Origin of the sequence: Streptomyces africanus, from assembly GCF_002150735.1 — a bacterium.
GTDB lineage: Bacteria > Actinomycetota > Actinomycetes > Streptomycetales > Streptomycetaceae > Streptomyces > Streptomyces africanus.
This window is the reverse complement of sequence record NZ_MUKA01000075.1, coordinates 56,659-114,329: the sequence shown is the minus strand read 5'-3', so window position 1 is coordinate 114,329 and position 57,671 is coordinate 56,659. Positions and strand designations below refer to the sequence as shown.

Annotated in this window: 50 protein-coding genes and 1 tRNA gene (2 of these 51 only partly in view); 21 read left to right on the top strand and 30 right to left on the bottom strand. The window is 68.7% G+C overall.

The window, feature by feature from the left end; genetic code table 11:
- On the top strand, positions 1–1,080 hold the 3' portion of the coding sequence (locus tag CCL05_RS12070) for a serine/threonine-protein kinase (RefSeq protein WP_086560502.1). Its footprint begins 423 nt before the window's first position; the window shows 1,080 of its 1,503 coding nt (coding positions 424–1,503); its start codon lies off the left edge, out of view; it ends in the stop codon at positions 1,078–1,080.
- Positions 1,081–1,105: 25 nt separating this feature from the next.
- Here the strand turns inward: CCL05_RS12070 and CCL05_RS12065 are convergent, their stop codons facing one another.
- Both CCL05_RS12065 and CCL05_RS46090 read right to left on the bottom strand, forming a co-directional pair.
- The gene (locus CCL05_RS12065) at positions 1,106–2,401 is read right to left on the bottom strand and encodes a hypothetical protein (protein WP_086560501.1); all 1,296 of its coding nucleotides are present in this window, start codon (positions 2,399–2,401) and stop codon (positions 1,106–1,108) included.
- A 230-nt stretch (positions 2,402–2,631) separates the two neighbouring features.
- A complete protein-coding gene (locus tag CCL05_RS46090; RefSeq protein WP_003999697.1) occupies positions 2,632–2,760 on the bottom strand; it encodes a DLW-39 family protein in 129 nt (42 codons plus the stop codon).
- A 337-nt stretch (positions 2,761–3,097) separates the two neighbouring features.
- Between CCL05_RS46090 and CCL05_RS12055 the strand changes: the two genes are divergently transcribed.
- Positions 3,098–3,463 (top strand): DUF6344 domain-containing protein, encoded by a 366-nt coding sequence (locus tag CCL05_RS12055; RefSeq protein ID WP_086560499.1) that lies wholly within the window; start codon positions 3,098–3,100, stop codon positions 3,461–3,463.
- Positions 3,464–3,537: 74 nt separating this feature from the next.
- Here CCL05_RS12055 and CCL05_RS12050 read toward each other — a convergent pair whose 3' ends face one another.
- The 11 genes from CCL05_RS12050 to dnaA all read right to left on the bottom strand — a co-directional run bounded on the left by CCL05_RS12050 (position 3,538) and on the right by dnaA (position 18,258).
- Positions 3,538–4,449 (bottom strand): hypothetical protein, encoded by a 912-nt coding sequence (locus CCL05_RS12050; RefSeq protein ID WP_086560498.1) that lies wholly within the window; start codon positions 4,447–4,449, stop codon positions 3,538–3,540.
- A gap of 99 nt (positions 4,450–4,548) precedes the next feature.
- The gene (locus CCL05_RS12045; protein ID WP_086560497.1) at positions 4,549–4,884 is read right to left on the bottom strand and encodes a DUF1330 domain-containing protein; all 336 of its coding nucleotides are present in this window, start codon (positions 4,882–4,884) and stop codon (positions 4,549–4,551) included.
- A gap of 156 nt (positions 4,885–5,040) precedes the next feature.
- Positions 5,041–5,117 (bottom strand) — tRNA-Ile (locus tag CCL05_RS12040).
- A gap of 98 nt (positions 5,118–5,215) precedes the next feature.
- Positions 5,216–6,037: a DUF3566 domain-containing protein gene (locus tag CCL05_RS12035; RefSeq protein ID WP_086560496.1), complete on the bottom strand. Its 822-nt coding sequence runs from the start codon at positions 6,035–6,037 to the stop codon at positions 5,216–5,218.
- Positions 6,038–6,055: 18 nt separating this feature from the next.
- Positions 6,056–8,650, bottom strand: a complete 2,595-nt coding sequence (gyrA, locus tag CCL05_RS12030) for a DNA gyrase subunit A (protein WP_086560495.1) — start codon at positions 8,648–8,650, stop codon at positions 6,056–6,058.
- Positions 8,651–8,692: 42 nt separating this feature from the next.
- Positions 8,693–10,741 carry a DNA topoisomerase (ATP-hydrolyzing) subunit B gene (gyrB, locus tag CCL05_RS12025; RefSeq protein ID WP_208641457.1) on the bottom strand — a complete coding sequence of 683 codons (2,049 nt, stop codon included), beginning with the start codon at positions 10,739–10,741 and terminating at the stop codon, positions 8,693–8,695.
- Positions 10,742–11,293: 552 nt separating this feature from the next.
- Positions 11,294–11,896, bottom strand: a complete 603-nt coding sequence (locus CCL05_RS12020) for a DciA family protein (protein ID WP_086560493.1) — start codon at positions 11,894–11,896, stop codon at positions 11,294–11,296.
- Positions 11,893–13,014, bottom strand: coding sequence for a DNA replication/repair protein RecF (gene recF, locus CCL05_RS12015; protein ID WP_086560492.1), 1,122 nt, complete (start codon positions 13,012–13,014; stop codon positions 11,893–11,895). The genes CCL05_RS12020 and recF overlap by 4 nt, the downstream gene beginning before the upstream one ends.
- 36 nt (positions 13,015–13,050) lie before the next feature.
- Positions 13,051–13,926 carry a phosphogluconate dehydrogenase (NAD(+)-dependent, decarboxylating) gene (gene gnd / locus CCL05_RS12010; RefSeq protein ID WP_086560491.1) on the bottom strand — a complete coding sequence of 292 codons (876 nt, stop codon included), beginning with the start codon at positions 13,924–13,926 and terminating at the stop codon, positions 13,051–13,053.
- Between the two features lie 264 nt (positions 13,927–14,190).
- On the bottom strand, positions 14,191–15,321 hold the full coding sequence (gene dnaN, locus CCL05_RS12005) for a DNA polymerase III subunit beta (RefSeq protein ID WP_086560490.1): 1,131 nt from the start codon (positions 15,319–15,321) through the stop codon (positions 14,191–14,193).
- Between the two features lie 906 nt (positions 15,322–16,227).
- Positions 16,228–18,258: a chromosomal replication initiator protein DnaA gene (gene dnaA, locus CCL05_RS11995; RefSeq protein WP_244204253.1), complete on the bottom strand. Its 2,031-nt coding sequence runs from the start codon at positions 18,256–18,258 to the stop codon at positions 16,228–16,230.
- Between the two features lie 404 nt (positions 18,259–18,662).
- On the opposite strand from dnaA, the gene rpmH reads away from it, so the two are divergent.
- The 9 genes from rpmH to CCL05_RS11950 all read left to right on the top strand — a co-directional run bounded on the left by rpmH (position 18,663) and on the right by CCL05_RS11950 (position 25,601).
- A complete protein-coding gene (gene rpmH / locus CCL05_RS11990) occupies positions 18,663–18,800 on the top strand; it encodes a 50S ribosomal protein L34 (protein WP_003949374.1) in 138 nt (45 codons plus the stop codon).
- Between the two features lie 21 nt (positions 18,801–18,821).
- Complete coding sequence (gene rnpA / locus CCL05_RS11985; RefSeq protein WP_082319883.1) at positions 18,822–19,193, top strand: ribonuclease P protein component; 372 nt, start codon at positions 18,822–18,824, stop codon at positions 19,191–19,193.
- Complete coding sequence (gene yidD, locus CCL05_RS11980; RefSeq protein WP_086560487.1) at positions 19,190–19,564, top strand: membrane protein insertion efficiency factor YidD; 375 nt, start codon at positions 19,190–19,192, stop codon at positions 19,562–19,564. Before rnpA ends, yidD begins: the two co-directional genes overlap by 4 nt.
- A gap of 3 nt (positions 19,565–19,567) precedes the next feature.
- Positions 19,568–20,845 carry a membrane protein insertase YidC gene (gene yidC, locus CCL05_RS11975; protein WP_086560486.1) on the top strand — a complete coding sequence of 426 codons (1,278 nt, stop codon included), beginning with the start codon at positions 19,568–19,570 and terminating at the stop codon, positions 20,843–20,845.
- A 15-nt stretch (positions 20,846–20,860) separates the two neighbouring features.
- Positions 20,861–21,373: a Jag family protein gene (locus tag CCL05_RS11970; RefSeq protein WP_086560485.1), complete on the top strand. Its 513-nt coding sequence runs from the start codon at positions 20,861–20,863 to the stop codon at positions 21,371–21,373.
- Between the two features lie 124 nt (positions 21,374–21,497).
- On the top strand, positions 21,498–22,214 hold the full coding sequence (rsmG, locus tag CCL05_RS11965) for a 16S rRNA (guanine(527)-N(7))-methyltransferase RsmG (protein WP_086560484.1): 717 nt from the start codon (positions 21,498–21,500) through the stop codon (positions 22,212–22,214).
- Between the two features lie 277 nt (positions 22,215–22,491).
- Positions 22,492–23,568: a ParA family protein gene (locus tag CCL05_RS11960; protein WP_078945117.1), complete on the top strand. Its 1,077-nt coding sequence runs from the start codon at positions 22,492–22,494 to the stop codon at positions 23,566–23,568.
- Complete coding sequence (locus CCL05_RS11955; RefSeq protein WP_086560483.1) at positions 23,565–24,665, top strand: ParB/RepB/Spo0J family partition protein; 1,101 nt, start codon at positions 23,565–23,567, stop codon at positions 24,663–24,665. Before CCL05_RS11960 ends, CCL05_RS11955 begins: the two co-directional genes overlap by 4 nt.
- A gap of 318 nt (positions 24,666–24,983) precedes the next feature.
- Positions 24,984–25,601 carry a GNAT family N-acetyltransferase gene (locus CCL05_RS11950; protein ID WP_086560482.1) on the top strand — a complete coding sequence of 206 codons (618 nt, stop codon included), beginning with the start codon at positions 24,984–24,986 and terminating at the stop codon, positions 25,599–25,601.
- A 93-nt stretch (positions 25,602–25,694) separates the two neighbouring features.
- Here CCL05_RS11950 and trxA read toward each other — a convergent pair whose 3' ends face one another.
- The 7 genes from trxA to CCL05_RS11915 form a co-directional block, all read right to left on the bottom strand.
- Entirely contained in the window at positions 25,695–26,027 is a 333-nt protein-coding gene (gene trxA / locus CCL05_RS11945) for a thioredoxin (protein ID WP_030847066.1), read from the bottom strand.
- Positions 26,028–26,072: 45 nt separating this feature from the next.
- The gene (trxB, locus tag CCL05_RS11940; RefSeq protein WP_086560481.1) at positions 26,073–27,041 is read right to left on the bottom strand and encodes a thioredoxin-disulfide reductase; all 969 of its coding nucleotides are present in this window, start codon (positions 27,039–27,041) and stop codon (positions 26,073–26,075) included.
- A gap of 167 nt (positions 27,042–27,208) precedes the next feature.
- Positions 27,209–28,132: an anti-sigma factor family protein gene (locus CCL05_RS11935; protein WP_086560480.1), complete on the bottom strand. Its 924-nt coding sequence runs from the start codon at positions 28,130–28,132 to the stop codon at positions 27,209–27,211.
- Complete coding sequence (gene sigM, locus CCL05_RS11930; RefSeq protein ID WP_086560479.1) at positions 28,129–28,854, bottom strand: RNA polymerase sigma factor SigM; 726 nt, start codon at positions 28,852–28,854, stop codon at positions 28,129–28,131. The genes CCL05_RS11935 and sigM overlap by 4 nt, the downstream gene beginning before the upstream one ends.
- Positions 28,855–28,881: 27 nt before the next feature.
- Complete coding sequence (locus CCL05_RS11925) at positions 28,882–30,579, bottom strand: protein kinase family protein (protein WP_086560478.1); 1,698 nt, start codon at positions 30,577–30,579, stop codon at positions 28,882–28,884.
- Positions 30,580–30,718: 139 nt separating this feature from the next.
- On the bottom strand, positions 30,719–33,025 hold the full coding sequence (gene murJ / locus CCL05_RS11920) for a murein biosynthesis integral membrane protein MurJ (RefSeq protein ID WP_086560477.1): 2,307 nt from the start codon (positions 33,023–33,025) through the stop codon (positions 30,719–30,721).
- A gap of 43 nt (positions 33,026–33,068) precedes the next feature.
- Positions 33,069–35,468 carry a DUF6049 family protein gene (locus CCL05_RS11915; RefSeq protein WP_086560476.1) on the bottom strand — a complete coding sequence of 800 codons (2,400 nt, stop codon included), beginning with the start codon at positions 35,466–35,468 and terminating at the stop codon, positions 33,069–33,071.
- Between the two features lie 257 nt (positions 35,469–35,725).
- On the opposite strand from CCL05_RS11915, the gene CCL05_RS11910 reads away from it, so the two are divergent.
- Positions 35,726–37,171 (top strand): CCA tRNA nucleotidyltransferase, encoded by a 1,446-nt coding sequence (locus CCL05_RS11910; RefSeq protein WP_086560475.1) that lies wholly within the window; start codon positions 35,726–35,728, stop codon positions 37,169–37,171.
- A gap of 100 nt (positions 37,172–37,271) precedes the next feature.
- On the opposite strand, the gene CCL05_RS11905 is transcribed toward CCL05_RS11910, so the two are convergent.
- The 4 genes from CCL05_RS11905 to CCL05_RS11890 all read right to left on the bottom strand — a co-directional run bounded on the left by CCL05_RS11905 (position 37,272) and on the right by CCL05_RS11890 (position 41,060).
- Entirely contained in the window at positions 37,272–37,781 is a 510-nt protein-coding gene (locus CCL05_RS11905; protein ID WP_086560474.1) for a DUF1720 domain-containing protein, read from the bottom strand.
- Between the two features lie 124 nt (positions 37,782–37,905).
- Positions 37,906–39,168 carry an MFS transporter gene (locus CCL05_RS11900; protein ID WP_086560473.1) on the bottom strand — a complete coding sequence of 421 codons (1,263 nt, stop codon included), beginning with the start codon at positions 39,166–39,168 and terminating at the stop codon, positions 37,906–37,908.
- Between the two features lie 90 nt (positions 39,169–39,258).
- A complete protein-coding gene (locus CCL05_RS11895; protein ID WP_086560472.1) occupies positions 39,259–40,341 on the bottom strand; it encodes an inositol-3-phosphate synthase in 1,083 nt (360 codons plus the stop codon).
- 44 nt (positions 40,342–40,385) lie between these two features.
- The gene (locus CCL05_RS11890; protein WP_086560471.1) at positions 40,386–41,060 is read right to left on the bottom strand and encodes a PadR family transcriptional regulator; all 675 of its coding nucleotides are present in this window, start codon (positions 41,058–41,060) and stop codon (positions 40,386–40,388) included.
- 391 nt (positions 41,061–41,451) lie between these two features.
- On the opposite strand from CCL05_RS11890, the gene CCL05_RS11885 reads away from it, so the two are divergent.
- Both CCL05_RS11885 and CCL05_RS11880 read left to right on the top strand, forming a co-directional pair.
- Entirely contained in the window at positions 41,452–44,094 is a 2,643-nt protein-coding gene (locus tag CCL05_RS11885) for a transglycosylase domain-containing protein (protein WP_244204250.1), read from the top strand.
- A 121-nt stretch (positions 44,095–44,215) separates the two neighbouring features.
- Positions 44,216–45,727 carry a glycosyltransferase family 87 protein gene (locus CCL05_RS11880; RefSeq protein ID WP_086560470.1) on the top strand — a complete coding sequence of 504 codons (1,512 nt, stop codon included), beginning with the start codon at positions 44,216–44,218 and terminating at the stop codon, positions 45,725–45,727.
- A gap of 89 nt (positions 45,728–45,816) precedes the next feature.
- Here the strand turns inward: CCL05_RS11880 and CCL05_RS11875 are convergent, their stop codons facing one another.
- From CCL05_RS11875 to CCL05_RS11865, 3 genes are all read right to left on the bottom strand, one after another.
- A complete protein-coding gene (locus CCL05_RS11875) occupies positions 45,817–46,848 on the bottom strand; it encodes an alanine racemase (RefSeq protein ID WP_086560469.1) in 1,032 nt (343 codons plus the stop codon).
- Between the two features lie 65 nt (positions 46,849–46,913).
- A complete protein-coding gene (gene femX, locus CCL05_RS11870) occupies positions 46,914–48,035 on the bottom strand; it encodes a peptidoglycan bridge formation glycyltransferase FemX (protein ID WP_020277982.1) in 1,122 nt (373 codons plus the stop codon).
- Between the two features lie 167 nt (positions 48,036–48,202).
- Positions 48,203–48,508, bottom strand: coding sequence for a hypothetical protein (locus tag CCL05_RS11865; protein ID WP_086560468.1), 306 nt, complete (start codon positions 48,506–48,508; stop codon positions 48,203–48,205).
- 263 nt (positions 48,509–48,771) lie between these two features.
- Between CCL05_RS11865 and rpsF the strand changes: the two genes are divergently transcribed.
- The 4 genes from rpsF (at position 48,772) to rplI (ending at position 50,470) form a co-directional block, all read left to right on the top strand.
- Positions 48,772–49,062: a 30S ribosomal protein S6 gene (rpsF, locus tag CCL05_RS11860; RefSeq protein WP_003991486.1), complete on the top strand. Its 291-nt coding sequence runs from the start codon at positions 48,772–48,774 to the stop codon at positions 49,060–49,062.
- A gap of 71 nt (positions 49,063–49,133) precedes the next feature.
- A complete protein-coding gene (locus CCL05_RS11855; RefSeq protein ID WP_086560467.1) occupies positions 49,134–49,724 on the top strand; it encodes a single-stranded DNA-binding protein in 591 nt (196 codons plus the stop codon).
- Between the two features lie 44 nt (positions 49,725–49,768).
- Positions 49,769–50,005: a 30S ribosomal protein S18 gene (gene rpsR / locus CCL05_RS11850; RefSeq protein ID WP_003949403.1), complete on the top strand. Its 237-nt coding sequence runs from the start codon at positions 49,769–49,771 to the stop codon at positions 50,003–50,005.
- Positions 50,006–50,023: 18 nt separating this feature from the next.
- Positions 50,024–50,470 (top strand): 50S ribosomal protein L9, encoded by a 447-nt coding sequence (rplI, locus tag CCL05_RS11845; RefSeq protein WP_086560466.1) that lies wholly within the window; start codon positions 50,024–50,026, stop codon positions 50,468–50,470.
- Between the two features lie 138 nt (positions 50,471–50,608).
- Here the strand turns inward: rplI and CCL05_RS11840 are convergent, their stop codons facing one another.
- Positions 50,609–51,946 carry an MATE family efflux transporter gene (locus CCL05_RS11840; RefSeq protein WP_086560465.1) on the bottom strand — a complete coding sequence of 446 codons (1,338 nt, stop codon included), beginning with the start codon at positions 51,944–51,946 and terminating at the stop codon, positions 50,609–50,611.
- Between the two features lie 460 nt (positions 51,947–52,406).
- Between CCL05_RS11840 and dnaB the strand changes: the two genes are divergently transcribed.
- Together dnaB and CCL05_RS11830 are read left to right on the top strand one after the other, a co-directional pair.
- On the top strand, positions 52,407–53,888 hold the full coding sequence (gene dnaB / locus CCL05_RS11835; protein WP_086560464.1) for a replicative DNA helicase: 1,482 nt from the start codon (positions 52,407–52,409) through the stop codon (positions 53,886–53,888).
- 60 nt (positions 53,889–53,948) lie between these two features.
- Positions 53,949–55,334, top strand: a complete 1,386-nt coding sequence (locus CCL05_RS11830; RefSeq protein ID WP_086560463.1) for a serine hydrolase domain-containing protein — start codon at positions 53,949–53,951, stop codon at positions 55,332–55,334.
- Positions 55,335–55,392: 58 nt separating this feature from the next.
- On the opposite strand, the gene CCL05_RS11825 is transcribed toward CCL05_RS11830, so the two are convergent.
- Together CCL05_RS11825 and CCL05_RS11820 are read right to left on the bottom strand one after the other, a co-directional pair.
- Positions 55,393–55,845: a GNAT family N-acetyltransferase gene (locus tag CCL05_RS11825; RefSeq protein WP_086560462.1), complete on the bottom strand. Its 453-nt coding sequence runs from the start codon at positions 55,843–55,845 to the stop codon at positions 55,393–55,395.
- Positions 55,846–55,883: 38 nt separating this feature from the next.
- Positions 55,884–56,348, bottom strand: coding sequence for a MarR family winged helix-turn-helix transcriptional regulator (locus CCL05_RS11820; protein ID WP_086560461.1), 465 nt, complete (start codon positions 56,346–56,348; stop codon positions 55,884–55,886).
- A gap of 143 nt (positions 56,349–56,491) precedes the next feature.
- On the opposite strand from CCL05_RS11820, the gene CCL05_RS11815 reads away from it, so the two are divergent.
- On the top strand, positions 56,492–57,671 hold the 5' portion of the coding sequence (locus tag CCL05_RS11815; RefSeq protein ID WP_086560460.1) for an MFS transporter. Its footprint extends 29 nt past the window's final position; only the first 1,180 of its 1,209 coding nucleotides appear in the window; the start codon lies at positions 56,492–56,494; its stop codon lies beyond the right edge, outside the window.

The following is a 57,671-nucleotide window of genomic DNA, read 5'->3' as shown; positions in this document are numbered from 1 at the left end:
CGGCCGCGGCTGCGGCTGTCCGACTTCGGCATCGCGATGCGGCTGGGCGAGCCGCGCCTGACGGAGACCAACCTCGTGGTGGGGACGCCCGGTTATCTCGCGCCCGAGCAGATGATGGGCGCGGATCCGGACTTCCCCGCCGACCTGTTCGCCGTAGGCCTGGTCGCGCTGTATCTCCTGGAAGGCGCCAAGCCGGACAGCAAGGCGCTCATCCAGTACTTCGCCGAGCACGGAACTCCCGGAGCGCCCAAGGGCATTCCGGAGCCGCTGTGGCAGGTGGTGGCCATGCTGCTCCAGCCGGACCCGCAGGCCCGGTTCCGCACGGCCACGGGGGCGCGCAAGGCGCTCGCCGCCGCCGCGGAGCTCCTCCCCGAGCCCGGCCCGGACGACGAACTGATCGAGATCTTCGACCAACTCGGCCCGCTGCCCCCGGGGTTCGCGCCGGACGGCCCGCTGGAGAGAGCGCGGGGTCTGCGGCCGAGGGAGGGCGAGCCGCCCAGCCCGGCGACGGACGAGGAGCGGTACCGTCCGGCTGAGGAGGAACGGCCCCGGCTGGACGCCGCCCCCTCGGGAGACGCGTCGGCGTCATGGCAGGGCCCAGGCGCCGCGGTCGTGCAGCCCGGCCCCGGCCGGCACACCGCCCCGCCGGCCACCCCTGCTCAGACGCCCTCCATGTCGGACACCGGCAGCTTCCACCTGCCGCCGCCGCAGGCCACCGGCACGAACTCCCCCACGCCGGGGCACGACGCACACGCCTTCTCCTCCCCCTACGACCCCACGGACCCGCTGTCCCCGTCGCAGCCGCTTCCCCCGGTGTACCCGAACCACGTCGGCTATCCCAGTCAGCCCCTGCCCCCAGCAGCACAGCAGCCGACGGGAACCTCCACAGCCCCGTACACCACCAAAACCCCGCAAGCCCCACCTCCCGGACAAGTGATTCAGCCCGGCCAGGGCACTTCACGGCACCGAGCACATCGCCCTCCCCGCCGCCCCGGCCCTCCGGCCAAGGTGGCGGTCCCGCTCCTGCTCCTCGCCCTGGCCTGCTACGCCGTAGGGTTCTGGGCCCTGACCCGCATCTGAATCCGGCGGACACCAGTGCGGCGGGTCAGCCGGTACTCCTCCGCCGAGCCACCACGGTCCACACCCCGAGCCCCACCAGCAGCGCGCTCCCGGTGCCGATGCCGCCCACGGCGACGACCCGCATCGCGGCGTCGTCACCCCCGGCCACGCCTTCGGCCGCGGCCTCCCGGTCCTGGTCCGAGACCTCGAAGACGCCCTTCGGCTCGGACTCCCCCACGTAGTCGGGCCCGCTGCGCGGCTCCCCGCTCACCCGGACCCGCAGGGTCATGGGGAACGGCCCGTCCCCGAAGCTGTCGGCGACGCTCTCCGCGAGGTGCGCGACGAGGTAGTAGGAGCCGGCGAAGCGCATCGCACCGACCTGGCCGATCACGGCGTTGCGGTTGGCGTGGTCGACCGGCGGCAGGGGAGGCAGGCTGCCGGACTTCTGGCCGCCGTTGTAGCCGACGCCCACGTCGGCGACGGGGCCGCGCGCCGGGTTGTACAGGTCCAGGTCCAGCGCGTCGGGCGTGTAGCCGGTGCCGCCGGACGCCGAGCTGCCCAGGTCGGCGGTGACCTGGAGCTGCTGGCCCCAGTCGACCGGCACCTCGTAGAAGAGCGTCTGGCCGGGCCGGATGTCGTCCCGCCAGACCCCCTGGTCCAGCGGGGTCGCCCCGGCGAATCCCGCACCGCCCCGGCGGTCCTCGGCCTCCCCCTGGAGCGGCTGGGGCGAGGCGGAGTTCCACACCTCGGGTGCGCTGGTGGGCCCGGTCTTCGCCGTCCGAGGCTCCGTCATGGCGACGAGTTCCAGGTCCCAGGCGCCGGGCGAGGAGCCCTCGCCCTTCGGGTCGACGCGCTCGACGGTCACGTAGTAGGTCCCGGCCTCCCGGCACAGCGGTTTGGTGGGCGAGATCTCGCGTCGGCCCCACGCCGCGATCGGGTGCGGACTGCGGGCGGCGCCGAAGCTCGCCCTGTCATCGGAACAGGAGGTGCCGTCGTCGTCCTGCACGGACACCTTGAGCCCGTCGATGACGGAGACGGTGCTGCCGGGGGAGGGGACGGCGGTGACGGAGACGTACGCGTTCGACGTGGCGTCGAGCTGGAGGCTGTAGCTGACCTTGCCGCTGCTCGGGAGGGAGCTCTTGTAGGCCGTGCCGGGCGTCAGCACCACGGCGTCGGCGGTACTCCTCGCTCCTTTGATACTGCGGGCGTCATCGGCGAAGGCGTACGGGCTCGGCGACTGCGCCGTACCCGACGCCCCGGCGGCGGCCAGGGCGGCCGGTCCGGGCGCCACGGCAGCCGTCGTACCCAGCACCACCGCCACAGCGCCCAGGCGCACGCCCACCGGCGGACGCCGACCGCGCCACGCGCCCGCGCGCCCCCACGCCGTACGACACCGTCCCCTCACGGGCCACCCCTCACGTCACCGGACCGCAGAACCGCCGTGCATCCTCGAACCGTGGAACCGTGGCCCATCCTGCCCCGCCGCCGCGTCCACCGCCCCGCCGTCCGGGCACACACACGAAACCCCGACCGCGAGGCGGCCGGGGTGTGCTCGCTTTGGGATGTCGTGACTCACGAACCCGTGGGCACGGAGTCAGTCGCCTCCGTCCACAGATCCTGCTCGGCGCGATCCGCCTGGATCTGGCGGTACACGAGGAGCCCGCCGATGGCGGCCAGTGCGACCAGGAGAAGCTTCTTCACCGCGCGACCTCGTCTTTCCTTGACGTAGGGGACCTCTGGCGCCCGACTATACACACCGACCGATACCGATCGGTGACCTGCGTCGGACCTCAACTCCCGCCCGGGACACAGCGATAGAAGCGGAGCCCACCGGTCCGGCCGGAGAGTGATCACACGCCGACAGACGGTTACTTCGACCCCTCTCCTCCTAGTTTCTCAGCTTTTCGCCCCTCTTGCGCCCATTCGGGTGGTGTTCATCTGAACATCGATGCGCCACGGGCGTCGGTCCACCACTTCTCGGCCCTCATACACATCATGAGGAAAGTACGCAAATCGCCCAACCCGAAAGTGAGGGGTTATGGCCCGGAACAAGGTCATGAACCTGTGGACCGCCATCGTCACCGCCTTCCTCGCGCTGTGCACGGCGCTCGGATTCGTCACCACGACCGCCGCGGCGGCGGTACCGCAGGACGAGCCGGAGCGCAACAGCGCGCTCATCCCGCAGCAGCGGACGGCACCGGTGACGGCCGCCCTCAGGTCCTTGTCCTACGCCAAGGCCCTGCCCCCCACGATGAAGCAGCGCATCCACGCCGAGGCCCACGGCAAGTCCCCCGGCTGCCGCCACCGCCCGCTCGCGGACACGACGGCGTCACCCACCGCCGACTGCACCGGCGACGACGCCGACGGCGACCCGACGGACCATCTCACTCCGCTGCAGCGCTGACAGCACCGGAACGTCCCGGCGACCCGCGTACAGGCCCGGCGGCTCCTCGGAGCCGCCGGGCCTTCTTCAACGGATCAGCCCCTGGAGAGCGTGACCTGTGCTTCCTGCTGTCCGGTGTCGACCGTCACCGGGTAGTCCCGGTCATCCGCTCGGGCCCTGCTGCGGATCGTCGCGGTACCGGGCTGGAACGCGGTGCCGGGCTCCTGGCTGGTCAGGGTGACCGACCACGGAACGGGCGCACCCGGCGTGCAGGCCACGGTCGTCTGGTAGGACGCGCCCGGCGTCCCCTTTTTCTGGATCTGGAAGACCTGGCCGGCGAGCGAGACGCTCGCGGGCTTGTTGCATGTCACGGTGCCGCCGACGGTGATCCGCCCCTCCGGGACGTCCACCGTGCCCGCGGGGTCGGTGGTCATCCCCATGGCGAGTTCGGCCGGGGGTTCGGGCATGACCGCGTGCACCGCACCGCGCAAGGGCACCGTCGAGCCGTTGCAGTACTGCTCGAAGGTGGCATCGAGTTCGCTGACGTAGCCGTGGGGGCCGACGGCGATGTGCTCGATGGTGAAGGAACCGGAGGTGGTGTTGCACCACTTCTCGGTCCCGTTGTCGGTCCCGCTGAACGCCAGTTCCGGATCCTCCGGCCGGGCGTCGGGCCATTGCTTCGCCCCGGTGTACGTCGTGCCCTCGGTCAGCTTCTGACCGTCGGGGGCGGCGACGTTGAGACGCCAGAGGGTGCCCTGCTCGGCGTCCACCGCGACGGTCAGGCTGTTCCCGTCCGTGCTGCCCTGGACGTCGAACATCTGGACCGCGCCGGCCGTGTACGCGTACGACTGACCGCCGGATATGGGCTCACCCGCGTCGCCGCTGAAGCTCAGCGTTCCCGACGTCGCGCTGTAGGCCTGCGCGGTGCCCGCCAGCGGCGCGACCGCGAGCGCGACGGCCAACGCCGCGACTACCCCCACCGTCCGGGTCAGGACGCGTCTGGGCATGGTGCTTCTCGTCAAAGGTCCCCCCAAGGGAATGTCTCTGGTGAGGCCGACCGGCCTCACTGGAGAAGCGCTGGATTGCCCACAGACGTCACACTGGCCTCAAAAACCCCGCAGCTTCTCCGCCCGCTCACGCGGGTCGTACTCAGAACCGACGCCCTCGACCAGCACGACGTCCCCGTCGATGTGGTCGGTCCGCAGCCGCAGGATCTCCTGATACGCGGGGGACGCGTACCAGGCGCGGGCCTCGGCCAGGCCGGGGAACTCGATCAGCACCATGCTGCCCGGCCAGCTCCCCTCCACCACCTCGGTCGGGGGGCCGTGGATCAGGAAACGGCCGTGAAACGGGTCGAGAGTGTCCTGGATGCGTTCCAAGTACTCAAGGATGTCAGGGTGGTGACGGCGGTCACGTAGGTGCGCAAAGCCATATGCGGGCACGTCCGCTTCCTTCGTTCGCTCCGGTACGACGCCTTGAACGTATCCAGGCGCTCCGTACGCCGCGATTACCTGCGAGGTAAGCGCCGGCCCCTGGCGGCTGATGTCACCCGTAGATGCCAAAGACCCCCGGTCCAAGTGGACCGGGGGTCTTTTCGCTGGTGGGGCTAACAGGATTTGAACCTGTGGCCTCATCCTTATCAGGGATGCGCTCTAACCAACTGAGCTATAGCCCCGCCGCGCTCTGCGGTATGTGTCCCGCGCGCTGACTCTTGAAGATTAGCGCACGACATGGGCAGTCCCAAAATCGGTTGTCGGGACAACGTCAAAGGGCTCACTCGTCCTCGGCGAGCGTCAGCTCCACGCCGCCCACGAAGCCCGCGGACAGGTTGTAGATGAACGCGCCGAGCGTCGCCAGGGCCGTCGCCAGGACGACGTCGATGACCGCGATGATCGACGTGAACATCAGGACGTTGGGCAGCGACAGGAAGGCCTGGAGGTCGAAGCCGTTCGACTCGTTGGAGCCGGTCGCCTCGGAGATCGTGCCGCCGACCGTGGAGAAGACGCCCATCGCGTCCATCACCATCCACAGCACGGCGGCCGCCACGATCGTGCAGATGCCCAGGGCGATGGAGAGCAGGAAGCTGACCTTCATCACCGACCACGGGTCGGCCTTGGCCACCCGCAGGCGGGCCTTGCGGACGCGTGGCGTGGTGCGCGCGCCCGTGCGCGGACGCCGTACGGCAGCGGCGGCAGCGCCCCCTGCGGCACCGGCCGCCGGCTGCGCCGGGTAGGCCTGCGGCGGGTGGTACGGCCCGGCCTGCTGCTGCGCCTGCCGTTCTCCCGGCAGGGGGGAGGCCGCCTGCGCGGCGGTGCCCTTCTCCTGCGCGGCCGGCTGGGGCTGCGGCTGGGCGCCGGATGCGGACGGGCCCGCTCCAGCGGTGTGCTGCTGGGTCTGCGGACCTCTGGTGTCCGTCACAGTTCCCCCCTGTGATTCATTCCTGTCAGGCGAGGACGCGTCCTTGGTCGGGGACTTGATCGCCTTCAGGTTGGTCGTGTGCGGGTCCGCCGCACGCGCGGCGGAGCCACGGCCGCCGTCGTCCGTGTCCGTACCCTTCGAGGTACCGCTCGGTCCGGCGCCCGTGGCTCCGCTCACGCTGACTCACTCCTCGTGCTACTCGGCCGAGGGCGCCTCACCCTCGTCCGTGCCGGTGGTCGCGGCACCTTCGGCGGTCTCGTCGACGACCACGTCGCCGTCGACCTCCTCCGCCTCGCGTCCCGCCTCGGCGTTGCGTGCGATGCCGACGACGGCATCGCGCTTGCCCAGATTGATCAGTTGGACGCCCATGGTGTCACGGCCGGTTTCCCTGATCTCGTTGACTCGCGTACGAATCACACCGCCGCCCAGCGTGATGGCGAGGATCTCGTCGGTCTCCTCGACCACCAGCGCGCCGACGAGAGATCCACGGTCCTCCACGATCTTGGCGGCCTTGATGCCGAGGCCGCCGCGACCCTGGACGCGGTACTCGTCGACGTTGGTCCGCTTCGCGTACCCGCCGTCGGTGGCAGTGAACACGAACGTACCGGGTCGAACAACATTCATCGAGAGCAGCTCGTCGCCCTCGCGGAAGCTCATGCCCTTGACACCCGAGGTGGCACGGCCCATGGGCCGCAGCGTTTCGTCCGAGGCGGTGAACCTGATCGACTGTGCCTTTTTGCTGATCAGAAGCAGATCGTCGTCGGACGAGACCAGTTCGGCTCCGATCAGTTCGTCGTCCGAACCGTCCTCTTGCGCACGGAGGTTGATCGCGATCACACCGCCGGAACGCGGCGAATCGTAATCCTTCAGAGGCGTCTTCTTCACAAGTCCGGCCTTGGTGGCGAGAACGAGGTACGGAACCGCCTCGTAGTCGCGGATCGCCAGGATCTCGGCGATCGCCTCGTCGGGCTGGAAGGCGAGCAGGTTCGCGACGTGCTGACCGCGCGCGTCCCGGCCGGCGTCGGGCAGCTCGTAGCCCTTGACGCGGTAGACGCGGCCCTTGTTGGTGAAGAACAGCAGCCAGTGGTGCGTCGTGGACACGAAGAAGTGGTCGACGATGTCGTCTTCCTTGAGCTTCGTGCCGCGGACGCCCTTGCCGCCGCGCTTCTGGGCGCGGTAGTCGTCGGTCTTGGTGCGCTTGATGTAGCCGCCCCGGGTGACCGTGACGACGATGTCCTCCTCGGCGATCAGGTCCTCGATGGACATGTCGCCCTCGTACGGGATCAGCTTGGTCTTGCGGTCGTCGCCGTACTTCTCGACGATCGCGGCCAGCTCCGCGCTGACGATGCCCCGCTGACGGACCGGGGAGGCCAGGATCTGGTTGTACTCGTTGATCTTCGCCTGGAGTTCGTCGTGCTCCTGGACGATCTTCTGGCGCTCCAGGGCGGCCAGTCGGCGCAGCTGCATCTCGAGGATGGCGTTGGCCTGGATCTCGTCGATCTCCAGGAGGCTCATCAGGCCGCCGCGGGCGATCTCGACGGTGTCACTGCGCCGGATCAGCGCGATGACCTCGTCGATGGCGTCCAGGGCCTTCAGCAGACCGCGCAGGATGTGCGCCCGCTCCTCGGCCTTGCGCAGGCGGAACTTCGTACGGCGGACGATGACCTCGATCTGGTGTGTCACCCAGTGGCGGATGAACGCGTCGAGCGAGAGCGTGCGCGGCACGCCGTCCACCAGCGCCAGCATGTTGGCGCCGAAGTTCGTCTGCAGGTCCGTGTGCTTGTAGAGGTTGTTGAGGACGACCTTGGCGACCGCGTCCCTCTTGAGCACGATGACGAGCCGCTGGCCCGTGCGGGACGACGTCTCGTCGCGGACGTCCGCGATGCCGCCGATCTTGCCGTCCTTGACCAGGTCGGCAATCTTCTGGGCGAGGTTGTCCGGGTTGACCTGGTACGGCAGTTCCGTGACCACCAGGCACTGGCGGTTCTGGATCTCCTCGACCTCGACGACCGCGCGCATGGTGATGGAGCCGCGGCCGGTGCGGTACGCCTCCTCGATGCCGTTGCGGCCGACGACGAGCGCGCCGGTCGGGAAGTCCGGGCCCTTGATGCGCTCGAGCAGCGCGTCCAGGAGCTCCTCGTGGGACGCCTCGGGGTTCTCCAGGTACCACTGGGCACCGGCGGCGACCTCGCGCAGGTTGTGCGGCGGGATGTTGGTCGCCATGCCGACCGCGATGCCGGCCGAGCCGTTGATCAGCAGGTTCGGGAAGCGGGCGGGCAGGACGGTCGGCTCCTGGGAGCGGCCGTCGTAGTTGTCCGTGAAGTCGACGGTCTCCTCGTCGATGTCACGGACCATCTCCATCGACAGCGGCGCCATCTTGCACTCGGTGTACCGCATCGCCGCCGCCGGGTCGTTGCCCGGGGAGCCGAAGTTGCCGTTGGAGTCGACGAGCGGCATGCGCATCGACCACGGCTGCGCGAGGCGGACCAGCGCGTCGTAGATGGAGGAGTCGCCGTGCGGGTGGTAGTTGCCCATGACGTCGCCGACGACGCGGGCGCACTTGTAGAAGCCGCGCTCGGGGCGGTAACCGCCGTCGTACATGGCGTACAGGACACGGCGGTGGACGGGCTTGAGGCCGTCGCGGACGTCCGGCAGCGCACGCGAGACGATGACGGACATCGCGTAGTCGAGATACGAGCGCTGCATCTCCGTCTCGAGCCCGACGGGCTCGACGCGCATGGCCAGGGCGTCACCCTCGGGCGTCGTCACGGGAGTGTTCTCGTCGGTCATTGCTGGTGAAGGTCCTTCCTGGTGCGGTCAGCTGAGACCGACTCAGATGTCGAGGAAGCGGACGTCCTTGGCGTTGCGCTGGATGAACGCGCGGCGGGCCTCGACGTCCTCACCCATGAGGACCGAGAACAGGTCGTCGGCCTGGGCGGCGTCGTCGAGGGTGACCTGGCCGAGGACGCGGTGCTCCTGGTCCATGGTCGTGATGCGCAGCTCCTCGGCGTTCATCTCGCCGAGACCCTTGAAGCGCTGCACCGAGTCGTCCCGGATGCGCTTGCCGGCCTGGCGGCCCATCTCGATCAGGGCGTCGCGCTCGCGGTCCGAGTAGGCGTACTCGAAGTCGTCCTTGCCCCACTTGATCTTGTAGAGCGGCGGACGGGAGAGGTACACGTGCCCGGCCTCGACCAGGGGCCGCATGAAGCGGAACAGGAAGGTCAGCAGCAGGGTGTTGATGTGCTGGCCGTCGACGTCGGCGTCCGCCATCAGGATGATCTTGTGATAGCGGAGCTTCTCGATGTCGAAGTCCTCGTGCACACCCGTGCCGAACGCCGAGATCATCGCCTGGATCTCCTGGTTCTGCAGGATCCGGTCGATGCGCGCCTTCTCGACGTTGAGGATCTTGCCGCGGATCGGGAGGATCGCCTGGTACTGCGGATTCCGGCCGGACTTGGCCGAGCCGCCGGCGGAGTCGCCCTCGACGATGAAGATCTCGCACTTGGTCGGGTCGTTCGACTGGCAGTCGGAGAGCTTGCCCGGCAGGGACGCGGTCTCCAGCAGGCCCTTGCGACGGGTCAGGTCGCGGGCCTTGCGGGCCGCCACGCGCGCGGTGGCCGCCGCGATGCCCTTGCGGATGATGTCCGCGGCCTCGTTGGGGTTGCGGTCCAGCCAGTCGTTCAGGTGCTCGTAGACGACCCTCTGGACGAAGGTCTTGACCTCGGTGTTGCCCAGCTTGGTCTTCGTCTGGCCCTCGAACTGCGGCTCGCCCAGCTTGACGGAGATGATCGCGGTCAGACCCTCGCGGATGTCGTCACCGGTGAGGTTGTCGTCCTTCTCGCGCAGCAGCCTCTTGTCGCGGGCGTACTTGTTGATCAGCGAGGTCAGCGCGGCCCGGAAGCCCTCTTCGTGCGTACCGCCCTCGTGGGTGTGGATGATGTTGGCGAAGGAGTACACGCCCTCCGTGTAGCCGCCGTTCCACTGCATGGCGACCTCGAGGGACAGCTGCCTTTCCTTGTCCTCGGCCTCCAGGTCGATGACGGTGGGGTGCACCGCCTCGCCCTTGCGGGAGTTGAGGTACTTCACGAAGTCGACGATGCCGCCCTCGTAGTGGTACTTCACCGACTTGACCTCGGCGGTCTCGTCCGCGCCGGCCTCGTCCGCCCCGGAGGTGGCCTTCGCGGACTCACGCTCGTCGGTGAGGTTGATGCGCAGGCCCTTGTTGAGGAACGCCATCTCCTGGAAGCGCCGCGAGAGCGTCTCGAAGGAGTAGTCCGTGGTCTCGAAGATGTCCGGGTCAGCCCAGAAGGTGACCGAGGTGCCGGTCTCCTCGGTGGCCTCGTGCTTGGCGAGCGGCGCCGTGGGGACGCCCATCTTGTAGTCCTGCGTCCAGCGGTGGCCGTCGGTCTTGACCTCGACGGCGACCTTCGAGGACAGCGCGTTCACGACGGAGACACCCACGCCGTGCAGACCGCCGGAGACCGCGTAGCCGCCGCCGCCGAACTTGCCGCCCGCGTGCAGCACGGTCAGCACGACCTCGAGGGCCGGCTTGCCCTCGGAGGCGACGATGCCCACCGGGATGCCACGGCCGTTGTCGACGACCCGGACACCGCCGTCGGCGAGGATGGTCACGTCGATGGTGTCCGCGTGGCCGGCCAGCGCCTCGTCGACCGAGTTGTCGACGACCTCGTACACGAGGTGGTGCAGTCCTCGCTCACCGGTCGAGCCGATGTACATACCGGGTCGCTTGCGGACCGCGTCCAGACCCTCGAGGACTGTGATGGCACTGGCGTCGTACGAAGCAGTGACTGAGGCCTCGGCGACTCCAGCCAGGGCCTCGACGGACGGGTTGTTCTCGTTGGGGTTGCCGGAATCGGCCACGAAGCGCCCTTTCTGGCACAGCACGAGCCAGGCTCGTCGGCGGGTTGCCGGAGCGGCTGCGGCATGTTGCGTTGGTAAGCCTTGATCAGCGTTGCTCAGCTTTTCCCGGACGGTCCCCACGATTGGGGCGGGATTGCTTCCAGTCTACCGGTAGCACTGACACTGATGGGGGTTTGCCGGTACCTGAGTCCGCATGTGCCGCCCTCAACCGGTCTTCCCCGACTCCCGATATGCGGATGGGGGCTCCAAGAGGCTCACGGAGGCACTCAGCGCTTCGGGCCGTCAACCCTTGGCTACTTCGGAGTCAGGTCGCGATTCGCAACCGTGTGCGGTGGTGCGAAGAGAGGGGCGCCGGCGCTCCGCGCGGGCCGCCGACGGCCACTTTTGTGATGTCAGTCACTTGCTGTGAATCGGCGGAAAACAGGCGCCGATCGGACCCCCGCAGTGCCCCCGCAGTGCCCCCGCCGAGGCCTCGCCGGGCCCTCGGGCGGCCTCGGGCGGCCTCGGCGGCCTCGGTGCAGGGTTCCCGTCGGCTTCGGGGCAGGACTCCCGTCAGCCGTACGTATCGCCCGGGCCTGTGCTCCCGGGAGCGCGCAACGGGCCGTAGCGGCGGTTGGGGCCGCCGGGACCCTGAACCTTGATCATCTTCACCGTGCCGTGCCCCAGGTCCTCGTTCAGGCGCGCGACCAGCGTCGGGGCGAGCAGCCGCAGGTTCGTCGCCCAGGCCGTCGAGTCGCAGCGCACGGACAGGACGTGCTCGTCCTCGTCGTATCGCTCCGGCACACAGTGGTTGGCCACGTCCTCGCCGACGATCTGCGGCCAGCGGCCCATCACCCCGCCCACCGCGGCCGGGGCCTCCCAGCCGCGTTCGGTGATCAGCCGGTTGATCGCGGAGCCGAGCGCCATGGGGTCGCGGCCGTCGGCGCGCGCGCCGGAGCGCAGACCGCCGCGGCGCGCCTGCTTCTTCTGCTGCGCCGCGTCCCCACGCGCGCGTGCGGCTTCCTTGGCGGCGCGGAGCGCCACGCGCGCGAGGTCGACGCCGGACGGCTCGGGAACGCGGGGCGCGGGGGCCTCCCCGGACGGGTTCTCCGGGGTCTGCCCCCGTGTGTGGTCCGGTGCGGCGCCGGCTGACCTGTCCGGTGTGTTCTCCGTCATACGCGCTCCACCGACCCCTCGGACACGGCGAACCGCACCCCCGACAGCACATGGGGGACGTCGTCGTCGACCGCGGCGGTCACCAGGACCTGCTCGCCGGGCGCCACCAGCTCGGCGAGGCGCTCACGGCGGCGGGTGTCCAGCTCGGCGAAGACATCGTCGAGCACCAGCACCGGCTCGTTGCCCTCGGCTCTGAGCAGGTCGTACGAGGCCAGGCGCAGGGCCAGCGCGTAGGACCAGGACTCGCCGTGCGAGGCGTAGCCCTTGGCGGGCAGCTGGCCGAGCTTGAGCAGCAGGTCGTCCCGGTGCGGGCCGACCAGGGTGACGCCCCGCTCGATCTCCTGCTTGCGGGCCTCGGCGAGCGCGGCCATCAGCTGCTCGAACAGGTCCTCGCGGGTGTGCGCCTCGCCGGGCGCGGACGGCTTGTACTCCAGGGCGACCGGGCCGCCGCCGGGCGCAAGCTGCTCGTACGCCTTGTCGGCGAGCGGCTGCACGGCGGCGATCAGGTCCAGGCGCTGGGCGAGCAACTCGGCGCCCGCGCGCGCGAGATGCTGGTCCCAGATGTCGAGCGTGGACATGTCCATGCTGCGGCCGCCGTGCCGCCGGGCGAGCGCGGCCGACTTCAAGAGGGTGTTGCGCTGCTTGAGGACCCGGTCGTAGTCGGAGCGGACCCCGGCCATACGCGGGGAACGGGCGGTGATCAGCTCGTCGAGGAAGCGGCGCCGCTCACCGGGGTCGCCCTTGACCAGGGCGAGATCCTCGGGGGCGAACAGCACGGTCCGTACGATCCCCAGCACATCACGCGGCTTCACCTGCGAGGACCTGTTGATCCGGGCCCGGTTGGCGCGCCCCGGGTTCAGCTCCAGCTCGATCAGCTGCTGCCGGTCGCCCTGCCGAACCTGGGCCCGGATGATCGCCCGCTCGGCGCCCATACGGACCAGGGGGGCGTCGGAGGAGACGCGGTGGCTGCCGAGGGTGGCGAGATAACCGACGGCCTCGACGAGGTTGGTCTTGCCCTGCCCGTTCGGGCCGACGAAGGCCGTCACCCCCGGGTCGAGCGGGACCTCGACCCGGGGATACGAGCGGAAGTCGGCCAGCGACAGATGCGTGACGTGCATGGTCGTTTCGCCGACCTCCCCAACCGTCGGTGTTGCTTACTTGGTCTCGACCGCGTGGCCGCCGAACTGGTTCCGCAGCGCCGCGATCATCTTCATCTGGGGCGAGTCCTCCTGACGGGAGGCGAACCGCGCGAACAGCGACGCGGTGATCGCCGGCAGCGGCACCGCGTGGTCGATCGCGGCTTCCACAGTCCAGCGTCCCTCGCCGGAGTCCTGTGCGTAACCCCGGAGCTTGTCCAGGTGCTCGTCCTCGTCGAGCGCGTTGACCGCGAGGTCGAGCAGCCAGGAGCGGATCACCGTGCCCTCCTGCCAGGAGCGGAAGACCTCCCGGACGTCGGTCACGGAGTCGACCTTCTCCAGCAGCTCCCAGCCCTCGGCATAAGCCTGCATCATCGCGTACTCGATGCCGTTGTGGACCATCTTCGCGAAGTGGCCCGCACCGACCCTGCCCGCGTGCACCGAGCCGAAGTCGCCCTCCGGCTTGAGGGCGTCGAAGACCGGCTGCACCTTGGCGACGTTCTCCGCGTCGCCGCCGTACATCAGCGCGTAGCCGTTCTCCAAGCCCCAGACGCCGCCGGAGACACCGCAGTCGACGAAGCCTATGCCCTTGGCCGCCAGCTCCTCGGCGTGCTTCTCGTCGTCGGTCCAGCGGGAGTTGCCGCCGTCCACGACGACGTCACCGGGCTCCAGCAAATCGGCGAGCTCGTCGATGGTGGACTGCGTGGGCTCGCCTGCCGGGACCATCACCCAGATCACGCGCGGGCCGCTGAGCTTGCCCACAAGCTCCGGCAGGCTGTGGACATCGGCGAGGTCCGGGTTGCGGTCGTATCCGTAGACGGTGTGGCCCGCGCGGCGGATCCGCTCGCGCATGTTGCCGCCCATCTTGCCGAGGCCGACGAGACCGAGCTCCATCAGTTGTGTTCCTTAGGTTTGCAGGTGTCCGACGTGGCGTTGCGGCACTTTCGTACCGTGCCGAGCCTCCGAGCCTAAACCCGGACGCTCGCGCACATCTGTGGGCATACGCGCTCAGTCGTATGCCCTCACCTGCGGGTTTGCCCCCAGCCTGTGGACAACCGGTCGGAACTCAGCCGCTGAGCCGCACCGGCATACTGCGATCTTGTGGGGGATAACCCCCCACACCCCCAGCAGACCTTGCGCCGGAGTCAGATCGCAGGCTCAGCCACTCAGCCGCACCGGCATGATCAGGTACTTGTAGGCCTCGTCCGCCTCGGCGTCCAGCGCCGGCTTGCCGCTGAGCAGCGCGGGCTTGGTCGACGTCGTGAAGGACAGCTGGGCGACCGGGGAGTCGATGGCGCTCAGGCCGTCCAGCAGGAACGTCGGGTTGAAGGCGATGGAGATGTCGTCGCCCTCCAGCTGGGCGTCGACCCTTTCCACAGCCTGTGCGTCGTCGCTGGAGCCGGCCTCCAGGATGAGCACGCCCTGCTCGAAGCTGAGGCGCACCGGGGTGTTCCGCTCGGCGACCAGGGCCACACGCTTGACGGCCTCCACGAAGGGGGCGGTCTCGATCACGGCGACGCTGTTGAACTCCGTCGGGAACAGCGTGCGGTACTTCGGGAGGTCGCCCTCCAGCAGGCGGGTCGTCGTACGGCGGCCGGCGCCCTCGAAGCCGATCAGGCCCTCGCCCGAGCCCGAGCCGGACAGCGCCAGGATGACCTGGTCGCCGCTCGTCAGGGCCTTGGCGGTGTCCAGCAGCGTCTTGGCGGGCACCAGGGCGACCGCGGAGGCCTCCGGGTTCTCCGGCTTCCACAGGAACTCGCGGACCGCGAAGCGGTAGCGGTCGGTGGACGCCAGCGTGACCGTGTCGCCCTCGATCTCGATGCGGACGCCCGTGAGGACGGGCAGCGTGTCGTCGCGGCCGGCTGCGATCGCCACCTGGGCGGCGGCGGAGGCGAAGACCTCGCCGGGGACCGTGCCCGTCGCGTTAGGCATCTGCGGCAGCGCCGGGTACTCCTCCACAGGCAGTGTGTGGAGGGTGAACCGGGAGGAACCGCAGACCACGGTCGCCCGTACACCGTCTGTGGAGATCTCCACCGGGCGGTTGGGGAGGGCGCGGCAGATGTCCGCGAGGAGGCGGCCGGAGACGAGCACCGTGCCCTCCTCCTCGACCTCGGCCTCCACGGACACCCGCGCGGAGACCTCGTAGTCGAAGCTGGACAGGCTCAGCTGGCCGTCCTCGGCCTTCAGCAGCAGGCCGGCGAGGACAGGCGCCGGCGGACGGGCCGGGAGGCTGCGTGCCGCCCAGGCCACTGCCTCCGCGAGTACGTCGCGTTCCACCCGGATCTTCACTGTTGCCGCCTCCTGCTGTTGCCGGCGCTTCTCGCTCTGCCTGGCCCTCGTCGTCTGTGTCGGTGTCGACGGTCCCTGGGATGGGGAGGACACCGGGGACCAGTCTGACGCACCGCACTGACAGTAGGTGCCTCTCGGGGTCAAGTCGTGACGAGGGGCGGTCGGGCGCCGGAGGGCGAGTTGTGCACAGGACCCGCTTCGAAACGAATTCCCAGCTCTCTCTAGTTGGGAGTAGTAGTAGGGCCTGTGGATACCGTGGATAACCACGTTTGCCCAGCTCAGCGCGGGAATTTTGTCCACCGGTCCTGTGGGTGACGGCGGTGGACAACCAGGGGTCTCTGTGGAGAACGGAAAGTTCTGCACACCCCATGCACAGGGGGAGGCGAGTTCTCCCCAGCGCCGTCCCCAGTTTTACCCGCCTTTCCCACAGCCCAACCCGGCACCTTCGTGTGACGCCTTTCACTCGACCCGGTGAGGAGGCGCGTCGTGTTGCCGAACAGTGGACAGCGATGTGGAGAAGCTGGGGATCGCTGGGGACAACCGGCCTCAACCTGTGGGTTGCCGGTGGACAACTCGATGCACAGCCTGTGGATCCCGGCGCTGTCCACAGCCTGTGGAGATCTTTCGTCCACGAATCCACATGCCACTGAGCTGGTCTGATGGTCCCTCACCAGGTGCCTCTGTGGACACAGTCTGGACAACTTCCCAGTCCCCAGGGTGTGGACGGGAAAAAGTCGCCGAATCTGTGGAGAGCGGCCGTAACCCCGGCAGGTAATCGAACAGCCGGCGACCGCGACATGACGACGGCCGACAGCGGCGTGACGACGGCCGGCCGTCGTCACGCCGAAGGGCGCCCCCGGGAAACCTGCTCCGGGGGCGCCCTTCGGCGTCGTACGACCGGCCGTGTCAGCCGTTCTTGATGCGGTTGGTCAGCTCGGTGACCTGGTTGTAGATGGAGCGGCGCTCGGCCATCAGATTGCGGATCTTGCGGTCGGCGTGCATGACCGTCGTGTGGTCACGGCCGCCGAACAGCGCGCCGATCTTCGGCAGCGACAGGTCCGTGAGCTCACGGCACAGGTACATGGCGATCTGCCGGGCGGTCACGAGGGCGCGGCCGCGCGAGGTGCCGCACAGGTCCTCGACGGTCAGCCCGAAGTAGTCCGCCGTCGCGCCCATGATCGCCGTGGAGGTGATCTCGGGGGCGGAGTCCTCGCCACCGGGGATCAGGTCCTTGAGGACGATCTCCGTCAGGCCCAGGTCGACCGGCTGCCGGTTGAGCGAGGCGAACGCCGTGACCCGGATCAGCGCGCCCTCCAGCTCGCGGATGTTGCGCGAGATCCGGGACGCGATGAACTCCAGCACCTCCGGCGGCGCGTTCAGCTGCTCCTGTACCGCCTTCTTGCGGAGGATCGCGATCCGCGTCTCCAGCTCGGGCGGCTGGACGTCCGTGATCAGACCCCACTCGAAACGGTTCCGCAGCCGGTCCTCCAGCGTCACCAGCTGCTTCGGCGGCCGGTCGCTGGACAGCACGATCTGCTTGTTGGCGTTGTGGAGCGTGTTGAAGGTGTGGAAGAACTCCTCCTGCGTCGACTCCTTGTCCGCCAGGAACTGGATGTCGTCGACGAGCAGGATGTCCATCTCGCGGTAGCGCTTGCGGAAGCTGTCGCCCTTGCCGTCGCGGATGGAGTTGATGAACTCGTTGGTGAACTCCTCCGAGCTCACGTACCGCACCCGCGTGCCGGGGTAGAGGCTGCGCGCGTAATGCCCGATCGCGTGCAGCAGGTGGGTCTTGCCGAGCCCGGACTCCCCGTAGATGAACAGGGGGTTGTACGCCTTCGCCGGTGCCTCGGCGACGGCGACCGCGGCGGCGTGCGCGAAGCGGTTGGAGGCGCCGATGACGAACGTGTCGAAGAGGTACTTCGGGTTCAGGCGCGCGGTGGGCTCACCCGGGCCGGTCGCCGGCGCGGGCTGTGCGGCCAGCGGGCCGGGCGCACCGGTCGTGGGCAGGTTCGGACCGACGGGTCCGCCGCGGTGCACGTGCCCCGATCCGGGCGGCGGCTCGGGCAGCTCCCGGCGGACCGGGTCGCGCTGGTCGTAGTCGGGGCGTGGCGCGTCGTAGTCGGAACGCGGTGCCTCGTAGGAGGGGCGCTCCATGGACTGCGGGCGGTAGTCCTGGGAGGGGGAGCCGTAGGAGTCCTGGGACCCGTGCGATCCATAGGAGTCCTGGGACCCATGGGATCCCTGTGATCCATGTGACCCATGTGATCGCTGTGATCCATACCCGTCCTGCGACGATCCGTGGGATCCGTACGAGTCCTGCGACGCACCGTGCGAACCATGGGAGCCGTAGGAGTCCTGCGGGCCGTAGGTGTCCTGGCTGGGCGACGCGTACGGGTCGCGCTCGGGAAAGCCGAGGCGCTGCTGCTGCCAGCCGTAGTCGTCCTGCGTCGGCCGCGGCCAGGAGCCGGGTTCGGGGCGCTGGTATTCGGAGGGGTAGGCGGGACGGGCGGAGGGGAGTTGATCTCCGCGCGTAGGCGGGAGCTGGTCGCCTGCCGTCCCCGGCAGCTGGTCGGCGCGGTGGCGGCCGTACCCCTCGTAACCGTCGCGGTCCTGGCGAGCGGCCGGAAGCTCGGGCTCCTCGTAACGCGACGGGGGGCGGGCCGGGGGCGTCGTCGTGGCCGGGGGCTCGCCCGCGGAGTCGTCGACGGTGATCGCGATCCGGATCGGGCGGCCGCACTCGCGGCTCAGCGTCTCACTGACGACGGGCGCCAGACGGCCCTCGAGTACGCCCTTCGCGAATTCGTTCGGTACGGCGAGCAGGGCCGTGTCCGCGACCAGCGCGAGCGGCTGGCAGCGCCGGATCCAGTGCTCGTCCTTCGACTCGACGCCCTGGCCGCGGCCCTCCCCGAGGAGCTGCTCCAATACGCGTGGCCACACTGCGGCAAGATCGGCAGGTACGTCAGCCACAGGGCACGCTCTCTCACAGGTCCCACGAACGTGTGGTTCTGGGACGGCTCGGGATGTAAATCGGGTGGGGCAGGGATAAGGGAACGAATCGGAGTTCCGTCACGGTAGTCAGGGCGGCCACTGCGGTTCAAGTTGTTGTCCCCAGCCTGTGGACAAGTGTGTCCGGGCGGCTGCTGGTTTGACCGGATGGCGTAGCCGCGCGTACCGTAACCAGGTCGAGTTGTCGATGGCTGCTGCCGCCTGCCTCCGATGGGCACAGATCATTTGGGTGATCGGTAAGCGGTGCACTCGGGCGTAACTGCGAGCTACTCGTGGGCGCACGGTGACAGCCAGGACGGCACCCCGCAACTACCGAATCTTTCTGGAGCCCCCGAGTGAGCAAGCGCACCTTCCAGCCGAACAACCGTCGTCGCGCGAAGACCCACGGCTTCCGGCTGCGTATGCGCACCCGTGCCGGCCGCGCGATTCTCGCGTCCCGCCGTGGCAAGGGTCGCGCCCGTCTGTCCGCCTGATCCCGGTCAGGTCATGACGTCGTGCTGCCCACCGAGAACCGGCTGAGGCGGCGCGAGGACTTCGCGACCGCGGTACGGCGAGGACGCCGGGCAGGACGTCCGCACCTCGTCGTCCACCTTCGTAGCGGTGCAACGGACCCGCATGCGCCTGGGGAGAGCGCTCCCCCGACGCGTGCGGGTTTCGTCGTGAGCAAAGCCGTGGGCGGGGCGGTCGTACGCAACAAAGTGAAGCGCAGGCTTCGCCATCTGATGCGCGACAGAGTCGCCCAGCTGCCCCCCGGTAGCCTGGTAGTGGTACGAGCGCTGCCCGGTGCGGGCGACGCCGACCACGCACAGCTGGCCCGAGACCTGGACGCCGCCCTCCAGCGGCTGCTGGGAGGGGGCGCGCGATGAAGTACCCGCTGCTTGCTCTGATCAAGCTCTACCAGTGGACGATCAGTCCGCTGCTGGGGCCGGTCTGCAAGTACTACCCATCGTGCTCCCACTACGGCTTCACGGCCATCGACCGGCACGGTGCCATCAAGGGAACGGCACTCACGGCCTGGCGCATCCTGCGGTGCAACCCGTGGTCGCTGGGTGGTGTGGACCATGTCCCGCCGCGCAAGCGCCCGCGGTGGCACGAAATGCTGCGTAACGCGTGGCGTGCACGCAAGGGCGGGCCCTCCGCCGCCGACCCGGACATCGAAGGACAGACTTCTCCCGCAAGTCCCCCGAGTCCTTCGAGCCCGGCCGCAGAGACACCGTCCCATGCCCAAGGAGCATGATTAGTGGACACGATTGCCAGCCTCTTCAGCTTCATCACCACACCCGTCTCCTGGGTCATCGTCCAGTTCCACTCGGTGTACGGCGCCATCTTCGGCCCCGACACCGGGTGGGCCTGGGGCCTGTCGATCGTGTCCCTGGTGATCCTGATCCGTATCTGCCTGATCCCGCTCTTCGTGAAGCAGATCAAGTCGACCCGGGCCATGCAGACGCTGCAGCCCGAGATGAAGAAGATCCAGGAGCGCTACAAGAACGACAAGCAGCGTCAGTCCGAAGAGATGATGAAGCTGTACAAGGAGACGGGCACCAACCCGCTCTCCTCGTGCCTTCCCATCCTGGCGCAGTCGCCGTTCTTCTTCGCCCTGTACCACGTGCTCAACGGCATCGCCACGGGCGACACCATCGGCGTGATCAACAAGAGCCTGCTGGAGAGTGCGCAGAAGGCGCATATCTTCGGTGCGCCGCTGGCGGCGAAGTTCACCGACAGCTCGTCGAAGGTAGAAGCACTCGGTGCCTCCCTCACCGACGTGCGCGTGGTCACCGCCATCATGATCGTCCTGATGTCGGCGTCGCAGTTCTTCACCCAGCGCCAGCTGATGACGAAGAACGTCGACACCACGGTGAAGACGCCGTTCATGCAGCAGCAGAAGATGCTGATGTACGTCTTCCCCGTCATGTTCGCCGTCTTCGGTATCAACTTCCCGGTCGGTGTCCTCGTCTACTGGCTGACCACCAACGTGTGGACCATGGGCCAGCAGATGTACGTCATCCACAACAACCCGACCCCGGGGTCCAAGGCCCAGGCCGCGTACCTGGAGCGCCTGCACAAGCACGTCACCACGAACGGCAAGGTCAGCCGGCGCCGTGACAAGGTCATCGTGAAGGCGATCGTCGCCAAGGGACGCGACCGCAACGAGTTCGAGCGCAAGTTCATCAACGGCCTCAGCAAGGCAGGCCTCGCCGCTCAGACCGACGGCACCGTGATCAAGAGCGACACCGCCGCTGCCGTCGAGGCCGAGGACGGTACGCCGACCACCACCGGCACGCCGAAGCGTCAGCAGCCCAAGCGGCAGACCAAGGCACAGCGCCAGTCCGCTGCCGGCAAGGCCGCCGAGGAGTCCGAGCAGAAGACGTCGCTCACCAAGTCCGACGAGCCCGAGGACGCCAAGCCCGCCGCCGCTGCCAAGAAGGGCGGCGCGAAGTCCGGCAGCGGCACCCGCAGCAAGGCCCAGTCCGGACAGCGCAAGGGTCCGCAGCGGCCCAAGTCCCCGTCCAAGAAGTAAGAAGGAGTCCATCCCGTGACGGAAGGCACCACCTCCGCCGCTGCCGAGGGTGCAGACACCCTGACCCGCCTGGAGCAGGAGGGCGAGATCGCGGCGGACTACCTGGAGGGTCTGCTCGACATCGCCGACCTCGACGGCGACATCGACATGGACGTCGAGGCCGACCGTGCCTCTGTCTCGATCATCAGCGACACGGGCAGCCGCGACCTCCAGAAGCTGGTCGGCCGTGACGGTGAGGTGCTGGAGGCGCTCCAGGAGCTCACCCGTCTGGCCGTGCACCGTGAGACCGGTGACCGCAGCCGGCTGATGCTCGACATCGCGGGATACCGCGCCCGGAAGCGCTCCGAGCTGTCCGAGCTGGGCGCCAAGGCCGCCGCCGAGGCCAAGAGCAGCGGTGAGGCCGTGAAGCTGGACCCGATGACGCCGTTCGAGCGCAAGGTCGTGCACGACGCGGTCAAGGCCGCGGGCCTGCGCAGCGAGTCCGAGGGCGAGGAGCCGCAGCGCTTCGTCGTCGTACTTCCCGCCTGATCGGCCCCCACGTTCCCCGGCCCCGTCTGTTGCGCAGGCGGGGCCGAACTTTGTCAGCCTGATAGTTCTGGTGGTTCTGGTGTCGGCGCGCGTGCGCTGACGCGGTACGGAAGGACGGTCCCCCGTGACGGAGGCAGCGGAGCTTCCCCCCGCGCCCGAGCAAGCGCGCGAGGTGTTCGGTGATCGCTTCGCGGATGCGGTGCGGTACGCCGAGCTGCTCGCTGAGGCGGGCGTGCAGCGCGGTCTCATCGGCCCGCGTGAAGTGCCCCGCCTGTGGGAGCGGCACCTGCTGAACTGCGCGGTGCTCTCGGAGGTCGTGCCCGAGGGCGTGACGGTGTGCGATGTCGGCTCGGGCGCGGGCCTGCCCGGCATTCCGCTGGCGCTGGTCCGGGAGGACCTGAAGATCACGCTGCTGGAGCCGCTGCTGCGGCGCACCAACTTCCTCAGCGAGGTCGTGGAACTGCTCGGTCTCGATCATGTGACCGTGGTGCGCGGCCGGGCCGAGGAGGTCATGGGGAAGATCCAGCCCGTCCACGTCGTGACGGCCCGGGCTGTCGCGCCCCTCGACCGCCTCGCCACATGGGGTATCCCCCTGCTGCGGCCGTACGGGGAAATGCTCGCGCTCAAGGGCGACACCGCCGAGGAAGAGCTGAAGAGCGCGTCAGCGGCTCTCAGCAAGCTGGGTGCGGTGGAGACGTCCATCCTGCATGTCGGTGAGGGCGTGGTGGATCCGATGTCCACGGTCGTACGGGTGGAGGTCGGGGAGAGTCCCGGCGGGGTGCGCTTCGCGGCGAAGCGCGCCAAGGCGGCTCGGACGGGGCGCGCCCGCCGACGACGCTGAGGCCGTCCTGAGGCCGTCCTGAAGACGAGACGTACTCCACACAAGCTGCCAAACGTACGCAAGCCGGAGTGTCGCGGCAGTTCGGCCCCGGCTGCTGTGCATCGTGTTTCACGTGAAACGTCGCTCACTGCTGCACGGCATCATCAGTCGTGGCCGCGCTGCGGCCGAACCCCGCGACCGAAAGCCTCTCGGGTCACTCGATGAGGGAACTGAGTTGTCCACAGAGGTGGATTTCTCCACAGAACGGAAGGCCTCACTGGTTCACGACCCCGAAGACATGGGAGGCTCTGTTCATTGCGAGCCTGAAGTCGAGGAGAGTGAATCCTTGCGGTCCGACGCCAACATCGCGGGACCGATGACCGATCCGGTCCCCGGTCCCCGTACCGAGTCGATGGGGGCGGATGTTTCACGTGAAACACCGCCTCCGATGGACGACACTCCCATCGGTCGTGCTGCCCAACTGGCGGTGGAGGCTCTAGGCCGAGCCGGCGAGGGCCTGCCACGGCCCGAGCAGACCCGAATCATGGTGGTCGCCAACCAGAAGGGCGGTGTGGGCAAGACGACGACGACCGTCAACCTTGCCGCATCGCTGGCCCTGCATGGTGGCCGGGTTCTGGTGGTCGACCTCGACCCACAGGGCAATGCGTCCACCGCGCTGGGCATCGACCATCACGCCGAAGTCCCGTCCATCTACGACGTGTTGGTGGAGAGCAAGCCGCTCTCCGAGGTCGTCCAGCCGGTCCCCGATGTCGAGGGCCTCTTCTGTGCCCCTGCCACGATCGATCTCGCCGGTGCGGAGATCGAGCTGGTGTCCCTGGTGGCACGGGAGAGCCGGCTGCAGCGCGCCATCCAGGCGTACGAACAGCCGCTGGACTACATCCTCATCGACTGTCCGCCCTCGCTCGGCCTCCTGACGGTCAATGCGTTGGTGGCGGGCCAGGAGGTTCTGATCCCGATCCAGTGCGAGTACTACGCGCTGGAAGGCCTGGGACAGTTGCTGCGTAACGTCGACCTTGTGCGGGGGCACCTCAACCCCGCCCTGCATGTGTCGACCATCCTCCTCACCATGTACGACGGCCGGACGCGGCTCGCGTCCCAGGTCGCGGAAGAGGTGCGCACCCACTTCGGCGACGAGGTGCTGCGGACGAGCATTCCCAGGTCCGTCCGTATCTCGGAGGCACCGAGTTATGGGCAGACGGTCCTGACTTACGATCCTGGATCGAGTGGTGCCCTCTCTTATCTTGAGGCGGCACGAGAGATCGCGCTGAAGGGCGTCGGTATCAGCTATGACGCGACGCACGCCCATATCGGCGCACAGCAGAACGACCCGAGCATGGTGGAGGGCATTCAGTGAGCGAGCGACGGAGGGGGCTGGGCCGTGGACTCGGCGCACTGATCCCTGCTGCGCCGACGGAGAAGTCGGTGGCCCAGGCTGCGGCAGGGGGCGCCGCTTCCACGTCCCCCGCGGCAGTGCCCGTGCTGCCGAACGACCGTGGGGTGGCCGCGGCGAAGGTGGCGACCCTGCCGCATGTTTCACGTGAAACAGAGGAGCCGGCGCAGCCCAGTGCTCCCGCCACGCCTGCGGCGCCCGTCGGTGCGCACTTCGCCGAGATCCCCCTCGACTCCATCACGCCGAACCCGCGGCAGCCGCGTGAGGTCTTCGACGAGGACGCGCTGGCCGAGCTCATCACCTCCATCAAGGAAGTGGGGCTCCTCCAGCCGGTCGTCGTACGGCAGGTGGGTCCCGCCCAGTACGAGCTCATCATGGGCGAGCGCCGCTGGAGGGCCTGCCGCGAGGCGGGGCTGGAGGCGATCCCGGCGATCGTGCGCGCCACGGAGGACGAGAAGCTCCTCCTGGACGCTCTGCTGGAGAACCTGCACCGCGCCCAGCTGAACCCGCTGGAAGAGGCAGCCGCCTACGACCAGTTGCTGCGGGACTTCAACTGCACGCACGACCAGCTGGCGGACCGTATCGGCCGATCCCGCCCACAGGTCTCCAACACCCTGCGCCTGCTGAAGCTTTCTCCGGCGGTGCAGCGTCGGGTCGCCGCCGGGGTGCTCTCCGCCGGTCACGCCCGGGCCCTGCTGTCCGTCGAGGACTCGGAGGAGCAGGACCGGCTCGCCCACCGCATCGTGGCCGAGGGGCTGTCGGTTCGGGCCGTCGAGGAGATCGTGACCCTGATGGGGTCGCGTCCCCAGAAGGCCCAGAAGCCCAAGGGCCCGCGCGCCGGTGCTCGCGTCTCTCCCGCGCTGTCCGATCTCGCCACACGGCTCTCGGACCGCTTCGAGACGCGGGTGAAGGTCGACCTGGGGCAGAAGAAGGGCAAGATCACCGTCGAGTTCGCCTCCATGGAGGACCTTGAGCGGATCCTCGGCTCACTCGCTCCTGGCGAGGGGCCGGTTCTGCAGAAGAGCCTCTTGGAGGGTGACTCCGAGGAGAACGAGTCCTGAGCCTCCGGCGGGAGCCGCTGTTATGGATGACGGAGCGGGCCATGTCCGGTGTGTGCCGGAACGTGGCCTGCTCTTTCCTTTCTGGCGGTATCGATGGAATCGCATCGTGGATACGATGCGTTCGGATATGGCGCAACCACCCGGCAGCACCTCTGAGAGGAAGGCAGGGGCCATGCGAACGATGAGCCGCACCGGACTGGTGAGCGCCGGTTTGGGGCTGGGAGCGGTCGGTGGGTTCATCGGCAGTCTCCTCAGGGAACGGAGCGTTCTCACAGCCGCCCGCGACGCGGCAGGCGAAGGAAGCGAGGATCAGCCTTCATGGGGCGCCGGCTCGTACCGCTCACGTTGGACAACCTTCAGGACCTTCCCAAGCGCTGCCGGTCGTGTGTCTTCTGGGAGCTCGACCCGGTCAGCGGTGAGGCCGCGCTAAAGGCGGGTGAGTCCGCTCTGGAGAAGGAAGCCTGGATCTCGGCCGTTCTGCTGGACTGGGGATCCTGCGGTCGGGTCGTGTACGTCGATGACGTGCCGGTGGGCTTCGTGCTCTACGCGCCTCCCGCCTATGTCCCGCGCTCCACGGCGTTCCCCACGAGTCCCGTCTCCCCCGACGCTGTTCAGCTGATGACCGCGTTCATCGTGCCGGGGTACCAGGGGCAGGGACTCGGCCGGGTGATGGTCCAGACGGTCGCCAAGGACCTGCTGCGGCGCGGGTTCAAAGCGATCGAGGCGTTCGGGGATGCGTGTTGGAAGGAACCGGCCTGTGTGCTGCCCGCCGACCACCTCCTGGCGGTGGGCTTCAAGACGGTCCGGCAGCACCCCACCTATCCCCGGCTGAGGCTGGAGCTGCGGTCGACGCTCTCCTGGAAGGAAGACGTCGAGATGGCCCTGGACCGGCTCCTGGGAGCCGTACAGAAGGAGCCGGCGCTGCGGCCGCTGTAGGGCAGGCACTCAAACGAATGGGCCAACCCTTACGGGTTGGCCCATTCGTGTTTCACGTGAAACATGCACCGTCGCTCAGACGGCACCGCCGGTTCACTCGGCGATGAACTCCTCGAGGTCGCGAACGATCGCGGCCTTCGGCTTGGCGCCCACGATGGTCTTGGCGACCTCGCCACCCTGGTAGACGTTCAGGGTCGGGATGGACATGACGCCGTACTTGGCGGCCGTACCCGGGTTCTCGTCGATGTTCAGCTTGACGATCTCGATCTTGTCGCCGTACTCGGAGGCGATCGCCTCGAGGGACGGCGCGATCTGGCGGCACGGACCGCACCAGGCGGCCCAGAAGTCCACCAGCACGGGCTTGTCGCTCTTGAGGACGTCCTGCTCGAAGGAGTCGTCGGTCACATTCTTCAGGGTGCCGGCCACGGCGGGCTCCTTAACTGGTTGTTGCGTGGGGCGGGTAGGGAGAGGTCAGACGGAGGTCTTCTCGGGCTCGGCCTGCTCCTCGTCCGCGAGGGCGGCGAGGTAGCGCTCGGCGTCGAGAGCAGCGGAGCAGCCGGTACCCGCCGCGGTGATCGCCTGACGGTAGGTGTGGTCGACCACGTCGCCGGCACCGAAGACACCGGTCAGGTTCGTGCGCGTCGACGGGGCGGTCACCTTCAGGTAGCCCTCGTCGTCCAGGTCGAGCTGACCCTTGAAGAGCTCGGTGCGGGGGTCGTGGCCGATGGCGATGAAGAGACCGGTCACCGGCAGGTCCGACAGCTCGCCGGTCTTGAGGTTGCGCAGCTTCAGACCGGAGAGCTTCGGGTCGCCCTGGATCTCGGCGACCTCGCTGTCCCACACGAACGTGATCTTCGGGTCGGCGAAGGCGCGCTCCTGCATGGCCTTGGAGGCGCGCAGGGTGTCGCGGCGGTGGACGACGGTCACGGACTTGGCGAACCGCGAGAGGAAGGTGGCCTCCTCCATGGCGGTGTCGCCACCACCGATCACGGCGATGTCCTGGTCCTTGAAGAAGAACCCGTCACAGGTGGCGCACCAGGACACCCCACGGCCGGAGAGGGCGTCCTCGTTCGGCAGACCGAGCTTGCGGTGCTGCGATCCGGTGGCGACGATGACGGCCTTGGCCCGGTGGACGGTACCGGCCGTGTCCGTGACGGTCTTGATCTCACCGGTCAGGTCGACGGCGACGATGTCGTCCGGGACGAGCTCGGCACCGAAGCGCTCCGCCTGGGCGCGCATGTTGTCCATGAGCTCGGGGCCCATGATGCCGTCCTGGAAGCCCGGGAAGTTCTCCACGTCGGTGGTGTTCATGAGCGCACCGCCGGCGGTGACGGCGCCCTCGAACACCAGTGGCTTCAGCGACGCGCGCGCGGTGTAGAGCGCCGCCGTATAGCCGGCGGGCCCGGAGCCGATGATGATCACGTTACGGACGTCGCTCACGGCTTGATTCCTCGTCTCTGGACTGCGTCGTTCGACCGGTGGGAGCTTCTCTCGGAGCTCTCACCCCACCCAACGGATCCTAAGGGGCGAGCATTCCCGCTGTGTCCGGGCACACGGAGATGCGGCCCTGTGCCGGGTACCGCGCAGAGTGAAGACGAAGACGTGGCTCAGGCGGACGGGTACGAGCGCTGGAGAAGGACCTTGCCCTTGGTGTCGGCCGCGGCATGATCCACACAGGTCGCGTCGACGATGTAGGCAGTGATCCGAGTGGTGTCGGATGCGTCGGGGAGCAGCACCAGCATGGCCTTCTTCCCCTGGTACCTGCCGTTCTCGACGGCGAGGGCCGAGTCCTTACGCCCGATGCCGTCACGGACGCAGCCCGGAACGGTGGGCTCCCGGAAGACCTGAGGATGGTTGGGGGCGGGGGCGGTCTCCGCGCCGAAGGGGGTGCGGGAGCCGCCCTTCTTGGTCTGCTTGTCCGCCAGAAGATCGGTGACCTGCTTCTCGAGCTTTCCCGCGGAGAAGGTGTCCGCAGGGGCGGTCGGCGGTCCGCTCGCCGTTTCATGCGAGGGCTTGCCGTCGCCGAGCGACGACAGCAGGACCGAGCCCAGTCCCAGGGCGGCGACGGTGAAGACGGTCCCCAGAACGGCGATCCTCCGGCGCCTGTTCCGCGTGCGGCCCTTGCGGCCCGGGCCGGTGGTGGAAGAGCGAGGACGGCCGGCGGGCCGGTCGGCGGGCGTCGATGTTTCACGTGAAACATGCGCACCGCTGTCGTTCTCGGACGTGGAACGGGGGGTGCTCACCGGCATCTGACGCTCTGCGGTCTCCGGCCCCGTGGCGTTCAGCAGGGCCTCGGCGGCGAGGGCGGCATCGATGCGGCCTGCGACGTCGGCGGGCATGCGCGGCGGGCCCGGCAGTGTGCCGAGCAGCCCGCGGATCTCCTCCAGGGAGGCGTAGACGTCCGCGCAGAGTTCGCACTCGTCCAGGTGCCGACGTACGTCGGTGCTCCGGGACGGTGAGAGGAGGCCCTCGGTGAGGTCGGAGATCTCCGCGACGTCCGGGTGCCCGGCCATGTCTGTCGTCGACGTCACGCTCGTCCACCTCCGCCCTTCACTGCCGCTGGGTCGCTCGGTCCTGTGTCCGGTGGTTCCGCTCGGCGCGGTCCCGCTGCGGGTGGGACGGCTGGCCCCTGCGTCCGGTTCCGTTCCCCGCCCGGCTTCTTGCTCCCACCGGTGCTCTCCGGCCGTAGGTGGGTGAGCAGTGGCAGGAGTCTGGCTCTTCCTCGCGCACATCGGCTCTTCACCGTGCCGGTCGGAACGTCGAGGATGCGGGCCGCCTCGGCGACCGGGTAGCCCTGCATGTCCACCAGGATGAGCGCCGCTCGCTGGTCGGCCGGCAGGGTTCCCAGTGCTTCGATGAGCTGCCGGTGGAGATCGTTGCGCTCGGCGGGCGCCGAAGCCGACTCGTGTGGCTCCAGCAGCTGCTCCATGCGCTCGGTGTCGTCGACGGGAGAGGTCTTCCGGGAGGCGGCCTTGCGGGCGCGGTCCAGGCAGGCGTTCACCGTGATCCTGTGCAGCCACGTTGTGACGGCCGACTGGCCCCGGAAGGTGTGGGCGGCCCGGTAGGCGGAGACGAGGGCGTCCTGCACCGCGTCAGCGGCCTCCTCGCGGTCTCCCAGCGTTCGCAGGGCGACGGCCCAGAGCCGATCGCGGTGCCGCCGCACGATCTCACCGAAGGCGTCGGGGTCGCCTTCCACGTGGCGGGCGAGAAGCTCCTGATCACTCGCTCCGTCGTACCCGGTGCCGTCTGCCATCGGCCTCCTTCCTCGAGGCAGATGCCGTCAGCTGGTCACCTTGATGTCCGCCACCCGGCCGCGCCACTTGCCGTCGTCCGCCTGTATGGGCAGGTCGGTCAGCCACACCAGGAGGTAGCGGCTCTTGAGGGACTTGCCGGGCTTGAGCTCCACCTTCGTCCCGGTGCCCTCGGCGACCTTGGTGTAGGCGTCGAAAGACGTCGGCTCCGAACCGGCGTCCGCGCTCGCGCTGCGGAGCTCGACAGAGGTGTCGCCTACGAAAGTGACCGTCACCTTCCCGACCTGCTGGGTCTTGCCGAGATCGAGGATGATGCCGACGCCCGACTTCAGGCGCCCGAAGTCCGCGCTCAGGTAGAAGTCCGTCTGCCAGTACGTGGCGGTGCTGTTGTCGTAGACCTTCCCTATGTCGGACGGCTTCTCGGTCTGGTCGCCGAAGGGGTCGAAGTCGCGGGCACCGCTGATGGTGATGGGCTTGCCGCCCGCTGGCTTCTTGGGACTCTTGTCGTTCCCGTCATTCGTCTGCGTCTGGCCCGGGTCCTCGGACTTGCCGCCCTGGTCCATGAGCGCGTCCGCCAGCTGCCAGCTGCCGAGGCCCAGCGCGGCGATCAGGAGCGCGGACACGGCCCACTTCAGGGCCTTGCCCGTGCGGCTCTGCAGCGGGGGCGGCGGGGTCGGGACCGGCTGGGTGACACCGGGGCGCGGGGTCTGGCGGCCGTACGTGCCCTGCTGGTACGCGGTGCGCTGGTACTCGGGCGGGGCGGTGAACGCCGGCTCCGGCGGGCGGATGCGGGGCATCTCGCCGATCGCCTTCACGAGCTCCTCCGGGGTGGTGCACGGCGACTCGTGGCGGGAGGCGGTGGCGCCGTCGTTGGCGAGCGCGCGCATGGAGAGTTCGGAGAGGCCGCGGTGCACACCGGCCCGCACCTGGTCGGGTGCGATCAGGCCGATGTCCTTCGGCAGGCCGGACAGCCCGTAGGCATCGCTCTCGTACGGCCAGCGCTGGGTCAAGGCCGCGTACAGCAGGGCGCCGATGGCCTCGGTGTCGGTGCGCTGCGGGGTGTCGGACGCGACGCCCCGCAGCGCGGCGTTCACCGCGAGCCCCCGGATGCGCCACTGGCCGGTCGAGGCACGCAGGACGGCGTTGGGGTTCAGCCGCAGATGGGCGAGGCCCTCGCGATGGGCGGCGGCCATGGCGGAGGAGACCTGGCTGACCATCTGGTAGGCGTCGTACGGCTCCAGCGGCCCGGAGGCGAGGAGCGTGGTCAGTTCCGTCGCGTCCGGAAGCCACTCGTGGACGACGTAGACGAGGTCGTTCTCCTCCACCGCGTCCAGCACCTGGACGAAGCGCGGGTCGCCCAGCAGGGCGGAGGAGCGGGCGGCGGCCAGGACGGACCGGGCCCGTGAGTGGTCCGCGGGCAGGATGTGCACGCCGACGGCACGGCGGAGCTTCTCGTCCACGGCACGCCAACTGCTGAAACCGTCCAGACGGGTGACGCACTCCTCGAGGCGGTAGCGTCTGGCGAGTTTGTGACCACTGTGCAGTTCAGGCGGCGAGGTCTTCCCTGGACCGTCGGTCCGGGTGCTCTCCTGTACCTCGTCGCTGTCCGTGTCCCGCTCCCGGTTCTTGGCCACCCCGTCGGCCGTGGACTGGTCCGCCTGTGCGGTCAGCGACGTCTCGTCGCTGTTGTCTGCCACGTCGACGGCAGCCGTACTCCGTTCCGCCACCGTCGTTCCTGCCTCCCCATCCATTGCACGCCGCCCGGCATCCGTTGCGCGCCGTTCGACGCCGAAACCAATTGTGCCCACAGTCCGCCGCTATGCACGACACGCGGTGGCTGACGATGGTTGTGCGCCCACCCCCGACTCAGCGTCCCAGGCGTCCGCGGACCATGCCGACCAGCGAGTTGAGTTCCTCGATGCGCATGCGGCGGGCGGCGACGAAGAAGATCACGAGCAGCACGGCGCCTCCGGCCAGCACCGCGGCGAGCGAGCCCACGACACCCTGGCCGAGCGTGCGGCCGATGCCGTAGCAGGCCGCGCCGCTGAGCAGGGCGGCCGGGATCGACGCGATGCACAGCCGGGCGTAAGTCCGCAGGACACGGGCGCCGTCGAGATCCCCTCCCAGCCGCTTGCGCAGCCGGCGCCAGGCGACGCCGACACCGATCGCGTAGGCCAGGCCGTACGAGGCGGCCATGCCGACCACGGCCCAGCGCGACGGGATGACGAAGAAGCAGACCGCCGATGCGCCCGCGTTGACCGCGGCCACGATGACCGTGTTGTAGAAGGGGGTTCGGGTGTCCTCGTAGGCGTAGAAGGCGCGCAGGACGACGTACTGCACGGAGTACGGAATCAGGCCGAGACCGAACGCCATCAGCATGAAGCCCATGTTGGTGGCCTCGCTGGTGCCGGAGGAACCGAACATCAGGGTGCACATGGGGATGCCGAGCGAGAGGAAACCGAACGCGATCGGCACGATGGCGACCGCCGTGTTGCGCAGGCCCTGGGAGATGTCGTCGCGGACGGCACCGCCGTCGCCCTCGGCCGCCGAGCGCGACAGGCGCGGCAGCAGGGCGGCCATGAGGGAGACCGTGATGATGGCCTGCGGCAGGCCCCAGATCAGCTGAGCGTTGGCGTAGGCGGAGAAGCCGGTGCCGTCGACGGGCGAGGCCTTGCCCGCCGCGGTGGACAGCCACACGACGATCATGGCGCCCGCCTGGTTGGCCAGGACGAACAGGACCGTCCACTTGGCGAGCGTGATGGCCTTGCCGAGGCCCTGGCCCTTCCAGTCGAAGCGCAGCCGCAGCCGGAAGCCCGTCTCGCGCAGGTAGGGGATCATCGCCAGCGCCTGGACCACGAGGCCGAGCAGCACACCGATACCGAGGAGGCGCTGGCCCTCCGGCGGGATGGTCGTGACATTCATCTTGGAGTCGGCGGCCGTGCCGTAGACGTAGATGAACATGCCCAGCGTCGCGATGATGACGATGTTGTTCAGGACCGGGGTCCACATCATCGCGCCGAACTTCCCGCGAGCATTGAGGATCTGGCCCATCACCACGTGGACGCCCATGAAGAAGATCGAGGGCAGGAAGTACTGGACGAAGGTGATGGCGACCTGATTCGCCGCGGGGTCGCTGGCGATCGAGGGGGACATCAGGCGGATCAGGAGCGGCGCGGCGAAGATCGCGAGCGCGGTGAGCGTGCCGAGCGACACCATGACGAGGGTCAGCAGGCGGTTGGCGTACGCCTCGCCGCCGTCCTCGTCGTCCTTCATGGCGCGCACGAGCTGCGGCACGAAGACGGAGTTGAGACCGCCGCCGACCGTGAGGATGTAGAGCATCGTCGGCAGCTGGTAGGCGACCTGGAAGGTGTCACCGAGGAAGCCGACGCCGATGGCCGAGACGATCAGCGCGGAGCGGATGAAGCCGGTGAGGCGGGAGACCATCGTGCCCGCCGCCATCACGGCGCTGGACTTCATCAGGCCCGCGGCGCGGCCGCCCTTCTTCGGAGCGGGCGGGGCAGCGGCTTCCGGAGCGGGGGTGTCGTCCACCGCCGGCGTCGCCGCGGTCTCGCCGGGAGCCGGGTACTGGCCCGCCGCGTACTGCCCCTGCGCCGCGTACTGTCCCTGCGCCATCTGGCCGGGGGCCGGTGACGGGCCGGGGACCGACGGCGACTCGTAGGACGGGTGGCCGCTGGCCTGCTGCTGGTCCCGGAAGAGATGGGCGAACGCGTCCGGCTCCTGGTGCGGCTCACCCGCCTGGGAGACGAGGTCGTCCACGCCCACGAACTGGGTGGTCCGGGCGTCGTCGCCGTACGGCAGGTGCCTGGTCGGGCCCTCCGGTTCCGGCGCGGGCGTCTGGGCCCACACCCGTGGGTCGGGCGCGTAGGGAGACTGCGGTGGCTGGGCGTACAGCTGCTGCTGCGGCTGGTACGTGCCCGGAGGGGGCGGGGGGTGTGCGGCGCGGTCGTAGCGCGCCTCGGCGACCGGGTCCTGGGCGGAGAGGTCCTGTACCCCGTAGGGGTCCTGGCCGTAGGCGTCCTGGAGGTACATGTCCGCGGGCGGCTGCGGCGGCACCTGGCCGTGCTCGGGCTGCGAGCCCTCGGGCCCGCTCGACTCGGGGTAGCCCGAGCTGCCCACGCCACGGCCGTGGTCACCGTCGTACGGCGCGTTCATGGTTACCCCACCTCATCGTCCCGGGCCCACCGGCCACGACATCTCAACGGTCCACTCTCTCACCCGTGCCGGACGGGTCGGCGCTTTCCGCTGCGGTGTCCGGGGCCGGGTCACTCGCCTGCTGCGGGGCGTCTTCCCGGGAGCCGGCCTCGGACTCCTCCTTGAGACGGTCGGCGGGGGCGTCCGGGTTCTGCGGAGCGCCGACCGGGCTGTCGACGTCGTCGTCCGCCTCAGCGGCGGCGTCCTCGGCGGCCTCGCGGGCGGCGGCGCGCTTGCGCTGGGTGTACATACGGAAGCCGGCGAGGACCAGGAGCAGGACACCGCCGCCGATGACCAGCATCACGGTGGGCGTGACCTCGGTGACCTTCACGTCGAAGGTGACGGGCTCGCCGTACTTCTGGCCGTCCTCCGTGTACAGCTGGGCGACCACCTCCGCCCGGCCGTTGGCGTTGGCGGACGTGGTGAACTTCACCGACTGGCTGTGCCCGCCGTTCACGGTGACCCGCTGCTCCTCGTAGGCGTCGCCGCCGATCTTGAGGCGGGTCTGGTTCTTCGACGTGAGGCGCAGCTCCAGGTGCTCGACGCCCTGGACCAGGTTGTTCTGGACGGTGACCGGGATCGTGGCGCTGCGGCCGGAGAGTTTGGTCTCCGACTTCTCGATCAGCTTGACCCCGTCGATCAGCCCGTCGAGGTAGGACTCGACGTTGTCGCGGTACCCCACCGCGGCGACGCCCCGGCCCCGCCACGACGCGGACATCTCGCGGTTCATGGCTCGCCCGAAGGGGGTGACCACCCGGGACTCGTCGGTGAGGATCACCTTGAAGTTGTCGAGCTTGTCGTGCGTCCTGGCGATCTGCTCGAAGGCGGCCCGCGGCAATTCCTGCCTGCGCAGCGAGGCGGGGTACGCGGAGCCGGGCGGCACCTTCCTGTTGGCCGACGGGTCCGGCTTGGCCTTGGCGGCGGCCGTGAGGTCCTGCGACTCGGACCAGTTCCCGCCCTGGAGGGCGCCCAGCGCCTCGGCCATCGCCTGTGCCTGGCTCACGGAGGGCGTGCGCTGCGGGGCGACGACGACGCTGCGCTGCTTGCCGGTCTGGAGGCCGAGCGTCAGGCTCTGGGCCAGGAAGCGCTGCACGGCGCGCGTGGACGCGGAGGCCTTCGTCAGGTTGCCCTGGAACGCTGTGGACATCCTGGAGTCCGCGACGACCGCCGTGGTGCCGCCGCCGATGGGCCGGGCCGCGGAGGGTGTGTACGACAGATCGTCCTGGAGGCTGTCGCTGCGGGTGATCACCTTGTCGGCGCCACCCGAGGTCGCGACCTTCATGATCGACGGGTCGACGGCGCCGTCCACGGGCCACGCGAAGTCCTTGGACGGTTTCACGTGGAGGATCGGCTCCACCGTGTTGTCGACGGCGTCGGTGGCCTCCTTGAGGTGGTTCAGCGACCCCGTGACGGCCGTGCCGTTGTGGGCGAGGGAGGCCAGGTCCGGATCGCCGAACGGCAGGGCGACGACCTCCTTGCCCGACACCGCCTGCTGGAGCTCGGAGAGCCACTGCTTGGCGACCGCCTGGTTCCTGCCGGGCGTGGTGGCGCCGTCCTCGCCCCTGACCTGGTAGGTCCTCGTCATCGCGTCGACGGACGCCAGCAGATCCGGGTCGATCACCCAGGTGATGTCGAGGCCCTTGCCCAGCGACACCATCTGGTCGAGGCGGCCGCCCGGGGAGATCTCCTCGGCGAGGTCGTCGTTGCTGAAGACCGGCGTCTGCTGCTCGTTCGACCCCGTCTCGGCCGTCATGTGGACGTCGGAGACGAGCGGCCACAGGAACGTGGTCTTCGTCTTGGTCCCGGCCTCCTCCGGCTGCCACGGCAGGAACGTGCGCTGGACGCCCAGAACCTGGTCCCAGGGCTGCGCGGCGGTCTCACCGGAGAGTGCGACGGCCAGCTGGTAGACGCCGTCCTGGCCGAGGTCCAGCTCGTCGGCCGGGACGGAGATGTTGAAGGGCTCCGCCACGCCGGGGGTGAGCTTGGGGAACTTCTTGGTGTACTTGCCGCCTACTGCCTCGCCGGCGGGGCCCTGGATGTCGTCGCTCTTCTTGGCGAGGCTGTCGATGGCGGAGCGGGTGTCGAGCGAGGGCCCCACCCGCAGGTCGACGTGGGCGTCGGTGACGGGCTGCTTGCCGTTGTTGGTCACCGTTCCCGTCACGGTCACCGTGTCCCCCTCGGTGGGGGCGCTGGGGGTGAGCGAGTCGACGGCTACGGACACCGAGCCGCTCGTGCCGGAGGCAGCCTGCGCGGACTCCTGTCCGGCCGCGTCCGCCGGCGTCGCGGCGGGCAACTGGAGGAGTCCGGCCAGCAGGGGCGCACCGGCGAGCAGTGCTCCGGTGCGCCGCAGCCACCGGCGGGCAGGTGAGGCACTGGTCCCCTGGAAGTCTGCCGCCTCGGCCACGCGCTCGTCCGTCCCTCGTCGTCGTCAGTGGTCGTCGGAATGTGCGTCCACGCATGGTAACGATGCGCGCTGAGGGGAAGTGCCGCGGTCCGTTCCACAAGATCGCGGCCCGGCACCGAGCTGTCCGGTATGTCGCTGTATGGCGGAGAGCGGTTGCCCCGATATCAAGGGTGCTTCTTGTGCGTGTATGGAGGGACGTGTCTGCATGCGTCATAGGGGGAGGTCGGGGGCGCCCAGGCCACGTACCCTCTTCTGTTGTGCCGAACGCCAACGAAGAAATGCCCAGTGCCCTGAGCCAGGTGCAGCACCGCGCGGTGAGTGAACTGCTGCGGGTTGCTCCTGTCGCCGACGACCTCGCCCGCCGCTTCCAGGAGGCCGGGTTCTCACTTGCCCTGGTCGGCGGCTCGGTCCGGGACGCGCTGCTGGGCCGGCTCGGCAACGATCTGGACTTCACGACCGATGCCCGCCCCCAGGACGTACTCAAGATCATGCGCCCGTGGGCGGACGCCCTCTGGGAGGTCGGGATCGCCTTCGGCACCGTCGGAGCGCAGAAAGACGGCTACCAGGTCGAGGTGACCACCTACCGGTCGGAGGCGTACGACCGGACCTCACGCAAGCCCGAGGTGTCGTACGGCGACTCCATCGAGCAGGATCTCGTCCGCCGCGACTTCACGGTGAACGCGATGGCCGTCGCGCTGCCGGAGAAGGAGTTCATCGATCCGCACGGCGGGCTCGAGGACCTCGCGTCGCGTGTGCTGCGCACTCCTGGCACCCCGGAGGAGTCCTTCTCCGATGATCCCCTGCGGATGATGCGGGCCGCGCGCTTCGCGGCTCAGCTCGACTTCGAGGTCGCCCCCGAGATCGTCGCGGCGATGAAGGAGATGGCCGGGCGTATCGAGATCGTCTCGGCCGAGCGGGTGCGGGACGAGCTGAACAAGCTGATCCTTTCGCCGCACCCGCGCAAGGGCCTGACGCTGCTCGTCGAGACGGGCCTCGCCGACCGCGTGTTGCCCGAGCTGCCGGCCCTGCGCCTGGAGCGCGACGAGCACCACCGGCACAAGGATGTCTACGACCACACGCTGATCGTCCTGGAGCAGGCGATGGCGCTGGAGGACGACGGCCCCGACCTGACTCTCCGCCTGGCCGCCCTGCTGCACGACATCGGCAAGCCCCGCACGCGTCGCTTCGAGAAGGACGGCCGGGTCTCGTTCCACCACCACGAGGTGGTCGGGGCGAAGATGACCAAGAAGCGCATGACGGCGTTGAAGTACTCCAACGAGCTGGTGAAGGACGTTTCACGTCTGGTCGAACTCCACCTGCGGTTCCACGGCTATGGCACCGGCGAGTGGACGGACTCGGCGGTCCGCCGCTACGTCCGGGACGCCGGTCCGCTGCTCGACCGTCTCCACAAGCTGACCCGCTCGGACTGCACCACGCGCAACAAGCGCAAGGCTGCGGCCCTGTCGCGCGCGTACGACGGTCTGGAGGAGCGGATCGCCAAGCTTCAGGAGCAGGAGGAGCTGGACTCGATCCGTCCCGACCTCGACGGCAACCAGATCATGGAGATCCTCGGCGTCGGTCCAGGTCCGGTCATCGGCCGCGCGTACCAGCACATGCTGGAGCTGCGCCTGGAGAACGGGCCGATGGAGCACGACTCCGCGGTGGCCGCACTCAAAGAGTGGTGGGCCGGCCAGGAGAGCTGAGGCCGTGAAACAGGGTCATGTTTCACGTGAAACATGACCCTGGGGAGACGGGCCGAGGGGCGGTGTTTCACGTGAAACACCGCCCCTCGCTGTGTCTGCCTTACTTCTTGTCCTTCAGGCAGAGCAGGAAGTCCTTGCCGTCACCGCTCTCGGTGTACGTGTACTGGAAGTCCTTGGCCTCGGCCTCGCACTTGCTCGATGCCAGGGTCTCCGTGAGGTACGCGCCCTCGATCTTGGCCAGCACCACGTACTGAGCCTTCGCATCGCTGCACTCGACGACTTCGAGGTCCGGGTTGTTGTCGTTGGAGCTGCCGCGGTGCATGCAGCTGCCGACGGACGCCGTGTTGGCGTCGTCGCGGCTGGTTATGTAGCCGCCGATGGCAATGCCCGCCACCGCGATGACGATGACGATGTTCTTGATGGTCTTGAAGCTGAGCTTGCGGCCGGTCGGCTGCGGCGGGACCGGAGCGTACGGAGCCGCCCCCTGGGGCGGGAAGCCGGGCTGGCCGGGCTGCTGGGGGTAGCCGCCCTGCGGCGGGTACGGAGCCTGGGGCTGACCCGCGGGCTGGCCCTGTGCGAACGGGTTGCCCTGGGGCGGCGGAGTGGTCACTTGGGGGTCCCCCTAGAACATGGTTGAGTGACGCGAACATGTCGCGAGATAAGACCCACGTAAGGTAGCGGTCCCCACTGACACCGCAGTAGCCAGATGTGGCTCTGTGTCATTGATGTGACACTTACTGGTGGCCAAACCGTCCCATAGTCACAGCTACTGCCGCGTAGATAACGGCGATCGTGATCACCAGCGGCACGGATCGGCCGTCCGGCGGCAGTATCAGGGCGGCGATGGCGGCTGCGCCGACGAAAGCGACGTTGAAGAGCACGTCGTAGACCGAGAAGATCCGGCCACGGAAACCGTCCTCGACGGAGGACTGGACGATCGTGTCCGTGGCGATCTTCGCGCCCTGGGTGGTCAGACCCAGGACGAAGGCCGCGGCCAGCAGAGGGGCAGTGGCGAAGGGCAGCCCGAGAGCGGGCTCCAGCAGCGCGGCGGCCCCCGCGCACACGACGATCCAGCGGCCCGGCCCGAGCCGCCCCGCGGCCCACGGCGTCACCGCGGCCGCCGCGAAGAAGCCTGCGCCGGAGACGCCCAACGCCAGGCCCAGCAAGGCGAGTCCGTCGTCCGCGGTCGTGGTGAGCGCGTACCGGCAGAGCATCAGCAGCATCACCAGCAGGGCGCCGTAGCAGAAGCGCATCAGTGACATGGCCACGAGCGCCCAGGCCGCTTCCCGGCGCTGCGGCGCGGCCAGGTGACGTACGCTCGCCGCCAGATCGCGCGCGGTTCCGGTGAGAGCCGTCCCGAGCCGCACGCGTGCCGAGTTCCGGTCGGGGCCCAGGAGTTCTCGCGCCATGCTGAGCGATGCCAGGGCGGCGCACAGATATAGCACGGCTCCCACGAGCACCACGGCGGCGTCGCCGTCCGCCACCACCAGGCGGACGGCGAAGGCAAGGCCGCCGCCAGCGGTCGCCGCCAGTGTTCCCGTGGTCGGGGAGAGGGAGTTGGCGATGACGAGGCGCTCGGCGTCGACCACGCGGGGCAGGGCCGCGGACAGGCCGGCGAGGACGAAACGGTTGACGGCGGTGACGCACAGGGCGGAGACGTAGAAGAGCCAGTCCGGAGCGGGACTGAGTATCAGCAGGGCCGTGGCGGAAGCCAGCAACGCGCGCAGCAGGCTTCCGTAGAGCAGAACCTGACGGCGCCGCCAGCGGTCCAGAAGGACACCGGCGAAAGGGCCGACGAGAGAGTACGGGAGCAGCAGCACCGCCATGGCGGAGGCGACCGCGGCCGCCGAGGTCTGCTTCTCCGGCGAGAAGACCACGTACGAGGCGAGCGCGATCTGGTAGACGCCGTCGGCACCCTGGGAGAGCAGGCGTACGCCGAGCAGGCGCCTGAAGCCCTGGAAGCGCAACAGGACACGCAGGTCACGGACGACGGCCATGGGGCACAGCCTCACATACGGGAGAGGGTCCCCGGGTCGTACGACCCGGGGACCCTCACAGCCCTGGCAGGAGCGACTGGTTACGGCGCCTCAGCGCTCGACCTCACCCTTGATGAACTTCTCGACGTTCTCGCGGGCCTCGTCGTCGTAGTACTGGACGGGCGGGGACTTCATGAAGTAGCTCGACGCGGAGAGCACGGGACCGCCGATGCCGCGGTCCTTGGCGATCTTCGCGGCGCGCAGGGCGTCGATGATGACGCCGGCGGAGTTCGGGGAGTCCCAGACCTCCAGCTTGTACTCCAGGTTCAGCGGGACGTCACCGAAGGCGCGGCCCTCCAGGCGGACATAGGCCCACTTGCGGTCGTCCAGCCAGGCGACGTAGTCGGACGGGCCGATGTGGACGTTGTCCGCGCCCATGTCACGGTCGCGGATCTGGGAGGTGACGGCCTGCGTCTTGGAGATCTTCTTCGACTCGAGGCGGTCGCGCTCGAGCATGTTCTTGAAGTCCATGTTGCCGCCGACGTTCAGCTGCATCGTGCGGTCCAGGACGACACCGCGGTCCTCGAACAGCTTCGCCATGACGCGGTGCGTGATGGTGGCGCCGACCTGGGACTTGATGTCGTCGCCGACGATCGGGACGCCCGCCTCGGTGAACTTGTCGGCCCACTCCTTGGTGCCGGCGATGAAGACCGGAAGGGCGTTGACGAAGGCGACCTTGGCGTCGATGGCGCACTGGGCGTAGAACTTCGCCGCGTCCTCGGAGCCGACGGGCAGGTAGCAGACGAGGACGTCGACCTGCTTGTCCTTGAGGACCTGAACGACGTCGACCGGCTCCTCGGCGGACTCCTCGATGGTCTCGCGGTAGTACTTGCCGAGGCCGTCGAGCGTGTGGCCGCGCTGGACCGTCACACCGGTGCTGGGGACGTCGCAGATCTTGATGGTGTTGTTCTCGGAGGCGCCGATGGCGTCCGCCAGGTCGAGGCCGACCTTCTTGGCGTCCACGTCGAACGCGGCGACGAACTCGACGTCGCGGACGTGGTAGTCGCCGAACTGGACGTGCATCAGGCCCGGCACCTTGGACGCCGGGTCGGCGTCCTTGTAGTACTCGACTCCCTGCACCAGCGATGCGGCGCAGTTGCCCACACCGACGATGGCTACGCGAACCGAACCCATTCCGGTTGCTCCCTGTGTGTACGAGTGAGGCCCGTGGCGGGCTCTCACGTGGCGGTGTCGCCGGGCGTATCCGGACGGGGGTCGTCCCCCGGCCGGGGCAGGCCGCCCGACGCTCCAGATGTGGTGTCACGCGAACCGGGCTCCCCCGTCGCGGAACCCTTCAGGTCCCGCCCCGCCCGCTCGCTCTCGATGAGCTCGTTCAGCCAGCGCACTTCGCGCTCCACGGACTCCATCCCGTGGCGCTGGAGCTCAAGCGTGTAGTCGTCGAGGCGCTCCCGGGTCCGGGCCAGGGAGAGGCGCATCTTCTCCAGGCGCTCCTCCAGCCGGCTGCGGCGGCCCTCCAGCACGCGCATGCGTACATCACGTGAGGTTTGCCCGAAGAAGGCGAAACGGGCTGCGAATGTCTCGTCCTCGTACGCCTCGGGCCCGGTCTGTGAGAGCAGCTGCTCGAAGTGCTCCTTACCCTCCGCCGTCAACCGGTAGACGATCTTGGCGCGGCGGCCGGTGAGGGGAGCGGCCTCGGTGTCGTTCCCCGGCTCCTCGATCAGCCAGCCGTTGGCGACCAGCGTCTTGAGGCAGGGGTACAGCGTCCCGTAGCTGAACGCACGGAACACACCCAGTGATGTGTTGAGTCGTTTGCGCAGCTCATAGCCGTGCATCGGAGATTCGCGGAGCAGGCCGAGTACGGCGAACTCGAGGATCCCGGAACGCCGGCTCATCGTCGCCTCCTCTCTGCCGCGGTACCCGATGTCTCGGGCCGATGTGTCGCGCTGATGTATCGACTCGATACATCACGACGATAGAACGGCCTTCCGGATGCGACAAGAGAGGGTGCGGTGAACGGGGTCACATCACCGATTCATCGGACGCGAGTTGCCTGATTTGAGGTGAACTTCAGGCCTCGGCAGGTTTTGACGGTGCGTAGTCTGTGCGCCATGCACATCACCGGGAACCAAGTGACGCCTGAGGGCGTCGTCGTCTCTGGTGTAGTACGGGTGCATGCGGGACCGATGAATGCGGAGCCGACCGCATCCGTACTTCGGGGGGACCGGAAACCAGCCGCCGTTTCCAGGCGCGCAGGGGTGCGCCTGCCCGAGGAGTAGTCGTTCGATGAGCGAGCACCGTCGCAAACCGCCGCAGCCGCAGGGAGGCGGACGTGCCGCGGCCCGACGCGGCCAGTCCGGCTCGTCCCCCGGCCGCCGCGCGGCCCCGCGAGGCGCCACCGGGTCTCCGTCCGACTCCTATGGGTCGGACTCCTACGGCTCGGGGGGTGAGGAGCGTCCGTACGGCGGCCGTGCCGAGGCCCGGCGTGCGGCGCAGAGAAGTACCGGAGGCGGCCGACGCAGAGCGGCCGAACCGTCCCGTGGCGGCCGGCGCGCCGCTCCCGGCAGTCCGGCCGGGCCCGGGCGAGGCAGAGGGCGCACGCCCGCCTATTCCGACAAGAAGCGGCTGATCGACTATCCGCGGGCCGACAAGTACGGCTGGCAGCGCTGGCTGCCGTCCTGGAAGCTCGTCTCCGGTCTGTGCATCGGCTTCTTCGGCAGCCTGGTGGCCGTGGCGGGCATCGGGTACGCCATGGTCGGCGTCCCCAACGAGGAGAACGCGGCGGCGCTGTCGCAGAACAACGTCTACTACTGGTCCAACGGCCAGCAGATGGTCGCGACCGGAAGCGGCCAGAACCGGCAGAACGTCACGATCGACCGGATCCCCGAGGCCATGCAGCAGGCGGTGATCTCGGCCGAGAACAAGAGCTTCTACAAGGACTCGGGTGTCGACCCGATGGGCATCGCCCGTGCTCTGGCGAACATGGCCCGGGGCGGCGACACGCAGGGTGGTTCGACGATCACCCAGCAGTTCGTCAAGAACACCTACCTGAGCCAGGACCAGACGATCACCCGTAAGTTCAAGGAAATGTTCATCTCGATCAAGGTGGGCACCAAGCTCTCCAAGGACGAGATTCTCCAGGGGTACCTGAACACCTCCTACTACGGCCGCGGCGCCTACGGCATCCAGGCCGCCGCCCAGACGTACTACGGCAAGGACGCGGTTAGGCTCGAGCCGAACGAGTGCGCCTTCCTCGCCGCCCTCCTCAAGGGCCCGACGTACTACGACCCCGCGGGCAACGAGAGTCTCGACTCCACGGCGACCCCCAAGGCCAATGAGAAGCGGTCCAGGGCGCGCTGGGGCTGGATCCTCGAGCAGATGCACAACGACAACAAGCTCTCGGACGCCGCGTACCAGAAGGCGATCAAGAACTACCCCATGCCCCAGGGCCGCAAGGCGACCAAGGGCATGAGCGGCCAGATCGGCTACCTGGCGGACACCGCCAAGAAGTACGTCCTGAACCACTCCAACATCACGGAGAAGCAGTTCGACCAGGGCGGCTACCAGATCAAGACGACCTTCGAGAAAGCCAAGGTCGAGGCGCTGGCCAAGGCCGTGAAGAAGGTCGAGAAGGAAAAGCTGAACCCGGAGAAGCGTGAGCTGGACAAGCACGTCCAGTTCGGCGCGGCGTCGGTGAAGCCCAAGGACGGCGCGATCGTCGCGCTCTACGGTGGTGCGGGGTACGAGAACGGCCACTTCAACAACAACGCGGACACGTCGGGTGTCCCCGTCGGTTCGACGTGGAAGCCGTTCGTACTCGCCGCCGCCATGGAACACGGCACCTACCGGAGCGACGGTCCCCTCTCCCCGCTGAGCAAGTACAACGGCAACGACCACCTCAAGGTCAGGAACAACGACGGCTCCTACGTCCTGAAGAAGGACAACACACCGTTCTTCCAGGAGAACGAGAGCGACCATCCCTGGGGCTACATCACCTTGCGCAAGGCGATGGAACAGTCCGTCAACACCCCGTTCGTCCAGCTCGGCATGGACGTCGGGATGAGGAACGTGCGGGACGTGGCCGAGAAGTCCGGCATCCTGGACGCCAGTTTCGCCACCCTCAACCCGTCGTTCGCGCTCGGTACGTCGACTCCCAGTGCGATCCGCATGGCCGACGCCTACGCGACGTTCGCCGCCGCCGGCAAGCAGGCCTCTCCGTACTCCGTGACCAGCGTCAAGTTCAACGGGCAGGAAGTCGAAGGCTTCGACAAGCCGCGCATCACGCAGGCGATGCCAGAGAACGTGGCCAACAACGTCACGGACACTCTGGAGAACGTCGTCCAGAACGGTACGGGTAAGAACGCCCTGGCCCTGGGCCGTACGGCGGCCGGTAAAACCGGTACCACGGATGAGAACAAGTCCGCCTGGTTCGTCGGCTACACCCAGCAGCTGTCGACCTCGGTCGCGATGTTCCGTGAGGATCCCAAGAGCGCCAAGCTGCTCTCCATGAACGGCACGGCGGGTGAGGAGTCCATCCACGGTGGTGACACTCCCACCGAGGTGTGGACCGAGTACATGAAGGCCGCGCTGAAGGGCAAGCCCGACCTCGGCTTCCCGGAGGCCGAGGAGATCGGCCAGATCCAGCACGAGGTGGGCGCTCCGTCGCCGAAGCCGACGCCCAGCGTGGAGCCCAGCGAGACCGTGACCGAGTCGCCGAGCGCCACGCCCAGCGAGACACCCACGTCTCCGTCGCCCTCGCCGAGCGACACCTGTGGCTTCTTCGGGTGTGAGAACGACGGCGGTACGGAGAACGGCGGCGGTACAGGCGGAGACGTGTCGCCCTCGCCTTCGCCCAGCCTCACGAACGAGAACGGCGGCAATACCAGAGGCAACGGCAACGGCGGCATCTTCGGAGGCCCCGCCGGATAGCCGGCTGATCGCCCGGCATGGGTGTTTCACGTGAAACGCGAAGACGTTTCACGTGAAACACGGGCCGCCGCACCTACCCGGTGCGGCGGCCCTCGGCGTATTGATGGATACGTACGGCAGGATGTGCGGCATGGCCAGTGCAGAATCGACGCAAGCGAGCGTCCACGAGCCGGACCCGGTCCGGCCGACCCAGGAGGACGAGGTCGCCGCGGCCGGCAGCGAGCTGATCGGCGGCCCGCTCGGGCGGCGTGCCCTGCTCGGGGCGTCCTGGTGGACTCCCGTACGGGTGATCGCGCTGGTGGCGATCGGCATGTTCGCCCTCGGCCTGGTCCAGAAGGCGCCCTGCTACAACGGCGCCTGGTTCTTCGGTGCCAGCTCCCAGTACACGCACGCGTGCTACTCGGACATCCCGCACCTCTACCAGGGGCGGGGCTTCGCCGACGGGCTCGTGCCGTACTTCGACAAGCTCCCCGGCGACATGCAGTACCTGGAGTACCCGGTGCTCACCGGTGTCTTCATGGAGGTCGCCAACTGGCTCACGCCCGGCAGCGGCACCATCCAGGACCAGGAGCAGTGGTACTGGATGGTCAACGCCGGGATGCTGATGGTCTGCGCGTCGGTCATCGCCGTCTGCGTGACCCGTACCCATGCCCGACGCCCCTGGGACGGGCTGCTGGTCGCCCTGGCGCCTGCCTTCGCCCTGACGGCGACCATCAACTGGGACCTGCTGGCGGTCGCCCTGACGGCCGCGGCGATGCTGATGTGGTCGCGCGGCCGCTCCCTCGCCTTCGGCGTCCTCTTGGGACTCGCCACGGCCGCCAAGCTCTATCCCTTCCTGATCCTCGGGCCGCTGCTGGTGCTGTGCTGGCGCGCGGGCAAGTGGCGTGCGTTCGGGACGGCTCTGGGCGGTGCGATCGTCGCCTGGGTCGTCGTCAACGGGCCGGTGATGCTCTTCGCGTTCGACGGCTGGTCGAAGTTCTACACGTTCAGCCAGGAACGGGGCGTCGACTTCGGATCCTTCTGGCTGATCATGGCCCAGAACTCGGACAACCCGCTCAGCACCGACACCGTCAACACGCTCGCCACGCTGCTGATGCTGGTGTGCTGCGCGGGTGTCGCCGTGCTGGCGCTGACCGCTCGGCGCCGCCCACGGTTCGCCCAGCTGGCCTTCCTGATCGTCGCGGCGTTCATCCTCACCAACAAGGTCTACTCGCCGCAGTACGTCCTGTGGCTGGTGCCCCTGGCCGCCCTGGCCCGGCCGAAGTGGCGGGACTTCCTGATCTGGCAGGCCTGCGAGGTGGCGTACTTCCTGGGCATCTGGCTGTACCTCGCGTACACGACCAGCGGAGACGCCCACAAGGGGCTGCCCACCGACGGCTATCACTGGGCCATCGGCCTGCACCTGCTGGGCACGCTGTATCTGTGCGTCATGATCGTGCGCGACATCTTCCTGCCGGATCGGGATCCCGTTCGCCGGTCCGGGGACGACGATCCCTCGGGCGGAGTGCTCGAGGGCGCGGAGGACGTCTTCGTCCTCGGTCCCGCGGCCCGTCCCTCCCGGCACGCGGCCGCTCAGTTCGACGGGCCGCAGGTCGAGTGGGGCCGGAACGGCGCCACGGGCGGTTCGCTCTGAGCGAACGATGCGAAAGGCCGTACACGGGAAACCGTGTACGGCCTTTTCGCTGTGCTGAGCCCGTTGCTGCCCGTCGGTGCGTGTGCCGGTCAGCGGTCCATGAGCCGGTCGAACTGCGTGGTGGTGTGCCGCAGATGGGCCACCAGCTCCTCGCCGACCGTCGGTTCCGGCGCGTCCGCGGGCACGAACAGGATCGAGACCTGCATGTGCGGCGGCTCGGCGAACCAGCGCTGCTTGCCGCCCCAGACGAACGGAGAAAGGTTCCGGTTGACCGTCGCGAGGCCGGCCCGGGCGACGCCCTTGGCACGCGGCATGACGCCGTGCAGCGCCTTGGGGGCCTCCAGACCCACCCCGTGCGACGTACCGCCTGCCACGACCACCAGGAAGCCGTCGGAAGCCGCCTTCTGCTGCCGGTAGCCGAAGCGCTCGCCCTTGGCCACACGCGTGACGTCCAGGACCGCGCCGCGGTACTCGGTGGCCTCGTGGTCTCCCAGCCACAGTCGCGTGCCGATGCGGGCACGGAACCGCGTCTGCGGGAACTGCTGCTGGAGCCGGATGAGTTCCTCGGCCTTGAGGTGGCTGACGAACATGGTGTGCAGAGGCAGCCGGGCGGCGCGCAGCCGGTCCATCCAGCCGATGACTTCCTCGACCGCGTCCGAGCCGTCGGTGCGGTCCAGCGGCAGGTGGATCGCGAAGCCTTCCAGGCGGACGTTCTCGATGGCGGCGTGCAGCTGGGCCAGATCCTGCTCGCCGATGCCGTGCCGCTTCATCGAGGACATCACCTCGATCACCACACGCGCACCGACCAGGCCGTACACGCCGTCTATCGACGAGACCGAGCGGATGACCCGGTCCGGCAGGGGCACGGGCTCCTCGCCGCGCCGGTACGGCGTCAGCACCAGCAGGTCACCGCTGAACCAGTCCTTGATCCGGGCGGCCTCGTACGTCGTGCCGACGGCGAGGACGTCCGAGCCCAGCCGTGTGGCCTCCTCCGCCAGCCGCTCGTGCCCGAAGCCGTAGCCGTTGCCCTTGCAGACCGGCACGAGGCCGGGGAACTGCTCCTGCACGTGCTTGTGGTGCGCCCGCCAGCGCGCGGTGTCGACGTAGAGCGTGAGCGCCATGGCCGGACCTGGAACCTTTCTCGTGGTTGCCGTGTATCAGAGGTATAGAAGCACTGAACGTGACATCAGCGGCGCGACATGTAGATGTCGAGCGCCTTGTGCAGCAGCTTGTTCAGCGGGAAGTCCCATTCGCCGAGGTACTCGGCGGCCTGGCCGCCCGTGCCCACCTTGAACTGGATCAGACCGAAGAGGTGGTCGGTCTCGTCCAGCGAGTCGGAGATACCGCGCAGGTCGTACACGGTGGCGCCGAGCGCGTAGGCGTCGCGCAGCATCCGCCACTGCATCGCGTTCGAGGGCCGGACCTCACGGCCGATGTTGTCGGAGGCGCCGTAGGAGTACCAGACGTGCCCCCCGACGATAAGCATCGTCGCCGCCGACAGGTTCACGCCGTTGTGCCGGGCGAAGTACAGCCGCATGCGGTTGGGGTCCTCGGTGTTGAGGGCCGTCCACATGCGCTGGAAGTACGACAGCGGGCGCGGCCGGAAGTGATCGCGCACGGCCGTGATCTCGTACAGCCGCTGCCATTCCTCGAGGTCCTGGTAGCCGCCCTGGACGACCTCGACCCCGGCCTTCTCGGCCTTCTTGATATTGCGGCGCCACAGCTGGTTGAAGTTCTTGTGGACCTCTTCCAGGGAGCGGTTGGCCAGCGGCACCTGGAAGACGTAGCGGGGCTGGACGTCGCCGAAGCCGGCGCCGCCGTCCTCGCCCTGCTGCCACCCCATGCGGCGGAGTTTGTCGGCGACCTCGAAGGCACGCGGCTCGATGTGGTCGGCCTCGATGTCGCGCAGCCGCTTCACGTCGGGGTTCTGGATGCCCTGCTTGATAGAGGTGGCGTCCCAGCGCCGGATGACCACCGGCGGGCCCATCTTCACCGAGAAGGCGCCCTGCTGCTTCAGATGCGCCAGCATCGGCTCGATCCAGTCCTGGAGATTCGGCGCGAACCAGTTGATGACCGGGCCCTCGGGCAGATAGGCGAGGTAGCGCTTGATCTTGGGAAGCTGCCGGTAGAGGACCAGACCGGCACCCACCAGCTCGCCCGTCCTGTCGTCGAACCATCCGAGGTTCTCGGAGCGCCACTCCGCCTTGACGTCAGCCCAGGCCGGGACCTGCATGTGGCTCGCCGACGGCAGGCTCTGGATGTAGGCCAGATGCTGCTCTCGACTGATGGTCCTCAGGGTCAGGCTCATTTCGGGGCGCTCCTCGGGCTGGTGTGTCCCCATGGGGTCAGGGGCTCCGGCTCTCGCGCGAAGCCTACTGCGCCTTGGGAGCGCGCCGGTTGGGCGTGCGGGACCTTCGCCCCGGCCCGAGGTCGGCCGCGGCGCGAGTGGTGTTCAGAAGAAGGGGTGCCCTGGCGTCAGCCGATCAGACCGCCGTGCGCCATGCCCAGGAAGAACCCGACGCCCGATGCGCCCAGGCCCAGGATCAGGCCGAAGCGCTCCCGGGTCGTCTCCGAGATCCACTGGCCGTACGCGCCCGTGAGGATGCCCACGAGGCCGGTCCAGGAGCTGAGCAGATGCAGGTCCTCGTCGATGATCGCCGTGAGGAACGCCGTGAGGCCCAGCACCAGGGTCACCGCGAGCAGAGTGTCCTGGAGGGGATGGGGCTTGCCGTCCGTGGCGAAGAGGCCGCCGGCGGTGTTGGGTCGCAATGCCTGTGCCATAGGGCACCTCCTGCGAAAGTCGGCGCATCGTAGCGCCATACACACCCGATGTGTACAGATTGGCTGCCCTCACGGCCGGATTTCAACCGCAAGCCACTGTGCGGGTAGTCTGTACCCTCCGCACCGGTGTCTGCCCATGTCACGACAGGGGCTTCTCCACAGAACCCCCGACTGTCAGTGGTGGCCGATACCGTTGCTACGCATCACAACCCTCCTGCCACGGAACGACCGTGGCCGCTGAGTCCAAAGGAGGTGGGTTCCACATGCGTCACTACGAGGTGATGGTCATCCTCGACCCCGACGTCGAGGAGCGCGCTGTCTCCCCGCTGATCGAGAACTTCCTCTCTGTCGTCCGTGACGGCGGCGGAAAGGTCGAGAAGGTCGACACCTGGGGCCGTCGTCGTCTCGCGTACGAGATCAAGAAGAAGCCCGAGGGCATCTACTCGGTCATCGACCTTCAGGCTGAGCCTGCGGTCGTCAAGGAGCTCGACCGCCAGATGAACCTGAACGAGTCGGTCCTCCGGACCAAGGTCCTCCGTCCCGAGACCCACTGAGCTCTCCCGCTCAGCTGATTCCGGGATTCGAGTAGCAAGCAGCCAGAGCAAACCCGCCGAGAGGTTCCCCCATGGCAGGCGAGACCGTCATCACGGTGGTCGGCAATCTTGTCGACGACCCCGAGCTGCGCTTCACCCCCTCCGGTGCGGCCGTCGCGAAGTTCCGTGTCGCGTCCACTCCCCGCACCTTCGACCGCCAGACGAACGAGTGGAAGGACGGCGAGAGCCTGTTCCTGACCTGCTCGGTCTGGCGTCAGGCGGCGGAGAACGTCGCCGAGTCGCTCCAGCGAGGCATGCGCGTCATCGTGCAGGGCCGGCTGAAGCAGCGGTCCTACGAGGACCGTGAGGGCGTCAAGCGCACGGTCTACGAGCTGGACGTCGAGGAAGTCGGCGCCAGCCTGCGCAACGCCACGGCCAAGGTCACCAAGACCACCGGCCGCGGTGGCCAGGGCGGCTACGGCGGCGGTGGCGGCGGCGGCCAGGGTGGCGGCGGCTGGGGCGGCGGCCCCGGTGGCGGTCAGCCGGCCGGCGGTGCTCCCGCCGACGACCCGTGGGCGACCGGCGCTCCCGCCGGTGGCAACCAGGGCGGTGGCGGCGGCTGGGGCGGTGGCTCCGGCGGCGGCCAGCAGGGCGGCGGCTACTCGGACGAGCCCCCCTTCTAGGGCGGGTTCGCACCCCAACTTCTTGATCACACAGGAGATACACCATGGCGAAGCCGCCTGTGCGCAAGCCGAAGAAGAAGGTCTGCGCATTCTGCAAGGACAAGGTCACGTACGTGGACTACAAGGATACGAACATGCTGCGGAAGTTCATTTCCGACCGCGGCAAGATCCGTGCCCGCCGCGTGACCGGCAACTGCACGCAGCACCAGCGTGACGTCGCCACGGCCGTGAAGAACAGCCGTGAGATGGCGCTGCTGCCCTACACCTCCACCGCGCGATAAGGGAAGGGTGACCGACTCATGAAGATCATCCTCACCCACGAGGTCTCCGGCCTCGGTGCCGCGGGCGACGTCGTCGACGTCAAGGACGGTTACGCTCGCAACTACCTGATCCCGCGGAAGTTCGCTATCCGCTGGACCAAGGGTGGCGAGAAGGACGTCGAGCAGATCCGTCGTGCTCGCAAGATCCACGAGATCCACACCATCGAGCAGGCCAACCAGGTGAAGGCCCAGCTCGAGGGCGTCAAGGTCCGCCTGGCTGTCCGCTCCGGCGACGCCGGTCGTCTCTTCGGTTCCGTCACCCCGGCCGACATCGCTTCCGCGATCAAGGCTTCCGGTGGCCCCGAGGTCGACAAGCGCCGCATCGAGCTGGGCTCGCCGATCAAGACGCTGGGCGCTCACGAGACGTCCGTGCGTCTGCACCCCGAGGTTGCCGCCAAGGTCAACATCGAGGTCGTCGCGGCCTGAGTGCCGCGCTCGCTGAAGCAGTGAGCGATGGGGTCGCACCCTTCGGGGTGCGGCCCCATCGTCGTTTTGGACCCTTCGTCGTTTCACGTGAAACACGGTGTTTCACGTGAAACAGTCATCGAGGGCTGAGCCCGATGGTCAGCGGGTCGCGCCCGTCACAATCCAGCGGCCCGAGCGGGTCCGAAGCCACAGCGTCAGCATCCGCACGGTCATCATCAGCGTCATGGTGGCCCAGAGGGCGGTGAGCCCACCGCCCAGTACCGGCACCAGCAGGGCGACCGGGGTGAAGACCGCCAGAGTGAGCAGCATCGCCCAGGCCAGGTAGGGGCCGTCGCCGGCGCCCATCAGGACTCCGTCCAGGACGAAGACGACGCCGGAGATCGGCTGCGAGAGGGCGACGATGAGCAGCGCGGGCAGTGCTGTGTCCTTGACCGCCGCGTCACTGGTGAACAGGGGCAGGAATGCCGGCCGGGTGATGACCACCAGGATGCCGAGGACGACCCCGACGGCGACCCCCCACTCGACCATGCGACGGCATGCGTCGCGGGCACCTTGTGCGTCACCGGCTCCGAGGTAGCGGCCGATGATGGCCTGCCCCGCGATGGCGATGGCGTCCAGAGCGAAGGCGAGCAAGCTCCACAGGGACAGGATGATCTGGTGTGCGGCGATGTCGGCATCCCCGAGACGGGCGGCGACCGCCGTGGCGATCATCAGGATCGCCCGCAGGGAGAGGGTGCGCACCAGCAGGGGCACACCGGCCTGTGCGGAGGCCCTGATCCCGGCAGCGTCCGGGCGCAGCGAGGCACCGTGCTTGCGTGCCCCGCGCAGGACCACGGCGAGGTAGACCGCGGCCATGCCCCACTGGGCGATCACGGTGCCCCAGGCGGAGCCGGCGATCCCCAGGTCGGCGCCGTAGACGAGCGCTGCGTTGAGGGCGCCGTTGGCGACGAATCCGGCGACGGCCACATAGAGAGGGGTCTTGGTGTCCTGGAGGCCGCGCAGAACGCCGGTCGCGGCGAGGACGACGAGCATGGCCGGTATGCCGAGCGTGGAGATGCGCAGGTACGTGGTCGCGTAGGGAGCCGCCGCATCCGAAGCGCCGAAGAGGTCCACGACGCCGGACGCCGTCGGCAGGACGACGGCGACGAGAGCAGCACCGAGGAGCAGTGCCAGCCAGATGCCGTCCATGCCTTGGCGGATGGCTGCCTGGAGGTCGCCCGCGCCGACGCGGCGGGCGACCGCCGCTGTCGTGGCGTAGGCGAGGAAGACGAAGACACTGACGGCGGTCATCAACAGCGCCGAGGCGACGCCGAGTCCGGCGAGTTGTGCCGTACCCAGATGGCCCACGATGGCGGTGTCTGCCATGAGGAAGAGGGGCTCGGCGACGAGGGAGCCGAAGGCCGGCACGGCCAGAGCGACGATCTCTCGGTCGTGCTGTCTCCGGCCGGTTCTGCGGCGCGCGGGGGCCTGTGTCATGCGCACCAATCTAATCGTCCACAGGTAAGAGATGCAAAGGCTTTGCGTCCCTTACTTTCCGTCCAGGAGTGCGCACTGCCGTGCGCCGTTCGAAGCGATCTTGCGCCGGTTGGGGAAGTTTTTCTTCTGCACAGCCGGTGGACGGCAAAGCAGCAGGTCAGAGCCGTCTCTTCGCGGCGGCTCGGAGCTTGTTCACAGGCCTGTCCACCGGGTCGTGCACAGGTTTTGAGGAGTTCTCCACAGCATCTGGGCCGTCGTCCACATGGCCTGTGGATAACCAGATTGGCTGACGGTGCCGACAGGCCTAACGTGGTCCGGCGCCCACTCCGTCTGCCGGTTTTCAAAACGTCACAAAACCGGCGTTGGCTAACCGGAGTTGGGCGTCTCATTTGTCAGTGCCGTGCCGTAGAAAAGAGGGGCACGGCGAGGTCTGCTGCGGCGGACGGGAGGAGGTGGCTCGGTGAGCATTTCCGAGCCCTTGGACGACCCGTGGGCCGACAGCGGTCCCAGTGATCGTCTGCCCGCCTCCCGCCGACGTGGCGAGGGATCCCGGGGCCGCGACGAGCAGCACGAGCGTGGCAGGGACAACGGGGCATGGGACGGCGGCGCCGCCCCGGCGTTCGAGCGGGTACCGCCGCAGGACATCGAGGCCGAGCAGTCCGTCCTCGGCGGCATGCTGCTCTCCAAGGACGCCATCGCCGACGTCGTCGAGATCCTCAAGGGCCACGACTTCTACAAGCCGGCCCACGAGACGATCTACCAGGCCGTCCTCGACGTCTACGCCAAGGGCGAGCCGGCCGACCCCATCACGATCGCCGCCGAGCTCACCAAGCGCGGCGAGATCAACAAGGTCGGCGGGGCCTCGTATCTGCACACCCTCGTCCAGATGGTGCCCACGGCCGCCAACGCCGCCTACTACGCGGAGATCGTCCACGAGCGGGCCGTGCTGCGCCGCCTGGTCGAGGCGGGGACGCGCATCACGCAGATGGGATACGCGGCCGACGACGACGTCGACGAGATCGTCAACCGCGCCCAGGCGGAGGTCTACGCGGTCACCGAGCAGCGCACCAGCGAGGACTATCTGCCGCTCGGCGACATCATGGAGGGCGCGCTCGACGAGATCGAGGCGATCGGCTCGCGCAGCGGTGAGATGACCGGCGTGCCCACGGGGTTCACGGACTTCGACTCGCTCACCAACGGGCTGCACCCGGGCCAGATGATCGTCATCGCCGCGCGTCCCGCCATGGGTAAGTCGACGCTCGCGCTCGACTTCGCGCGGGCCGCTTCGATCAAGAACAACCTGCCGAGCGTGATCTTCTCGCTCGAAATGGGGCGCAACGAGATCGCGATGCGTCTGCTGTCCGCCGAGGCGCGGGTCGCCCTGCACCACATGCGGTCCGGCACGATGACGGACGAGGACTGGACGCGGTTGGCCCGGCGGATGCCGGATGTCTCCGCGGCCCCGCTCTACATCGACGACTCCCCGAACCTGTCGATGATGGAGATCCGCGCCAAGTGCCGCCGCCTCAAGCAGCGCAACGACCTCCGGCTGGTGGTCATCGACTACCTCCAGCTGATGCAGTCCGGCGGTTCCAAGCGGGCCGAGAGCCGCCAGCAGGAGGTCTCGGACATGTCCCGTAACCTCAAGCTGCTGGCCAAGGAGCTGGAGATCCCGGTCATCGCGCTCTCCCAGCTGAACCGTGGTCCCGAGCAGCGCACGGACAAGAAGCCGATGGTCTCCGACCTGCGTGAATCCGGTTCCATCGAGCAGGACGCCGACATGGTCATCCTGCTGCACCGCGAGGACGCCTACGAGAAGGAGTCGCCGCGCGCGGGTGAGGCCGACCTGATCGTGGCCAAGCACCGAAACGGCCCGACGGCGACGATCACGGTCGCCTTCCAGGGGCACTACTCACGGTTCGTGGACATGGCGCAGACCTGATCCGGTACTGACGGCGAAATATGGTCGACTCGCCGGGCCGGACCAGGATGGACTGGGGCCATGACGACACCTCAGGAAGAGCTGCTTCCCGCAACGAGCCGTGCGCTGCTGCACCGGATCGCCGTGGCACAGGCCGAGGGGCGGGCGCCGTCGCTGGTCGCGGCCGTCGTCCGGGACGGGCGGGCGGTGTGGCACGGCGCCCGGACGTCGGTGGAGGGCGAAGAGCCCGACGAGCACGTCCAGTACCGCATCGGCTCGATCACCAAGACCTTCACCGCCGTTCTCGTGATGCGTCTGCGGGACGAGGGGCTGCTCGGGCTCGGGGACCCGCTGGAGAAGTACGTACCGGGAACCGGCGCGGGGGAGGCCACGATCGCCGATCTGCTCGCCCACACGGGCGGGTTGGCGGCCGAGTCGCCCGGGCCGTGGTGGGAGCGCACGTCCGGCTCCCTGCGGCCGGAACTGTCCGACGTGCTCGGCGAGCAGCCTCTTCTGCACCCCGTCGGCCGACGGCACCACTACTCGAACCCCGGCTACACGCTGCTGGGCGCGCTCGTGGAGGAGCTGCGGGGGACCTCCTGGGGGGAGGCACTACGGCGTGAAGTGCTCGAACCACTGGGTCTTAACCGGACCGGTGTGCGACCCGAGGCCCCGCACGCGGGTGGCTGGGCCGTGCACCCCTGGGCCGATGTGTTGTTGCCTGAGCCCGCCGAGGACCTCGGCCGCATGGCACCCGCCGGTCAACTCTGGTCGACCACGGCAGACCTGGCGCGGTTCGCCGCCTTCCTGATGAAGGGGGACGAGAGGGTGCTGAGCGCCGAGACCCTGCGGGAGATGCGGACTCCGGCGGCGCCGGCGGAAGCCGCGGACGTGATCTCCGGTGACGCCTACGGCCTCGGCCTGCAGGTGCAGAGCCGCCACGGCCGGCTGCTCGTGGGGCACAGCGGATCCCTGCCGGGGTTCCTGGCGAGTGTGAGCATCAGCGTGGAGGACGACGTGGCGGCGGTCGTGCTGGCCAACTGCACCTCGGGCCCTCTGGTGTCCGGTGTCTGCGCCGATCTCGTCCGTATCGTCGCCGAGTCGGAGCCGCGCATCCCCGCTCCGTGGAGGCCACTGCGTGACGTCGACCCGTCGATGCTGGAGCTGACGGGGCAGTGGTACTGGGGGACGTACGCCTTCGCCCTGCGGCTCACGGCCGACGGGCTCGCCTCGCTGGAGCCGCTGTCCGGAAACGGGCGCCGCTCGCGGTTCCGTCCGAACGGCGACGGTACCTGGACCGGGCTGGAGGGCTACTACGCGGGTGAGCTGCTGAAGGCCGTACGGCGGCCGGACGGGTCCGTGAGCCATCTGGACCTCGGCTCGTTCGTGTTCACGCGGCAGCCGTACGACGAGGCGGCTCCGGTGCCGGGTGGGGTCGATTCCGAGGGGTGGCGCGGCATCGGATAGGCGGTGACATGAGTGGGCGCCCTGTTTCACGTGAAACAGGGCGCCCACTCGCATTCGGTCACAACGGGAGCTTGAAGCCCGTGTGAGAGGCCGTGAAGCCGAGCCGCTCGTAGAAGCGGTGGGCGTCAGTGCGGGTCTTGTCGGAGGTCAGCTGGACCAACTGGCAGCCCTGACGACGGGATTCGTCGATCGCCCACTCGATGAGCTGTGTCCCCAGGCCGCTGCCGCGCTCATCGGCATGGACCCGTACGCCTTCGATGATCGACCTGGTCGCGCCGCGTCGGGACAACCCGGGAACGATCGTGAGCTGGAGCGTTCCGACGACGCGGCCTTCCCGGACCGCCACGACCAGGCGCTGGTTCGGGTCGGCGCTGAGCCGTTCCAGCGCGGTCAGGTACGGGGTGAGGTCGTCAGGTGACTCGCGCTGGGCGCCCAGGGGGTCGTCCGCGAGCATGGCGACGATCGTGGGAACGTCGTCGGAGGTCGCGGGGCGTATCTCAAGATCTCCCATGACCGCACCCTACGCACAGACGCCCGGAGGAGGCCGGCTCAGGCGGGCACCGGAGCCTTCAGCGTCTCCACGACGTGGACCAGCGGGGCCAGCTCGGGGTTCTTCGCCGCCTCGTCGAGAGCCTCACGCAGGGCGGCGTCGTTGGTCGGCCGGGCCTCTTCGAGCAGCTTGAGGCCCGCCTCGGTGACGTTCGTGTAGATGCCCCGGCGGTCGGTGGGGCAGAGGTAACGCTCCAGGAGTCCGCGGTCCTCGAGCCGGGTGACCAGACGCGTGGTGGCGCTCTGGCTGAGGACGACAGCGTCGGCGACCTGCTTCATCTGGAGATGCCCTCCGTCCCCGTCGTGCTGCCGGCTGAGCACATCGAGCAGGGAGTACTCACGCGCGCTCAGGTCGTGCTTGGCCTGCAGGGCGCGCTCGATGTGGGCCTCGATCCTCCCGTGCAGCAGGGAGAGGGCGCACCAGCTCTGGGCGAGAGCGGTGAGCGCGGGGTCCGTCGCTGTCATTGGCGTTTCCTCCGTCCCGGAGCGGCTGACAACCAGGATAGAGCAGGGCTGCAATTGACGGCGGTTGCCCATTGCCCGCGTGTGCAACTATTGTGGGCGCACGCAAAGCGCTCCTGCAATCGTTTGGGAAGGTGTACCTCTCCATGCCTCTCGCGCTTCTGGCCCTCGCGATCGGGGCCTTCGGGATCGGAACGACCGAGTTCGTGATCATGGGCTTGCTGCCCGAGGTCGCGGGCGAGTACGGGGTCACCATTCCCACCGCCGGGTACCTGGTGACCGGCTACGCGCTCGGTGTCATGTTCGGCGCCCCGCTGATGACGGTGCTGGGCACCAAGGTCCCGCGCAAGCGGATGCTGATGCTGCTCATGGGCCTGTTCATCGTCGGCAACCTGCTCTCGGCACTCGCTCCCGCCTTCTCCGTCATGCTGATCGGCCGGATCGTCGCCTCGCTGGCCCACGGTGCCTTCTTCGGCATCGGCTCGGTCGTCGCGGCCGACCTCGTCGCCCCGGACAAGAAGGCCGGAGCCATCGCGATGATGTTCACCGGCCTGACCGTCGCCAACGTCGTCGGCGTCCCGCTGGGCACACTCGTCGGGCAGTCCGTCGGCTGGCGGGTGACCTTCGGCATCGTCGCCGCTCTCGGCGTCGTCGGCCTGGCCGGCATCGCCCGGCTCGTCCCCGACATGCCCAAGCCGGAGGGCGTGCGCCTGCGACACGAGCTCGCCGCGTTCAAGAACGTGCAGGTGCTGCTCGCGATGGCGATGACCGTCCTCGGCTTCGGCGGCGTCTTCGCGGCCATCACCTACATCGCCCCGATGATGACCCACACGGCGGGCTTCGCCGACGGCTCCGTCACCTGGCTGCTGGTCCTCTTCGGCCTCGGCATGGTCGGCGGCAACCTCGTGGGCGGCAAGTTCGCCGATCGCGCCCTGATGCCCATGCTGTACGTGTCCCTGGGTGCCCTGGCCGTCGTCCTGGCGCTGTTCACGCTCACCGCGCACGACAAGCTGCTGTCGGCCGTCACGATCGCCCTGATCGGCGCCCTGGGCTTCGCCACCGTCCCGCCGCTCCAGAAGCGGGTCCTCGACCAGGCACACGGCGCCCCCACGCTTGCCTCCGCCGTGAACATCGGCGCCTTCAACCTCGGCAACGCGCTGTCCGCCTGGCTCGGCGGGCTCGTGATCGCGGCGGGCTTCGGTTACACCGCCCCCAACTGGGTCGGCGCCGCCCTGGCCGCGGGAGCCCTGGTCCTGGCCCTCCTCTCGGCCGCCCTGGAACGCCGTGCGGATGCCCCCAGCACCGTCGTCACGGGATCCGCGCCGA

Bases quoted from the DNA above. Each gene is read 5' to 3' on its own strand.
- CCL05_RS12055 (WP_086560499.1), top strand. From the start codon at position 3,098: ATGGCCCGGAACAAGGTCATGAACCTGTGGACCGCCATCGTCACCGCC.
- CCL05_RS12050 (WP_086560498.1), bottom strand. From the start codon at position 4,449: ATGCCCAGACGCGTCCTGACCCGGACGGTGGGGGTAGTCGCGGCGTTG.
- gyrA (WP_086560495.1), bottom strand. From the start codon at position 8,650: ATGACCGACGAGAACACTCCCGTGACGACGCCCGAGGGTGACGCCCTG.
- CCL05_RS12020 (WP_086560493.1), bottom strand. From the start codon at position 11,896: ATGACGGAGAACACACCGGACAGGTCAGCCGGCGCCGCACCGGACCAC.
- recF (WP_086560492.1), bottom strand. From the start codon at position 13,014: ATGCACGTCACGCATCTGTCGCTGGCCGACTTCCGCTCGTATCCCCGG.
- gnd (WP_086560491.1), bottom strand. From the start codon at position 13,926: ATGGAGCTCGGTCTCGTCGGCCTCGGCAAGATGGGCGGCAACATGCGC.
- yidD (WP_086560487.1), top strand. From the start codon at position 19,190: ATGAAGTACCCGCTGCTTGCTCTGATCAAGCTCTACCAGTGGACGATC.
- CCL05_RS11960 (WP_078945117.1), top strand. From the start codon at position 22,492: ATGGGAGGCTCTGTTCATTGCGAGCCTGAAGTCGAGGAGAGTGAATCC.
- CCL05_RS11950 (WP_086560482.1), top strand. From the start codon at position 24,984: ATGGGGCGCCGGCTCGTACCGCTCACGTTGGACAACCTTCAGGACCTT.
- sigM (WP_086560479.1), bottom strand. From the start codon at position 28,854: ATGGCAGACGGCACCGGGTACGACGGAGCGAGTGATCAGGAGCTTCTC.
- murJ (WP_086560477.1), bottom strand. From the start codon at position 33,025: ATGAACGCGCCGTACGACGGTGACCACGGCCGTGGCGTGGGCAGCTCG.
- CCL05_RS11900 (WP_086560473.1), bottom strand. From the start codon at position 39,168: ATGGCCGTCGTCCGTGACCTGCGTGTCCTGTTGCGCTTCCAGGGCTTC.
- CCL05_RS11895 (WP_086560472.1), bottom strand. From the start codon at position 40,341: ATGGGTTCGGTTCGCGTAGCCATCGTCGGTGTGGGCAACTGCGCCGCA.
- CCL05_RS11890 (WP_086560471.1), bottom strand. From the start codon at position 41,060: ATGAGCCGGCGTTCCGGGATCCTCGAGTTCGCCGTACTCGGCCTGCTC.
- CCL05_RS11885 (WP_244204250.1), top strand. From the start codon at position 41,452: ATGAGCGAGCACCGTCGCAAACCGCCGCAGCCGCAGGGAGGCGGACGT.
- CCL05_RS11880 (WP_086560470.1), top strand. From the start codon at position 44,216: ATGTGCGGCATGGCCAGTGCAGAATCGACGCAAGCGAGCGTCCACGAG.
- CCL05_RS11875 (WP_086560469.1), bottom strand. From the start codon at position 46,848: ATGGCGCTCACGCTCTACGTCGACACCGCGCGCTGGCGGGCGCACCAC.
- femX (WP_020277982.1), bottom strand. From the start codon at position 48,035: ATGAGCCTGACCCTGAGGACCATCAGTCGAGAGCAGCATCTGGCCTAC.
- CCL05_RS11865 (WP_086560468.1), bottom strand. From the start codon at position 48,508: ATGGCACAGGCATTGCGACCCAACACCGCCGGCGGCCTCTTCGCCACG.
- rpsF (WP_003991486.1), top strand. From the start codon at position 48,772: ATGCGTCACTACGAGGTGATGGTCATCCTCGACCCCGACGTCGAGGAG.
- CCL05_RS11855 (WP_086560467.1), top strand. From the start codon at position 49,134: ATGGCAGGCGAGACCGTCATCACGGTGGTCGGCAATCTTGTCGACGAC.
- rpsR (WP_003949403.1), top strand. From the start codon at position 49,769: ATGGCGAAGCCGCCTGTGCGCAAGCCGAAGAAGAAGGTCTGCGCATTC.
- rplI (WP_086560466.1), top strand. From the start codon at position 50,024: ATGAAGATCATCCTCACCCACGAGGTCTCCGGCCTCGGTGCCGCGGGC.
- CCL05_RS11840 (WP_086560465.1), bottom strand. From the start codon at position 51,946: ATGACACAGGCCCCCGCGCGCCGCAGAACCGGCCGGAGACAGCACGAC.
- CCL05_RS11830 (WP_086560463.1), top strand. From the start codon at position 53,949: ATGACGACACCTCAGGAAGAGCTGCTTCCCGCAACGAGCCGTGCGCTG.
- CCL05_RS11825 (WP_086560462.1), bottom strand. From the start codon at position 55,845: ATGGGAGATCTTGAGATACGCCCCGCGACCTCCGACGACGTTCCCACG.
- CCL05_RS11820 (WP_086560461.1), bottom strand. From the start codon at position 56,348: ATGACAGCGACGGACCCCGCGCTCACCGCTCTCGCCCAGAGCTGGTGC.